Origin of the sequence: Variovorax sp. SPNA7 (genome assembly GCF_033807855.1) — a bacterium.
GTDB lineage: Bacteria > Pseudomonadota > Gammaproteobacteria > Burkholderiales > Burkholderiaceae_C > Variovorax > Variovorax beijingensis.
This window is the reverse complement of the sequence record NZ_CP138513.1, coordinates 4,708,131-4,763,767: the sequence shown is the minus strand read 5'-3', so window position 1 is coordinate 4,763,767 and position 55,637 is coordinate 4,708,131. Positions and strand designations below refer to the sequence as shown.

Sequence of the window (55,637 nt, the reverse complement as noted above, 5' to 3'; positions counted from 1 at the left end):
GGCGCCTCGCGCGGCCTGATCGACAAGGCCTACCTCTCGGAGCTGGTGGACCTGGACCCGGCCAGCGCCATCTCGGAGTACCTGCAGCGCGAAACCTCGCTCAAGGCCACGCAGCAGACCTTCGCGCGGCTGCACAGCATTGCGCTGTTCAACTACCTGTGAATGCGAACGGGCGCGCGGCTCAGGGCCGCAGCGCCTGCGTCAGTTCGAGCACCGAAGACAGCGCGGCGGCAAAGCGCGGCTCCAGGAAGGCGCCGAGCTGCGGCATCAGCAGCTGCAGCATGCCGATGCCCGCCAGCAGCGTGAGCGGAAAGCCCACCGCGAAGATGCTGAACTGCGGCGAGGCCCGGTTCAGGATGCCCATGGCGAGGTTGAGCGTGAGCAGCGCGGTCACCAGCGGCAGCGCCAGCATCAGGCCGTTGGCAAAGATGCGGCCGCCGCCGGACACCAGCAGCATCCAGCCCTGCGCGGCCAGCGGCGCATCGGCAATGGGCAGCGTGTGGAAGCTCTCGGCCAGCGCGGCCAGCATCAGCAGATGGCCGTCCACCGCCAGGAAAAGAAGAATGGCCAGCATGTGCATGAGCCGCGCGACCACCATGGTGGCGCCGCCGGCCATGGGGTCGAAGAAGGACGCGAACGACAGGCCCATCTGCAGGCCGATGTACTCGCCCGCGGCCAGCACGGCGGCAAACACCATGCGCATCGTGAAGCCGATGGCGCCGCCGATGAGCACCTGCTGCACGAGGATCCACACACCGCCCGCGGAGACCACCGGCACCGCGGGCATCGGACCGAGCGTGGGCGCAAGGGCCACGGCCAGCAGCGCGGCAACGGCCACCTTGGTCTGGCGCGCGACGCCGGGCTCGCCGAACACCGGCGCGGTGCTCACCAGCGCCAGCATGCGGACGAAGGGCCACAGGAAGGCCGTCAGCCAGGCGGTCAGCTCCGCCGAAGTGACGGAGAAGATGGCGGGCATGTCAGCGCGCGCTCAAGCGACCAGCTGCGGGATGCTCGAGAACAGCGTGCGGATGTAGTCGAGCATCTGCGCCAGCATCCAGGGGCCGGCGAGCACCAGCACCGCGAACACCGCCAGCAGCTTGGGAATGAAGGACAGCGTGGCTTCGTTGATCTGCGTGGCGGCCTGGAAGATGCTGATGATCAGGCCCACGACCAGCGCCACCAGCAGCATGGGCGCGCCCAGCAGCAGCGAGACGTGGATGGCCTGGCTGCCCAGGGACATGACGGATTCGGGTGTCATTGCGCGCCTCTAAAGATAAAAGCTCTGGGCCAGTGCGCCGATCAGCAGCTGCCAGCCATCGGCCATGACGAACAGCATCAGCTTGAAGGGCAGCGCGATGGAGGCGGGCGGCACCATCATCATGCCCATCGACATCAGCACGCTGGCCACCACCAGGTCGATGATCAAAAACGGAATGAAGATGGTGAAGCCGATCTGGAACGCGGTCTTCAGCTCGCTGATCACGAACGATGGCAGCAGGATACGCAGCGGCACTTCCTCCGGCCCCTGCATGTCGGGGATCTTCGCCAGCCTGGCGAACAGGGCCAGGTCGTTCTCGCGCGTCTGCTTCAGCATGAAGGACTTGAAGGGCGCAATGCCTTTCTCGAGCGCCTTCTCGGCCGTGATCTTGTTTTCGGAGAAAGGCTTGTAGGCCTCGTCGTGGACCTTGTCGAACACCGGCGCCATCACGAAGAAGGTCAGGAACAGCGAAAGGCCCACCAGGATCTGGTTGGGCGGCGACGACTGCGTGCCGATGGCCGTGCGCAGCAAGCCCAGCACGATGAGGATGCGCGTGAAGCTGGTCATGCTCAGCAGCAGCGCCGGCAGGAAGCTGAGCGAGGTCAGCATCACCAGCGTCTGCACGCTAAGCGACCAGGTCTGGCTGCCGCCCGGGCCGGGCGTGCTGGTGAGGCCGGGCAGGCCCTGCGTCCATGCCGCCGTCGGCAGCGCCAGGGCGAGCAGCATCAGCGCGAAGCCGGCAAGGCTTCGTTGGCGGGCGATGCGCGTCATGGGTGAGGCCGCTGCGCCAGGCCGAGGGAGTCGCGCAGCTTCTGGGCGAACAGGCCCGCCGCGCCGGCCAGGCGGGCATCAAGCATTGCGCTGGCCGGCGGCGCCGCGGGCAGCGCCTGCGCCGGCAGCGAATGCAGCGCATTGACGCGGCCGGCCGCGACGCCCAGCACCAGCCAGGTGCCGCCGACCTCGACCACGACCACGCGCTCGCGCTGGCCGACCATGGTGCTGGAGACCACCTTCACCGATTGGCCACCGCCCAGGCGCTGCAGGCCGAAGCGGCGCGCGGCCCAGGCGCACAGGAAGATCAGGCCCAGCACCGCGAACATGCCGAAGCCGGCCTGCAGCAGGCTGGAGGCGCCGACCGCCGGCGCGGCCTCCACGGGCGAGGGCACGGTCGGCAGCGCCGCGCGCGCTGCAAGGCAGGCCGCGGCCGCGATCGAAGCCGCGGCCTGCCGCAGCCGACGGGCGAACAGGTTCATGACCGGCCGAGCTTCTGCATGCGCTCGGAGGGCGTGACGATGTCGGTCAGGCGGATGCCGTACTTCTCGTTGACCACCACCACTTCGCCCTGCGCGATCAGGTAGCCGTTGATCAGCACGTCCAGCGGCTGGCCGGCCAGGCCGTCGAGCTCGACCACCGAGCCCTGCGAAAGCTGCAGCAGGCTCTTGATGGTGATGCGGGTGCGGCCGAGCTCGGCCGTCAGCTGCACCGGCACGTCGAGGATGCGTTCCACGTCCACGGGCGAGCCGGCGCCGGTCGCCATGGCCTGCAGCGGCTGGAACACGCGGCTGCCCGCGGGCGCGGCAGCAGGTGCGGGAGCGGGAGCGATCGCCGGCGGGGCGGCAGGGGCGAAGGCGGGGGCAGGCGCGGAGGCCGCGGTCTGCTCGGCCAGCGCGCTGGCCCAGTCGTCCGCATCGCTGGTGGACGGGGTGTTGTCAGTCATGGTCGTTCTTCGGATCGCTGTCTTGGTGGGAGATCATCTGCAGCACGCGCAGGGCATAGCGTTCGTTCGAAACGCCGTAGCCGCATTCCATGACCGGAATGCCGTCCACGCGCGCGGTGATCGATGTCGGAAGCTCGATGGGCAGCACGTCGCCCACCTGCAGCTTGAGCACCTCGCCGATGGTCGAGGGCAGCGTGATGAATTCGGCGCTGAGCTCCACGTCGGCGCTCTGCATCTGCTGGGACATCTGGCGCACCCAGCGCTTGTCGACCTCGATCTCGTCCTGCACCGGGTTGGACAGCAGGTCGCGGATCGGCTCGATCATCGAATAGGGAATGCACACGTGCAGGAAGCCGCCCACCGGGCCGAACTCGATCTGCAGCGTGGTGTTGATCACCACCTCGTTGGGCGCGACGATGTTGGCGAGCTTGCCGTGCATCTCGGCACGCACGTAGTCGAAGCTCAGCGGGAACACCGGCTGCCAGGCGTCGGCATAGCACTGCAGCGTGAGGTTCAGGAGCCGCTTGATGATGCGCTGCTCGGTGCGCGTGAAGTCGCGCCCCTCGACACGCACGTGGTAGCGCCCGTCGCTGCCGAACAGGTTGTCGACCACCAGGAACACCAGCTTCGGATCGAACACGAACAGCGCGGTGCCGCGCAGCGGCTTCATGTGCAGCATGTTGATGTTGGCCGGCACCGGCAGGTGGCGCACGAACTCGCCGTACTGCTGGATGTGCACCGGCCCGACCGAGATGTCGGGGCTGCGCCGCATGAAGTTCAGCAGCGAGCTGCGCAGGTGGCGGGCAAAGCGCTCGTTGATGACCTCCAGCGTGTGCATGCGGCTGCGCACCACGCGGTCGGGCGCACCCAGGTCGTACACCGGCAGGCCGTCCGTGCGGGCGGCGGCGCCATCGCTCTGCTCGGGCGCGCCGCCGGTGACGCCCTGCAGCAGCGCGTCGACCTCGTCCTGGGAGAGCACTTGTTCGTAGGCCATGGATCGGCGGTCCGGAAAAGGTTACTGCACCACGAAGGTGTTGAAGGACACGCTGGCGATCTCCTGCGGCGGCAGGCCGGCGCCCAGCGGGCGGCTCAGCTCGACGCGGATCTCCTCGGCCAGGCGGGCCTTGTCCGCGGTCGTCACCAGCGACTCGGGCGGGCGGTTCGACAGCAGCAGCAGCACCCGGCTGCGGATCTCGGGCATGAATTCGACGATGCGCGCCTTGGCCTGCTCGTCGCGCACCTTGAGGGCCATGCCCACGTGCAGGAAGCGTCCGCGGCCTTCGGACTGCACGTTGACGGTGAGCGGCTCCAGGGTCACGAAGATCGGCTTCTCCGGCACCGGTGCAGCGGCAGCGGCGGGCTGGTCCGATGCGCGCTGGACCAGCAGGAAATAGCCGCCGGCGGCGGCCAGCGCGCCAACCAGCACGACGATCAGGAGCACGATCCACAGCTTCGATGAACGTGCGGGGGCAGGGGGAACGGGGGCGAGTGCGACAGGGGGACTGGTAGCCATATGGGTGCTGCGAAGCGAATCGGTTTCGGACTATTCTTTGCCAGGTGAACGGCAGGCGAAGGGCTGATCAAGCGCGGGAAAAGGCCTCAGATCCCGCGTTCACGATCTCATGCGAAGGTGTCGACGCCGGCACTGGGCCTGCGAAGCGCAGCAGGCGCCGGCATGCTGCGCAGCGGCTCGGTGGTGGCAATGGCTTGCACGCGGCTGGCGCCCGGATAGTCGGCCTGCCGCGGCGATCCCTGCTGCTGGGGCTGCTGGCCGAAGGCGCCGCCCTGGCCGGCCGAGGGATGCGATTCCGCGCCGACCGAGGCCTGGCCCAGGCTGATGCCGTGGTCGGCAAGGCTCGTGCGCAATTGCGGCAACGCCACTTCGAGCGCCTTGCGCACGCTCTCGTGGGCCGAGGCGAACATCGCCTGCGCCTGGTTGTCGCCCATGGTGAGCGTGACCTTGAGCGGGCCGAGGCCGGCCGGGTTCAGGTTCAGCTCGGCCACCTGGTAGCCCGCGGCGGTCATGCGCAGCACCTGGTGGCCGATGGCCTTGCCCCAGGCGGCCGAGCCGACGGACGGCTCCACGCTGAGGATGGGCGTGTGCGGCGAGGCCGGCGGCACGTTCGTGCGTGCGGCGGCGGCCGCGGCCGGCGTGAACGGCATCGAGGCGGGCACGCTGGTGGAGGCGGGCGCCGCGTCGGATGCGGCGGCCAGGTCGGCGGTCTTGTCGGCGGAGATCATGGCGGTGGCCGGTGCCGAGTCGGTGTCGGCATCGGCGGAGAGGGAGGCGGCGGATGTACCGCGTGGTTCGGTGACGGCGGCTGCGGCAGCCGCGGCGGTGTCGGCGGCTTCGGGTGCTGCAGCATCGGCAGCCGGTGTTGCAGACGGGCCCGTGCCAGCAGAGGCCGGCGCCGGCGCAGCGGCTGTGGCCTGCAGGGCGGCGCGTGCCTCCGCCGGCTGCGCGGCGTCCGAGGCCACAGCAGGGGCGCCGCCATCTGCCGGCTTCGCCTGCGCAGTCGTTTCGCTTTCGGCATCCGCCGCGATGGCCGTCTTGCCTGCCGCAGCGTCCGCGGTCTCTCCAGCCAGCGTGTCGACCGGCGCATCGCCCGGCACCAGGGCCTGGATGCCATCGGGCGCCGACGCCGCCGCGGGCGCACCGGCGGCCAGTGCAGCGGTGGCGGCGGTTGGCGGCGCCACCAGCGGCGCGAAGAAGGACATCGGCAACAGCTCGGCGGGAAGTTCGTCCTTGCGATCGCCGGCGCGCGAGGCCTTCCGGCGGTGCGTGGTTTCGAGCGCGGACGATTCGGCCTCTTCGGGCGCCTGCGCTGCACCCGCGTTGCGCGAGCGGGCCAGCGCCGCATCGAAGCTGCGGCCGCCGGGCTCCTCGGCGTTGCGGCCGCGTGCACCGGTGGCCGCGGAAGAAGCCGCGGAGGCAGCCGCGTTCGGGCTGAAGGAAGGGGCAATAGGAGAAGGCATGTGCGTCAGGGTGTCGGTTGGGAGGCGCGGTCGAAGAACTTGCGTGCCGTGCGTTCGTCGCTGTCGCGCTGCTCGCGCCGCGCGCCGACCACGAGTTCCTGCCGCCGCGCGCGTTCGGCCAGCGCGTCGAAGGAGTTGAGGCGCCGCTTGTGCTGCTGCCATTCGATGCGGCCATGGTCGAGCCGGCTGGCCGCCTGTGCGGCGATGGCCTGCTGCTGCTGGATGGCGCCGTCGAGCGTGCCGAGGAAATTGCGGTAGTTGTGCCACTGGGCCGAGGGCAGTCCGTTCTCCATCAGCACCTGCAGCTGGTCGCTGTAGTCCTGGCGGTATTGCAGCAGCAGCTCCAGCTTCTGGTGGGCGCTGACCTGTGCGTTCTGCAGCAGGCCGAGCTGCCGCGCGGCATCGTCGGTCCGGGTGCGGGCGAGGTCGGTGAGCGTGTCGAGCGGAAGCTTGTGCGGCATGGCAACTCCTGTGGAAGGGGAATGGATCAGGCGGATTCGAAGAGGCTGCCCATGCGCTCGATGGACGCGGCGTAGTCGCAGCGCTCGTGCATCGATTGCTGCAGGAAGGCCTCGATGCGCGGATAGAGCGCAATGGCCTGGTCGAGCTGCGGGTCGTGGCCGGCCGCATAGGCGCCGACGCTGATGAGGTCGCGGTTGCGCTGGTAGCGCGAGAGCGCCTGCTTGAAGCGCCGCACGGTGTCGAACTGGGAGGGCTCGATCAGCGCCGTCATCGCGCGGCTGATGGAGGCCTCGATGTCGATCGCCGGGTAGTGGCCGGCCTCGGCCAGCGTGCGCGACAGCACCACGTGGCCGTCGAGGATGGCGCGCGCCGAATCGGCGATCGGGTCCTGCTGGTCGTCGCCTTCGGACAGCACGGTGTAGAAGGCCGTGATCGAGCCGCCGCGGCCGTTGGCGTCGCGCGCGCCGTTGCCGGCGCGCTCCACCAGCGCGGGCAGCTTGGCGAACACCGAGGGCGGATAGCCCTTGGTGGCCGGCGGCTCGCCCACGGCCAATGCGATCTCGCGTTGTGCCATGGCGTAACGCGTGAGCGAATCCATGATCAGCAGCACGTCGCGGCCCTGGTCGCGGAAGTACTCGGCCAGGCAGGTGGCATAGGCCGCGCCCTGCAGCCGCAGCAGCGGCGAGTTGTCGGCCGGCGCGGCCACCACCACCGAGCGTGCCAGGCCTTCCTCGCCCAGCGTGTTCTCGATGAAGTCCTTGACCTCGCGGCCGCGTTCGCCGATGAGGCCGACCACGATCACCTCGGCGCTGGTGTAGCGCGCCATCATGCCCAGCAGCACGCTCTTGCCCACGCCCGAGCCCGCGAACAGGCCCATGCGCTGGCCGCGGCCCACGGTGAGCATGGCGTTGATGGCGCGCACGCCCACGTCGAGCACCGAATCGATCGGCGCGCGCGCAAGCGGGTTGATCGGCGGCGCGCCCAGCGGCACCCGGCGGCTCACGTCGAGCGGGCCGAGCCCGTCGAGCGGCCGTCCGGCGGCATCGACCACGCGGCCGAGCATGCCTTCGCCCACCGGCAGCCGCTTGGTGTGGGCATCGCCGGAAGCGCCACCCGCAAACTGCGCGGGACCGGGCCGCGCGAACACGCGCGCACCGGGCAGCAGGCCGGCCACTTCGCTTTGCGGCATCAGGAACAGGCGGTCGCCGGCAAAGCCGACCACCTCGGCCTCGGCATGGCGCTGCGGATAGCCGGGCGGCAGCTCGATCAGGCAGTCGCTGCCGACCGGCAGCTGCAGGCCCACGGCCTCCAGCACCAGGCCGACGGCGCGCGTCAGGCGGCCCGAGGTGGCGACGGTCGCGCACAGGCCGACCTCGCCGCGGGCCTGCGCGAGCGTGCCGAGCCAGGACTTGAGGTGCGGGTTGACCGCGCCGGGCGCGGCGGTGTTGGCGGTGGCTTGCATGGCTTCAGGCTCCATCGGGTTCGGCATCGCGCGAGAAGGCGCCGGCCACGCGCTTCCAGCGGGTCTCGAGCGAGGCGTCCATCTCGCCGCTCGCGGAGCGCACGCGGCAGCCGCCGCGGCTCAGGGTGTCGTCGGCGCGCAGCTGCCAGCCGGCGGCCTGCAGTTCGCCGCCAAGGCTGTTCTTCACCAGCGCCAGGTCGTCGGGATGCAGCAGCAGGCGCGGTTCGCCCTGCAGCGCGGGTTCGGTGTGCAGCAGGTCCTGCACCAGCGCCAGCACCCATTCGGGCTCGACACGCAGGGTGCGGTGGATCACCTGGCGCGCGACGTCGAGCGAAAGCGCGAGGATGGCATCGGCCAGCTCGCTCTCGGCGCTGCGCAATGCGGCCGGCAGCGAGGCGGCCAGCGCGCGCAATTGTTCCGCATGCGCGCTCGCCGCGGCCAGGCCGGCGGCCAGGCCTTCGGCGCGCCCTTCGGCATGGCCTTGCGCCCAGCCTTCGCGGCGGCCTTCGGCCTCGCCGGTGGCGCGCGCTTCCAGGCGCAGGCGCTCGAGCTCGGCCTCGCGTGCGAGCGCGGCCGGGTCGACGCGCGGCGGTGCGGGCGCCTCGATGCCGGCGCTGCGCGCCGCGAGCGCGTCCGCGTCGATCGCGCCCATCTCCCAGCGCTGCCAGGCGGACAGGCGCGGACGCGCGGCGGCAGGAAAGGCGTCAGACGAAATCATCGGTTCCAGGCGCGGCTACGACAATCTCGCCGGCATCGGCCAGGCGGCGCACGACCTGCAGGATCGCCTTCTGCTCGGTCTCGACCTGCGACACGCGCACCGGGCCGCGCAGTTCGATGTCCTCGCGCAGCGTCTCGGCCGCACGCTGCGACATGTTCTTGAGGAACTTCTCGCGCAGCTCGGGCGCCGAGCCCTTGAGCGCGACGATGAGCGAATCGGACTCGACGTCCTTGAGCAGGCGCTGGATGTAGCGGTCCTCCAGGTCGAGCAGGTTCTCGAACACGAACATCTCCTCGACGATGCGCTGGGCCAGCGCCTCGTCGTGGGCGCGCACGTGGGCAATGGCCTCTTCTTCCTGCGCGCTGTTCATCAGGTTGACGATCTCGGCCGCGGTGCGCGCGCCGCCCAGGCGGCTGCGCTTGAGGCCTTCGCCCGAGAGCATCTCGGTGAGCACGTCGGTCAGCTCGGCCAGCGCGGCCGGCTGCACGCCGCCGAAGGTGGCCACGCGCAGGATCACGTCGTGGCGCAGGCGCTCGGGCAGCCTTTCGAGTACCTCGGAGGCCTTCTTGCGGTCCAGGTGGACCAGCAGCGTGGCCAGGATCTGCGGATGCTCGTCGCGCACCAGCTCCACCACTTCGCTGGCTTCCAGGTCGTTGAGCCGCTCGATGCCGCCGTGCGGCTCGTCGGGCTGCAGGATGTCTTCGAGCAGGTTGCTCGCGCGGTCGTCGCCCAGCGCCTTGCGCAGCACGGCGCGGATGTAGCTGCCCGAGCCCAGGTGCAGCGCGGACAGCTGCTCGGTCTCCATGCGGAACTCGGCCAGCACGGCCGCGAGCTCGTCCTTGGACACCTGGCTCAGCTTGGCCATCGCAACGCCCAGCGCCTGCACTTCGGTGGCGGGCAGGTGGTGCAGCGTGGCGGCGGCGCGGTCTTCGCCCAACGACATCAGCAAGATTGCGCTCTTCCGGGTGCCTGCGTCGCTCATGAGTTCATCCAATGCTTGATCAGCGTGGCCACCAGGCGCGGGTCCTGGTCGGCGGTCTGGTGTGCGTAGTCGAGGTCGGCCTTCTGGCGCTCGATCTCGCGCAGTCGCGCGTTGTTCTGCGAGGCGGCCTCGTCGTCGGCCGCGCCGGGGGCAGCCGGCGCCGCTTCGGGCACCGCGGCGGCAGGCGGCGCGAGGTGCTTGCGCAGCAGCGGCCGCAGCACCGCGAACCAGGCGAACAGCGCGAGGCCGGCAATCAGCAGGTACTGCGCGATGGTCATGGCGAGCCCGAGGTTGGCCGGGTCGCGCCAGAACGGCAGGGCGGGCCCGGCCTGTGCGTCGCCGCCTTCGCGGGCAAACGCGCTGTTGACCACGTTGAGCGAGTCGCCGCGCTCCTGGCTGAAGCCCATCGCTTCCTTGACCAGGTTGCGGATCTGCTCGACCTCGGCCGGCGTGAGCGCGCGCTGGCCCGGCTTGCCGGCACTGTCCGCGGCTTCGCGGTGGTTCACCACCACGGCCACCGACAGTCGCTTCACGCCGCCCGCGCCTTGCTGCACATGGCGGATCGAACGGTCGAGCTCGTAGTTGGTCGTCGTGTCCTTGCGCGAGCTGCCCGGTGCCGTGCCGGCTGCCGTGGCGGTTGCAGCGGCGTTCGGCGCCGCCGGCGGCGCGGTGATGGGCGCGCTCGGCGTCTGCGGCGGCTGGTTCGACAGCGCGCCCGGCACGCCGCCCGGCGGCGTGGCGCCCTGCTGCATCGATTCGCTCGACTGCTGGCTGCGGATGGCCGCGGCGCGCGGGTCCTGGTTCGGCTTGTAGCTTTCCTCGGTGCGCTCGACCACGGAAAAGTCGATCTCGGCCGCCACCTGCGCGCGCACGTTGCTCGCGCCCACGATGGGCTGCAGGATCGCCTCGATGCGGCGGATATAGCCCTGCTCGATTTCCTGTGCGTACTTGAGTTGGCTCACGTCCAGCCCGCGCGCGCCGGCATTGGCGGCCGACAGCAGGTTGCCGTGCTGGTCGACCACGGTCACGCTCTTGGCGTTGAGCTCGGGCACGCTGCTGGAGACCATGTGCACGATCGCGCTGACCTGGCCTTCGTCGATGCTGCGGCCGCGGTGCAGCGTCAGGATCACCGAGGCCGAGGGCTTCTTCTGGTCGCGCACGAAGAGCGAAGGCTTGGGCAGGGCCAGGTGGATGCGCGCCGACTCGACCGAGCCGATCGATTCGACCGAGCGCGCCAGCTCGCCTTCGAGCCCGCGCTGGTAGTTGACCTGTTCGGCGAAGTTGCTGGTGCCGAATTTCTGGTTGTCCATCAGCTCGAAGCCGACCCCGCCGCCCTTGGGCAGGCCCTGCGACGCGAGCTTCAGGCGCACTTCGGGCACCCTGTCGCGCGCCACCAGGATCGCGCCGCCGCCCTCGGCGAACTTGTAGGGCACGTTCATCTGCTGCAGCGACGCGATGATGGCGCCGCCGTCGCGGTCCGTCACGTTGGTGTAGAGCACGCCGTAGTCGGGCGCGCGGCTCCAGAGCAGGAACGCCGCGGCGGCCGCGGCGATGGCGGCCGCGCCAATGATCAGCGGCAGCTTCGGCTGGGTGCGCAGGCGCTCGGCAAGGCCGGAGGCGGGCGAGGGTGCCGGGCCGGCGCCCGCGGGGGCCGCCGAACTCATTGCGCAACCTCCGCCGCGGCCGGGTGCACGGGGTGGCGCGGAGTCTTGGCGAGGGGCTGGAGGCTTCGATGTTCTGGGGTCATGCCGAGGGGGCCGTGGTGTCGTCAGCGAGCTATGGGTTCGGCGTTGATTCTCAGCAGCCGGGCCATATTCGATTGGTCGAACAACTGCGGGTTTTGCCGTCAGTTGGGCGCATGTCGCTGCGGCTTCGCCTGCTACGCTGAAAACACGCGGGAAGGCCCCTGGTCCTCCCTCTTCGCATCCAGATCCAACCCATCAAGAGAGAGCTCTCCATGTCGATCACCGCCATCGAATCCGTCCTGCAGCAGATGCGCACCACCGCGCTCCAGAGCGGCTTTGCCCAACCCGCCGCCGAGGCGGCCCAGCCCGGGGGCTTTGCGGCCGAACTGCGGCGCTCGCTCGACAACATCAGCACCGCGCAGACCAAGGCCTACGGCCAGGCGGAGGACTTCGAGATGGGCAAGCCCGGCGTGGCGCTGAACGACGTGATGGTCGACCTGCAGAAGGCCAACGTGGCTTTCCAGACCGGGCTGCAGGTGCGCAACCGGCTGGTGGCCGCCTACCAGGAAGTGATGAACCTGCCCGCCTGAAACCGGAGGTTGTGGGGCGCGCATCTTTTTTTGCGCCGGACTCTAAATGTTTGAAAAGCCCTGCCGATAACTAAACCAACGATGGCTTGAGTCTCACAGTGGGAGCGGGTCCAGCGTTGCGGCCGGAGGGCCGGAGTCCACAACCTTTGTCTATCAGGAGTCGAACATGGCGCAAGTCATCAACACCAACAGCCTTTCCCTGCTCACGCAGAACAACCTCAACGCGTCGCAATCGTCGTTGAACACGGCAATCCAGCGCCTGTCTTCCGGCCTGCGCATCAACAGCGCCAAGGACGACGCCGCCGGCCAGGCCATCGCCAACCGCTTCACGGCCAACATCCGCGGCCTGACGCAAGCCTCGCGCAACGCCAACGACGGCATCTCGCTGGCGCAGACCACGGAAGGCGCGCTCAAGGAAGTGAACAACAACCTGCAGCGCGTTCGCGAACTGTCGGTGCAAGCCGCCAACGGCAGCAACTCGGCCAGCGACCTGCAGTCCATTCAGGACGAAATCAAGCTGCGCCTCGGCGAAATCGACCGCGTGTCGAAGCAGACCGACTTCAACGGCGTGAAGGTCCTGTCGTCGTCGGCCAAGCCGCTGACCGTGCAGGTCGGCGCCAACGACGGCGAGACCATCGACATCGACCTGAAGGAAATCAGCGCCAAGACGCTCGGCATGCAGGGCTTCAACGTGGCCGGCCCGAGCGCCACGGCTGCCTTCGCATTCGACGGCGTGACCGGTTCGGCTGCAGGCGATGCGCCCACGGCTGCCCAGCTGCAGGCCCTGTACGGTTCCACCACGGCCGTCACCACGACGACCGTCGCCGAGCAGACCACCGACGACCTGTCGACCAAGCTCGGCTTGGCCGCAGGCGGCGCCACGCTCACCGGCAACACCGTTGCCGACAAGAACGGCAACCTGTTCGCCGAAGTGTCGATCACGCCCACCGGCGCCGGCGAAACCTCGTCGTTGATCAACCAAGGCTTCACCGGCGCGGTCGACGGCACCGCCATGTTCCGCTACATCGCGCTCGACCCGGCTTCCGCCGACACCGCCACGACCGCCGGCACGGCCGCTTTCACCGTCGACACCTCGAAGGTCTCCGTTGCCAGCCTGCAGACCGGCGCGACGGGCAGCCCCCTCGAAGCCATCGACGCTGCACTCAAGCAAGTCGACGACCTGCGCAGCTCGCTGGGTGCGGTGCAGAACCGTTTCGACTCGGTGATCTCCAACCTCGGCACCGCCATCACCAACCTGTCGTCCTCGCGCTCGCGCATCGAAGACGCGGACTACGCAACCGAAGTGTCGAACATGACCCGTGCGCAGATCCTGCAGCAAGCCGGTACCTCGGTGCTGGCCCAGGCGAACCAGACCACGCAAGGCGTGCTGTCGCTCCTGCGTTGATCTGAGAGAAAGGCATTGCGCAGTCGTCCGGGCGAAAGCCCGGGTCCGCCTGCGCTGTTCCCTGCGGCCTGGTTCCGGCCAGGCCGCAGACGACAGCGAAAGCAATCAAGGCAAGAAAGTGGAAATCATGTCGATCCCCGTAAGCCCCGCGGCCGACGGCCCGTGGTGGATGCAGGCGCTCTCCGAGCGCACCGCCGGCAAGGCCGCGGCGGAGTCCGCGGCCGCGCCATCGGACGCGGTGGACGAAGCCACGCCCGCGCAGGTCGCAGAGGCGGTGAAGGAGGCCAATGCTTCGCTGCAGAGCCGCTCGGTCGGGCTCCGGTTCGAGATGGACGAGGACACCGACAAGCTCATCGTCAAGGTGGTCGACCGGGAAAGCGGCGAGGTCATCCGGCAGATCCCTTCCGAGGAAGTGGTGCGCATCGCCAAGGTGCTGGGCGAGGCGCCGGGCCTGCTGGTGAGCCGGGAAGCCTGACAGCCGCCGCCTTCTCATTCACAGACATCAGGAAATCTCAACATGGCATCGATCAGCAGCCTGGGCGTTGGCTCCAACCTCGACCTGAGCACCTTGCTCAGCCAACTCCAGACGGCGGAGAGCCAGCCGCTCGTGGCGCTGCAGCAGCGCCAGGTGAGCTACACGAGCAAGCTCTCGGCCTACGGCACGCTGCAAAGCTCGCTCGGCACGCTGCAAGCCGCGGCCAAGAAGCTCTCGGACCCGGCGCTGTTCCAGGGCGTGAAGGCCGCCTCCAGCGCAACCGACGTGCTGACCGCGGCAGCCGGAAGCACGGCCGCGGCCGGCACCTATGCCATCGACGTGACGCAACTCGCGCAGCCGCAGTCGCTGGTTGCGGCGGGCCAGGCAAGCACCACCACCGCCATCGGCACCGGAACCATCACCATCGATTTCGGCGCCATCACCGGCGGCACGCTCGATGCGGCCACCGGCACGTACACGGGTGCGGGTTTCACGCCGGATGCCACCCGCACGGCCGTGCCGATCACCATCGACGGCAGCAACAACACGCTGGCCGGCATCCGCGACGCCATCAACGCTGCCAAGGCCGGCGTCTCGGCCAGCATCGTGAACGACGGCAGCGGCACGCCCAACCGGCTCGTGCTGACCTCCTCGCAGACCGGCGAGACCTCGAGCATGCGCGTCTCGGTGGCCGGCGATGCGGCGCTGCAGAACCTGCTGAACAACGATCCCGCGGGAACGCAGAACCTGCGCCAGACAGTGGCGGGGCAGAACGCCAAGCTCACCGTGAACGGCATTGCCGTGACCAGTGCGAGCAACACCGTCAAGGAAGCCATCCAGGGCACCACGCTGACGCTGCTCAAGACCGGCACCAGCAGCCTCTCGACCCAGGCCGACACGGCCGCGGTGGAAACGGCCATCAACGATTTCGTCAAGGCCTACAACAGCCTGCAGGCTACGGCCAGCACGCTGACCGCCTACAACCAGGACTCCAAGACCGGTGCCGCGCTCGTCGGCGACTCGACGCTGCGCAACCTGCAGACGCGCATCCGGCAGGCGCTCACCACGCCGCAGGCCGGCGGCGCGAACGACATGAAGGTGCTGTCGGAAATCGGCGTCGCCTTCCAGAAGGACGGCACCATGGCGGTCGACTCGGCCAAGCTCAAGTCGGCCCTGGCCAGCAACCTGGCCGGCGTTTCCGGGCTGTTCGCGAGCGCCACCGGCAGCACCGCCGGCTACGGCAAGCAGCTGAGCGCGTTGGTGGACAACCTCACCTCCACCGGCGGCGCGTTGAAGGTCGCTTCCGATGGCATGACCGCCTCGCTCAAGCAGCTCGACGAGCAGTACGCCGACATGAAGACGCGCGTGGACGCCAAGGTGGAGCGCTACCGCGCGCAGTTCACCCAGCTCGACCTGCTCATGAGCCAGATGAACAGCACCAGCAACTATCTCACGCAGCAGTTCGCGAGCATGCAGAACAGCAGCAAGTAGCCATTCCAGCGGAGCAGCCCATGTACACCCCCCACACATTCAGGACCGGTGCCAGCGCGTATGCGCGCGTCGGCATGGAAACGCGCACCATGAGCGCGTCGCCGCACCAGCTCATCGTCATGCTGTTCGACGGCGTCGTCACCAGCATCGGCATGGCCCGCCACCACATGGCGGCCGGCGACATGGCCGCCAAGGGCAACGCGATTTCCAAGGCCGTGAGCATCGTCGACAACGGCCTGAAGGCCGGCCTCGATGCCAAGGCCGCCGGTGCGGCCGGCGCCCAACTGGTGGACAACCTGTCGGCGCTCTACGACTACGTCATTCGGCGGCTGCTCTACGCCAACCTGCATAACGAGCCCAAGGCGCTCGACGAAGCCGAGGCACTGCTCGAGAACGTCGCGTCCGCATGGCGCGAGATCGGCGGCGCCAGTGCCGGCAATTGATTCCAACCCCGTCTCATCGGAAGCGCAGGCCGTGCCAGTCCGCCACGAAGTCATCCATTGCTATGGCGAGCTCGCTTCGGCCATGTCGCTCATGGCCTCGCTGGCCCGCGCGAGGGAATGGGACCGGCTGCCCGAACTCGAGGCCCGCTGCGCGGCGCTGGTCGACCGGCTCAAGGCCGTCGGCGCGGTGTCGCTGGACGCGGCACAGCTGGAACAGGTGCGCGGGCTGATCGCGCGCATCCACGCCGACCAGGACGAGGTGTGCGGGCTGGTCAAGCCGCAGCTCGAACGCCTGGTGGACAAGATGGCCCAGCTGCAGAACCGCAGCGATCTTGGCAAGGCCTACGGCCTGCCGTACTGATCGCCGGACGCTGCCCCAAGCCATGAACAGACCGATCGGACCCGCCGTCGATGCGCTGCTTGCCGCGAAGCTTTCTTCGGCGCGGCCGGACCTCGCCGTGCTGCAGACCGAGGTCGGCACCAGCATGCCGGTCGGGCCGATGGCCGAGATCCAGAAGGTCAAGAACGATGTCCGGCTGCCGTCGCACGCCATGCTCGAGGCGCCCCTTGCGGGCGGCACGCCGCCTGCGCTGCCGCGCGCCGACGCGCCGCCTTCGATCGATACGCGGTGGTCGGCAGCGGCACGGGTCATCAGCGCCGTGCTGGCGGACCTGCATGCCGAACCGGAGCCGGTGCGCGGCGCGGCGCCGCTGTGGGCATCGCCACAGGAGGCGCCGTCCGGCACCGTGCTCGCGGCCGCGCTGGGACGATCGGTGAGCGGCAGCGGGCTTTTCTACGAATCGCATCTGCTCGAATTCGCCATGGGGCTGCGCACGCTGCCGCAACTGGCCGAGGAGCCGCAGGTTCGGCTGACGCAGTTGCAGCCGCTGCAGCAGCCTGCCGCGGCTGGCACGCCGCAACCGCTTGCGCTGCCCCCGTCGGTCGCGGCCCAGCCTGCTGCCGTGACGCCGTTTTTCGCTGCCGGCGGCCCCGCTCCCGCAGCGCCCGGTGCATTGCCGCAGGCACTGCCGTCCGAGACGGCTTCGAACACCGGCGCGCCGTCCGCCCAGCTCCACCAGGCCGCGGCTGCCTCGGCAAGCCATTTCGCCGCGATGGCCGCGATAGCCGGCGAGGAGCGCATGGCCAGCCCCGGCACCGGTGAAACCGGTGCAGCCAATGCTCCGGCGCGTGCGGCAGTGCCGGCCGCGGCCGAGCTGATCCATCCGCAGACTGCCGCGCTGGTGCACCAGCAGCTCGACCTGCTGGCCACCGCCGTCTTCCGCTGGAGCGGCCAGGCGTGGCCGGAGGTGCCGATGGCGTGGTCGATCCACGAGGAAACCGAGCAACCCGGCGATGCGCCGGAAGGCCGCGGCGACGACCGCGGCACGCCTCCGCGCCGCTGGACGACCACGGTGTCGCTCACGCTGCCGAAGCTGGGCGCGGTGGATCTTCGCCTGGGCCTCGCGGGCGACATGGTCCAGGCGCACCTGGCCGCAGGCGAGGCCGCGACGCTGGCCCGGCTGCGCAGCGATGGCGGCGAACTGGCACCGCGTCTCGAGGCTGCGGGCCTGCGGCTGCAGGACCTGCAGATCACGGCCATGGAGCGCTCCGCATGACGGCCCCCGCGCAACCGCGCCAGGGCGCAGTGGCCCTGTCCCATGCCGACACCGCGAAGGCGCCGGTGGTCGTGGCCAAGGGCTATGGCGTGACGGCGGAATCGATCCTGCGGCAGGCGCGCGAGAACGGTGTCTACGTGCACGCCTCGCCGGACCTGGTCCGGTTGCTGATGCAGGTGGACCTCGACCGGCAGATCCCGCCGCAGCTTTATCTGGCGGTGGCCGAGGTCATGGCGTGGCTCCACGGAATCGAGAACGGCAGGGGCCAGGCGGCAGGCAGGCCCAACTAATGTTTTTTCATTGAATCGTCATCATTTTTGAGAACCAGTCGCATCGACGGAAGCCCGTCGTGCGATTGCAACAAAAGCTTACATGTACTTGTAGTCCTCTTTACAGTTTCAGTAGTGCAGAAGGTTACAAGTGTTAAATATTGTGAATAATTCGATCAGGACATGACTGAACGGAGTGCATTTTGGAAACGGATAACGTGATGAGCGTAGCCAACGGCGAAATCTCCCGGGAAATCGGCGACATCAACCTCGCCTACATGCTGCTGGCGCAGAAACTGGTCAAGCAGGACCGCGTGGCGGCGATGTTCAGGCTTGGCGTGAGCAGTGAACTGGCCGACATGCTGGCCGGCATGTCGCTGGCACAGATCGTCAAGCTGGCGGCGTCGAACTTCCTGCTGTGCAGTTTCCGGCTCGACGAACACGCCTCGATGTCGGCAGTGGTTGGCGAAGGTAAGGACACGATGCTGCAACAAGCACACATGTCGATCCTGATGTCGGCACGAAGCCTGCAGACCCGAAAATCAGCGGTGCCCGCATGACGCGCAAGAGCGTCCTGGGCGAGGTGCGGGAAGTGCAACTCGCGATCCAGCTGATCCAGCTGGGCGCGCGCCTGCAGTTCCTGGAGTCGGAGGTGGGCCTGAGCCGCGAGCGGCTGATCCGGCTCTACAAGGAAATCAAGGGGGTTTCACCGCCCAAGGGATTGCTTCCCTTTTCAACCGATTGGTATATGACGTGGCTGGCGAATATCCATTCGTCAATGTTCTACAACATGTATCAATTCATGAAAATTCATTCGGACGAAGAAAAAGTCTGGATATTGATTAAAAGCTACAAGCTTTATTTGCAGCAAATTGCGGCGCAGGACAGCGAGCCAATTCTGGATTTCACGCGCGCCTACACGATGGTGCGCTTTTTCGACAGCGACATGCTGCAGCTGAGCACCTGCTGCCGCTGTTCGGGCCAGTTCGTCGCGCATGCGCACGACCACAAGAGCGGCTATGTGTGCGTGCTCTGCCGGCCGCCGTCGCGCGCAGGCAAGGCGCGCGGCGCCAAGCGCGGCGCCGACGGCGAGGCCGCCGCGCTCGGCATCGAGGGCATGGGTTTTGGGGTGGAGGCGGCGCCGGGCGGCGCGGGGCTCCACTGACACGGACCCTGCCCGCCGGGCAGGGCTTTTGAATCGACGCCTCAAGGGCAATAGGGGAAGCGCGTGCTCCTTCTGGTTGGGTATCTGGTGGTGATTGGCGCCGTCTTCGGCGGCTATGCGCTGATGGGCGGGCACTTCGGCGTGCTGTTCCAGCCGGTCGAGCTGCTGATGATCGGCGGCGCCGCGCTGGGCGCCTTCCTGGCCGGCAACAACGGCAAGACGATCAAGGCCACGCTCAAGGAACTGCCGCTGCTCTTGCGCTCGTCCAAGCACAACCGGCAGCTCTACCTGGACCTGCTCGCGCTGCTCTACGAGCTGCTGGCCAAGGCGCGCAAGGAAGGGATGATGAAGCTGGAGTCCGACGTGGAGGCCCCGGCGCAGAGCGAGATCTTCAGCCGCTACCCCGAGATCCTGGCCGATGCCGGCGTGATGGAGTTCCTGTGCGACTACCTGCGCCTGGTCATCAGCGGCAACACCGATGCGTTCGAGATCGAGGCGCTGATGGACCACGAGATCGAGACCATCAAGCACGAGGCCGAGATGCCCGTGCACAGCCTCTCGCGCGTGAGCGATGCGCTGCCCGCGCTGGGCATCGTCGCGGCCGTCATGGGCGTGGTGCATGCGCTGGGCTCGGCCGACCTGCCGCCCGCGGAAATGGGCGCGCTCATCGCGCACGCCATGGTGGGCACCTTCCTTGGCGTGCTGCTGGCCTACGGCTTCGTCTCGCCGCTGGCTTCGCTGATCGACCAGAAGGTGTCCGAGGGCATGAAGCTGTACCAGTGCACCAAGGTCACGCTGCTGGCCAGCCTCAACGGCTATGCGCCGCAACTGGCGGTGGAGTTCGGCCGCAAGGTGCTGTTCTCGACCGAGCGGCCCAGCTTCACCGAGCTGGACAGCCACGTGCGCGAAGTCAAGGCGCGCTGAGCGGCGCGGCGCATCGTCATGAGCACGGAAAAGCACAGGGTCGTGGTCAGGCGCGTTGCCGCCCATGCGGGCGGCGGGCACGGCGGCGGCTGGAAGATCGCCTATGCCGACTTCATGACTGCCATGATGGCGTTCTTCCTCGTGATGTGGCTCCTGTCCAATACCTCGCCGAAGCAGCGCGAGGGCATCGCCGAGCATTTCCGCATGCCGCTGAAGGTGGCGCTCAGCGGCGGCGAGAAGAGCAGCACCAGCATCAGCGTGGTGCCCGGCGGCGGCATGGACCCGAGCACGCGGGCCGACGGCGAGGTGCAGCGCGCCGACGCCGAGGACGACGCCGACGCGGACCGCCTGGCCAGCATGAAGGAGCGGCTGGACAAGCTCATCGAGAACAGCCCGGTGTTCCGGCAGTTCCGCTCGCAGATCCTGATCGACATCACGACGGAGGGGCTGCGCCTGCAGATCGTCGACAACGAGAACCGCCCGATGTTCGACCTGGCCAGCGCGCAGTTGGTGCCGCACATGCGGGCCATCCTGCGCGAGATCGGGCCCACGCTCAACGAGCTGCCCAACAAGATCACGCTATCGGGCCACACCGACGCCTTCGTCTACAGCAACGGCGACCGCTCCTATGGCAACTGGGAGCTGTCGGCCGACCGGGCCAATGCCTCGCGGCGCGAGTTGGTGATGGGCGGCATGGCCGAGAACAAGGTGCTGCGCGTGGTCGGCCTGGCCGACAGCATGCACCTGGACCGGAGCCATCCGCGCAATCCGATCAACCGGCGCATCAGCATCATCCTGCTCAACCACCGCACGCAGCAGCAGATCGAGAACGAGAACAGCGGCGGTGGTGGCAGCGCCGGCGCCCTCCTGCCCGCAAGGTCGAAGGCTTCGCCGCCGCCGCTTTCCGCACCCGCCGACAACCTCAAGGTGACCGTCAAAGGGTCGCCGGCACCCACGCACCCCTAAAGACATTGACGCCGGCACGCATGCACGCCGGTTCGGAGCAACGATGGATCTCAGTCAGTTCACACAGGCATTTTTTGTCGAAGCCGTCGAGCTTCTGGCACAGATGGAGCAGCTGCTTCTCGAGCTGGACGCCGAGGCGCCCGACAGCGAGCAGCTCAACGCCATCTTCCGTGCCGCGCATTCGATCAAGGGCGGCGCGGCCACCTTCGGCTTCGTTGCGCTGACCGACACCACCCATCTTCTGGAAACCCTGCTGGACCGCGCGCGCCACGGCCAGCTGACGCTGAGCCGCTCGATGATCGATTCATTCCTGGAAACGAAGGACGCCTTGCAAGAACAACTGATCGCCTACCAGGCCGAGAACGAACCCGACCCCGCGCGCGTGGCGCACATCTGCGAGGTGCTGCGCCAGCTGGCACTGGAGAGCGATGGTGCCCAGGCGGCGCCTGCACCCGCACCTGCGCCCGCCGCCGTGCCCGTTGCTTCCGCTGCCGTGGTGTCGGCGCCGGGCGGGGCGCTGCGCATCAAGTTCTCGCGCCTGTCCGACAGCGAATGCGAGCTGCTCGCCGACGAGCTCGGCAACCTCGGCAAGCTGCTGTCGCGCACGCGCAGCGGCGACCAGCTGACGGTGCTGCTCGACACCAGTTGCGCGCCCGACGACATCGTGGCCGTGTGCTGCTTCGTCATCGACGAGTCGCAGATCGAGATCACGGCCGAGCCCGCTGGCGATGCGGCTCCTGCGGCCGCGCCCATTGCCGCCGCGCCAGCCGCACCGGCGGCCGCGGCACCACAGCCGGCCGCGCCGACGGCCAGCGCTGCGCCCAGGGCGGCCTCCGCTTCGGCCGCCGCAGCAGGCGCCAAGGATTCGAGCTCGATCCGCGTCGATGTGGAAAAGGTCGACCAGCTCATCAACCTGGTGGGCGAACTGGTGATCACGCAATCGATGCTGACGCAGGCCGCCACCATGCTCGACCCGGTGGAATGCGAGCGCTTCCTGAGCGGCCTCGGCCACCTGGAGCGCAATGCGCGCGACCTGCAGGAATCGGTGATGTCGATCCGCATGATGCCGATGGACTATGTGTTCAGCCGCTTCCCGCGCGTGATCCGCGACGTCAGCGCCAAGCTCGGCAAGGAAGTGCGCCTGGACACCTTCGGCAAGGAAACCGAGCTCGACAAGGGCCTGATCGAACGCATCATCGATCCGCTCACGCACCTGGTGCGCAACAGCCTGGACCACGGCATCGAGACGCCGGCCCAGCGCATTGCCAAGGGCAAGGAAGCCGAAGGGCAGCTGCTGCTGTCGGCGCAGCACCATGGCGGGAACATCGTGATCGAGGTCAGCGACGACGGCGCGGGCCTGAACCGCCAGAAGATCCTCGCCAAGGCCATGCAGCAGGGCCTGCCCGTGACCGACACCATGCCCGACGACGAGGTGTGGCAGCTGATCTTCGCGCCCGGCTTCTCCACGGCCGAGCAGGTGACCGACATCTCGGGCCGCGGCGTTGGCATGGACGTGGTCAAGCGCAACATCCAGGAGATGGGCGGGCATGTGGAGATCAGCTCGCGCGAGGGCTGGGGCACCACCACCCGCATCGTGCTGCCGCTCACGCTGGCCATCCTGAACGGCATGTCGGTCAAGGTGGGCAGCGAGGCCTACATCCTGCCGCTGAGCTATGTGATCGAGTCGCTGCAGCCGCGCACGGAGCACCTGCACTCGATCACCAGCGACGGCCATGTGATCAAGGTGCGCGGCGAGTACCTGCCGCTGATCGAGCTGCACGGCGTGTTCGACGTGGCCGGCGCGCAGACCGATCCGACCCAGGGAATATTGGTGATCGTGCAGGCCGGCGAGACGCGCTTCGCGCTGCTGGTGGACGAGCTGCTCGGCCAGCACCAGGTGGTGGTCAAGAACCTGGAGACCAACTACCGCAAGGTGCCCGGCATCTCGGCCGCGACGATCCTGGGCGACGGCAGCGTGGCTTTCATCATCGACGTCGATGCCATGCCGCGCATCCAGCGCGCGCATGTGGAGCGCGCCACCGTGCTGGCCCGTGCGGCGCGCACGGAGCCGGTCGCGGCCTGACGGATACGACAGAGACAACCCACGGAGACGATGCAATGCGTTTTGACTTTTTCCGGCGCGCCGCGGCCGAGGAAACGCCGGCGGCCGAAGCGGCCCAAGGCCTGGCGATGCCGCGCAATGCAGAGGGCTTTGTGGCCTACACCTTGCTGCTCGATGCGCACAAGCGCGTTGCAGGCTACAAGCTCGCCTGGCGCGCGGCGGCCAGGCCCGAAGAGGCGCCGGATGCGATCAGCCAGTTCAAGTCGCTCGTGGCCTGCGTGACCGAGCACCTCAACCCGCCGGGCACGCCATGGCGGCTCGGGCGCAGCGAGCTCTTCTTCGATGTGAATGCGGAATCGCTGGCGCTGGGCGCGTTGCAATCGCTGCCGCCCGAGTACACCGTGCTCTGCCTGGAGCTCGGCGACCTGGCCAACGAGGAGCTGCGGCCGATATTGCACTTCCTGCACGAGCAGGGGTTCAGCTTCATGCTGTGCCGCGCCAAGGCGCTGCCAGAAGATCCAGAGCTTTTGGGACTGGTAAGCCATTTCGACGTGGACGCCGGCGATCCCCTGCTGGTGGCGGCCGCGCGCGGCAAGGAGCAGCCCGACCACATGCCGATCCAGCCGATCGCCACGCGCATGGCCTCGTGGAAAGACTTCGAGGCCTGCGCCGCACGCCGCATCGACGTGTTCGCCGATGCGAGTTGCGGCCTGCCGCCACCGCCTGCGGCGAGCACCGGCAGCCACGCGCTGCAGCCCGAATCGGTGCTGATCATGCGGCTCTTGCAGATGATCCAGCGCAACGAGGACCTGCGCGAGATCGAGGCCGCGCTCAAGCGCGACGCCGCGCTCACCTACCGGCTGCTGCGCCACATGAATTCGCCGGCCGTGGGCGCGGGCGTCGAGATCCATTCGCTGCACCACGCGGTGACGATGCTCGGCTATTCGCCGCTGTTCCGCTGGCTCTCGCTGCTGCTGGCCACCAGCAACCCTATGGGCAGCCCGCCCTTCATGATGAAGAAGGCCATCATGCGCGGCCGCTTCGTCGAGCTGATGGGCGAGATCATGCTGCCGCGGGGCGAGTCGGACAACCTGTTCGTGGTCGGCATGTTCTCGCTGATCGACCAGCTGCTGGGCATTCCGATGCAGGAGGTGCTGAACAAGGTGCAGCTGTCCGATTCGGTCCAGCAGGCCATCCTCACGCGCGGCGGCGTGTACGGCCCCTTCCTCTCGCTGGCCGAGGCCTGCGAGCTGGACACCGGCGAGGCGGCGCGCCTGGCGGAGGCGCTGCTCCTGAGCGCCGACCAGGTGAATGCCGCACACCTGTCGGCACTGGCCTGGTCGCAGGACGTGACCCCGGTCGAGGCAGCCTAGCGAGCACGCGCACATGAACTCCGAATTCCTTTTCACCGACGGCGATTTCTCGCGCATTCGCACGCTCATCCACCGGCGCGCCGGCATCGCGCTGGGCGAGCACAAGCGGCAGATGGTGTACAGCCGGCTCTCGCGCCGGTTGCGCGAGCTCGGGCTGCCCGAGTTCTCGGCCTACCTGGCCATGCTGGAAGACAGCCGCGACGGCCAGGAGTGGCAGCTGTTCATCAATTCGCTGACCACCAACCTGACCTCGTTCTTCCGCGAGGCCCATCACTTTCCGGTGCTCGCGGAACTGGCGCGCAAGTGCACCCTGCCGCCCACCGTCTGGTGCGCGGCCGCATCGACCGGCGAGGAGCCCTATTCGATCGCGATCACGCTGATGGAGGCGCTCGGCGAGCGCGCGAGCGCAGCGCGCGTGATTGCCACCGACATCGACACCGCGGTGCTGGCCCGCGCGTCGGCCGGCGTCTTCACGATGGAGCAGGTCAACCGCATGTCCACCGACCGCCTGCGGCGCTTCTTCAACAAGGGCACGGGCGCGAACGCCGGCAAGGTGCGGGTGCGCCCCGAGGTGGCCGCCATGGTCAAGTTCTCGCGGCTCAACCTGCTCGATACTTCGTGGCCCGTGAAGGAGCCGGTGGACGCGATCTTCTGCCGCAACGTGATGATCTATTTCGACAAGCCCACGCAGAAGAAGCTGCTCGACCGCTTCATGCCGCTGCTCAAGCCGAACGGCCTGCTGTTCGCGGGGCATTCGGAGAACGCCTCGCTGGTCAACCAGAGCTTCAAGACGGTCGGGCAGACGGTGTACGCGCTGGGCAAGGCGCGTGCATGAACACGAATGCGAACACGAACCTTGCTGCGCAGAAGGGCTTCCTGCCCGCGGCCGTGCCGGGTTCGGTAGCCACGCACCACTACTTCGACCGTGACTTCGATTGCGCCGCGGTCAAGCTGCTGCCGGCGGAGTACTACGTGACCGATGCCGGCGTCCTCCTGACCACGGTGCTGGGCTCCTGCGTGGCCGCCTGCATCACCGACGTGGAGGCGGGCGTGGCGGGCATGAACCACTTCATGCTGCCCGACGACGCCGAGGCAGGCTCGCGCGAGCAGGCCGGCGCGATGCGCTACGGCGCGCATGCGATGGACGTGCTGATCGCCGAGCTGCTGCGCGCGGGCGCACGCCGCGAGCGGCTCAGGGCCAAGGTCTTTGGCGGCGCCGCGGTGCTGGCGAACATGACCATGCTCAACATCGGCGGACGCAATGCCGATTTCGTCCTGCGCTACCTCGAGAAGCAGCGCATCGCCGTCGCTGCGCAGGACCTGCGCGGCCTGCATGCGCGCCGCGTGTGCCTGCTGCCCGAGAGCGGCAAGGCAGTGGTGCGCAAGCTGCGCGCGCCGGTCGACATCCAGGCGGTCCAGCGCGACGAGGGCGAACTGCTGCGCAAATGGTCCGCCACATACGGCAAGGGAAGCTGGATCGCATGAAGAAAATCAAGGTACTTTGCGTCGACGACTCGGCGCTGATCCGCAGCGTGATGACCGAGATCATCAACAGCCAGGCCGACATGACGGTGGTCGGCACCGCGGCCGATCCGCTGCAGGCGCGCGACCTCATCAAGGTGACGAACCCCGACGTGCTCACGCTCGACGTCGAGATGCCGCGCATGGATGGCCTCGAATTCCTCGAGAAGCTCATGCGCCTGCGGCCGATGCCGGTGGTCATGGTGTCGTCGCTGACCGAGCGCGGCTCGGAGATTGCGCTGCGCGCGCTGGAGCTGGGCGCGATCGATTTCGTGACCAAGCCGCGGCTTGGCGTGCGCGACGGCCTGTTGCAATACACCGAGCTGATCACCGGCAAGATCCGCACGGCCGCCGCGGCGCGGCTGCTGCCGGGCCGGCACGGCGCCTCGGCCAAGGGCGCGGCGGAAAGCAATCCGCAGGAGCCGCTGCTGCGCAGCCCGCTGCTGAGCACCGAGAAGCTCATCATCATCGGCGCCTCCACCGGCGGCACCGAGGCCATCCGCGAGGTGCTGCTGCCGCTGCCGCCCGATGCGCCCGCGGTGCTCATCGCGCAGCACATGCCGGCCGGCTTCACGCGCTCGTTCGCGCAGCGCCTGAACGGCCTGTGCCGCATCACCGTGAAGGAAGCCGAGCATGGCGAACGCGTGCTGCCGGGCTATGCCTACATCGCGCCCGGCGGCTTTCACCTGTCGCTCGGGCGAAGCGGCGCCAACTACGTGGCGCAGCTCGACCAGGAGCCGCCGGTGAACCGCCACCGCCCCTCGATCGACGTGCTGTTCGATTCGGCCGCCAGGCACGCCGGCAAGAACGCGATCGGAATGATCCTCACGGGCATGGGCCGGGACGGCGCCGAAGGCCTGCTGCGCATGAAGCAGGCCGGCGCCTACACCTTCGCGCAGGACGAGGCCAGCTGCGTGGTCTTCGGCATGCCGCGCGAGGCCATCGCCCTGGGCGCCGCCGATGAAGTGGCGCCGCTGGGAGAGATGGGGCGCCGCGTGCTGGCCCATCTGCGCACCTTCGGCGAACGCACGAACCGGGTTTGAAAAACGAACTGTTGGAGTTGAAGAATCGTGATTGACAAGAGCATCAAAATTTTGGTCGTGGACGACTTTCCGACCATGCGCCGCATCGTGCGCAACCTGCTGAAGGAACTCGAGTTCCTCAACGTCGACGAAGCCGAGGACGGCGCAGCCGGCATCGAGAAGCTGCGCGGCGGCAACTTCGGCTTTGTGGTGTCGGACTGGAACATGCCCAACATGGACGGCCTCACCATGCTGCAGACCATCCGCGCCGACCCCGAGTTGGCCAAGCTGCCGGTGCTGATGGTCACGGCCGAGGCCAAGAAGGAGAACATCATCGCGGCCGCGCAGGCCGGCGCCAACGGCTACGTGGTCAAGCCCTTCACGGCGGCCACGCTCGAGGAAAAGATCACCAAGATCTTCGAGAAGCTCCAGAAAGAGGCGGCCTGACATGACACACGCTGCGCTCGAACCCGCGGAGCACGGGAACACGGCCGAAGAGTTGCTCGGGCGCATCGGGCAGCTGACCCGGCAATTGCGCGAAGGCCTGCGCGAGCTGGGGCTGGACAAGCAGGTTGCCAAGGCCGCGCAAGCCATTCCCGATGCGCGCGACCGCCTGGGCTACATCGCTTCCATGACCGAGCGGGCGGCGCACCGCGCGCTCAACGCCATCGACCTGGCGCAGCCGCTGCAGGAAGACCTTGCAAGCAACGCCAAGGGCCTGAGCCGGCGCTGGGACGAATGGTTTGCGAACCCGGTTGAGCTGGACCATGCGCGCCAGCTCGTGATGGACACGCGCGGCTACCTGCAGGACGTGCCGCAGAAGGCCGGCGCCATCAACACGCAGCTGATCGAGATCCTGATGGCGCAGGACTTCCAGGACCTCACGGGTCAGGTCATCAAGAAGATGATGGAAGTGGTCAACGACGTCGAGACGCAGCTGCTGCAGGTGCTGATCGACAACTCGCACCTCGACAAGCACGCCGAGAAGCGCCACGAGGCCGAAGCGAGCAGCCTGCAGAACGGCCCGCAGGTGGTGCCGGGCAACCCGGAGGCCGTGACGGGCCAGGCGCAGGTGGACGACCTGCTGGAGAGCCTCGGGTTCTGAGGCTGCGCGGGTCCGCCGGCAATGGACGATCGACTGGGCTGAAGTGACAGAATGCGGCCGGATGCCGACTTTCCACCCATGAGCAACTTCGAGATCTACACCCCCACGGCCGAGGAAGTGCACTCGGGCGAATTGGGTCGCCGCATGCGGCAGTTCAACTACCGGTTTGTCGGCGAATACGGACAACAGCAGCCGGTCTGGGTCAGCGCGAAAGACCAGGGCGGCGGGCTCGTAGGCGGCCTGCGCGGGTTTGTATTCCTGCACTGGCTGAACGTGGAGTTGCTGTTCGTGGACGATGCGGCGAGGCACCAGGGCGTGGGGCGCAGGCTGCTCGCCATGGCGGAGCAGAAAGCCCGCGAACTGGGCGCCCGCAACGCGACGCTGAACACATTCGAATGGCAGGCTCGCGCGTTCTACCTCAAGCAGGGGTACGAAGAGTTCGGACGCATCGACGACTACATTCAGGGCTTCTACATGGCGTACATGAAGAAAGCGCTCGAGCCATAGCGGCTCCGAATGCCTGCTTCAAAGTGAGAAGAGGAAGTTATGACGCTCAAACGCATGGACAACGTCCTGATCGTTGTCGACGACCTTGAAGCGACCAAGGCGTTCTTCATCGAGCTCGGCCTCAAGCTCGAGGGCGAAACGACAGTGGAAGGGCCCTTGATCGGACAACTGATCGGGCTCAAGGATGTCCGCGCCACCCTGGCGATGATGCGGACGCCCGATGGACAGGGAATCGAGCTGGACAAGTTCCATACGCCCAACGCGATCAGGTTTGGTCCTGTGGACCAACCGGTGAACACGCTGGGTATCCGCCGCATCATGTTCGCGGTCGATGGCATCGATGCCGTCGTTGCGCGCATGCGCGCCCATGGGGCCGAGATCATCGGCGAGATGCAGTATGGGGGCACCTACCGCCTGGCCTACATCCGCGGGCCGGAGGGCATCATCGTCGGGCTTGCCGAGCAGCTCGGCGGAGGGACGCCTGGCGTATAGCTCCGCCATCGAGCGGCAGGCAATGCCAGATTCGGGGAGGCGCCGCCGCACCGCCGGAAGCGCCGCCCGCCATCCATTCTTTCAGCGGGCGTTGCGCCTAGAGTTCATGAGCGCGGCGAGCTCTTCAGCGGTGATGGTGGCAGGCGGCGACACGCCAGCTTGGATCGGCATGCCCATCATCGTTCCTTCAGGCCACGCTGGAATAGCGCAGATGGGAGTGGCGTTGCACCACGGCGATGTCGATGCTCTTGAGCAGCCAGTGCAATTGCGCGCTGTCAGCGTGGGAACCGCCTCGGGTCGAGGGCCAGATGAACCTGTCCTTCTCCAAAAGGGCAATGCCATCCTCGTTTTCACGCAGTAGCGCGCGAAATATTCGGGCTAAACAGGCGCCTCAATGAAAGGGAATCGAAGCTCGACCCGAGTGCCTGGGTTGCCTGCTTCGATGCGCAGATCGCCAGCAAGCCGCTGCGCCCGGGAACGCATGTTGGCAAGCCCCCTGCCACTGCCGCTGGTTGAGCGACTCGCGTTAAAGCTCGTGCCGTCGTCCGACACCGCGAAGATCACGCGGTCATCGCAGCACTGAAGCTCGATTTCCACCTGCCTTGCCTGGGCGTGCTTGAGCACGTTGGTCAGGGCTTCCTGTGCGATGCGCAAGAGTTGCATGCCTGCTTCGGCGCTCAGATTCAGGGTGTCGCCCTCGCAGACTACCTTCCAGCGAGTCTGCATGCCCGCCACTTGCAGCTGGCGATCCCATCTGAAACGGAAGCTGCTCCATGCCTCCATGAAATCATGTCCGGACGGGCTCATCACTTCCAGCGCCAGCCGCATATCCGCGATGCAATCCCTCAGCGTCTGCGCGATACCCTCATGCTCGATTTCGCGGGATTCCACATGGGACAGGGCGACGAACAGCCGTGAGCCCAGGCCATCGTGCAGATCGCGCATGATGCGCTGACGCTCTTCGTCCACCGCGTGCTGCTGTTCGAGCTTGTGCATCTGGACGTAGTTGGCCTGCAGGGTGCGCTCCCGTTCCTGGACGCGGGACTCCAGTGTCTTGTTCAACTGTTCGACGGCATACAAGGCGCTGACGAAGCGGGTGCTGAGAATTGTGCCCATGACCACAAGCACAAGGTCGGCACCATAGTGCAGCAGAAAAATCCGATGCCCGAACCAGGCCGGCGCCAGATGCCACGAGAGTGATGTGGTGGCCAGCAGGTAGTCGTGAACCCCTGCCGCCACGGCCAGCGCGATGGCCATCGCCAGCGCAATCAGCGGCCAGGTGCGCTGTCGGATCGCCGCCACCGCACATGCCACCAGGATGGCCAGCCCCAGCGGTATGGTGCCTCCCAGCCAGATGCGTCCGGGCAACGTTTCCGAACCGCCGCTGACGACGTAGCTGACCGGCCCCAGCAGCCAGTACAGGAGCAGTGCCCGCTCGACCCTGGGACGTACCGTGCCTGCGAGGCGCAACGCGAAGATCAACAAGACGATGATGAAACCGCCCGTTGCCGTGTAGTAGAAAACACGCCAAACGGGCCACACCGCGCTTGGCAGGACTTCCACAACAAAGGTCAAGGTTCGGCAGCCCCAGAAAATCGAGGTCAGTCCAAACAGGCCGTAGAGCAGTTCTTCGCGCCGACGCCACCAAATGAACAGCACCAGCATCCCCACCACGAAGCACGACAACACCGTGAACTGCGGCATCGTGCGCACCCAAAAGCGGCGCTGCTCATATTCCTGGAGCAGCACGGCATAGGATCCCACCTGAAGGTCGCCCATCCGTGCCTGGGGCGTGACGGCAGAGGCCGAAGCCAATACCAGCAGTTCATTGCGACCAGGACGTAGCATCGCGTCCGGAATGGCGAACAGGAAGGGCCGCTCCCAGCGCACCGTCGTGTGCGCATCGGAAGATGGCACCTGACCCAATGGCACGCCGTTCAGCCAGAGGGATCCGCCGCCGTAGAAATAAGGCAGAGAGACCGCCCATGGATCGGATCTCTGCGGCGGAGCCTCAAAGAGAATCCGGAACCATGTCGTGCCCGGCGCGGCATGCGGCAATGCGGCCGGCATCCAATCTGCGTCGGCGGATGGTGGAACGCTGCGCCCCGCACCGGTGGCCGGAAGCGTCTGAACGACGAGTTGCGCCGCACCAGCTCCTGCCGGGATCTGAAGAAACCACAACGCCAGTGCCAACGCCCTCCACCAACGGCAACTCTGCGCACTCTGCGGCATGTTCATCGCTTTGGGTCCGTGACTTGCATCGATCCTCTGGATGGAGGATTGTGCAGTCACGGCGCCTATGCCCCCAGCCAGCCCCGGAGACGGTTGTGCTCGTCTGAACATCACCGTCTCCCGTCTGATGGGGGACCGAGGCGTTGGGCGGAATCTTGGTCGCGATCACGGCTTGCTGGCTTCACACTCAGAAAGAAAGCGCGGAGCATGCATCACGTCCGGTGCTTTGCGCAGTCTCCGTTTGGAGACTGCGCCGGGCCAATTCACCGCCGCGTGTCGTGCCGGCTCTATATCGAAAAAAACTTCTTGTGCCGCATGCTCTCCGCTTGTGCGTGCTTCTTACGTAACTCTTCAAATTGGCGCGCAATTATTTCAACCTCGCACGCCCACAGCAACTCCGTAATGTCTTATTCTTTTCCCATCGCCGACGCATCGATATTGTGCTTTTGTGCAGCGACCCAAACCGTCAAACTGTTCACATTGCATCATCACTTTGGATCTTGTGCTCCATTCTCTACTGCGTAGATCCGCTTCCCGGCACTGGCGCTCTGATTCTCGAAGCAGCCGGTAACAACTATCGTCGCTGACGGCGTCGCTGCTGCATTCGCCAGCGGCCATGCTGGGACTGGCATGTCCGGCCAAGAATGCCGTAACGAGAGCGCAAGCGGCAGCCGATATTGCGGTTTTCATAATGCCTCCATTTTTCACGTTGGTAGAAAAATACTTATTTGCCCACATTGGTGACCGCCAATCTGAGACTTTTGCGTTTATGTTTCTGAAGTGTGTGCGCCTGTTGTTGTGCACTCATGGCATTTTTTCGATGCTTACTGAAGCAAATCGCCCCTGCCGGCCATTTCGAGACATTGCACCAAGCTTTCGACATCGGTCTTCCTGATCAACACCTCATGCACTGACTGCTGCGCTTTGGCATCGAAGACAAAGGCGACGTTCAGGGTCTTGTTCACTGTCGGTCCGAGATGGCCGGCCAAGACGACCTTGGTTCTCACGCTGCGCAGCGCCACCGCGCGCAGATCGGGCCAACCGTAGTTGCGTGACCTGGTGAGGGTGCGCACCCGCAGGCCTTGTGCATCGAGCGTTACGCTCCACTCGGTGGTGGTGACCAGCCAAGTGAAGACGACGGCAATGCCCAGGCCGAGCAGCGGCCCGCCCAATTCCTTCAGCGACGCCCAGTCCGTAAAGCTGCTGGATTGCTGGAGCCACAGGTAGGTGCCGTACAGAAAACCCAGTGCGCCGGGCACGCCGAATAGCAGGAAGGCCAGCAGCCGGGCGGCCATGGCGTTGTAGTTGGTGAGTTTCAGGGTCGACATGGTCGGCAGTGGGTCAGGGGCTTTTAACGAGATGGCGTTTCATGCAGCTACCTGCTGTTAAGGAATCCATAGAATTTCCCAAAAACATCAGTTTGGTTGTTTCCGATTTCTTTCTGGGCGCCCAAGAGCCGCTCGCTTTCAATCTAAAGCGACCGAAGGCTCAGAAGCCGACCGTAGGGATTGGCCGATGCAAAGGGGTACCACTGATAGCGAACTGCGTTCGATTGATTGCCACCGAGAATGAGCAGCTTCTTCTCGTCTTGGTCGTAGGCCATAAAGAACCCCACGTGTCCCAGACCACTTTCCGCCGACTTTCTCTGGCCCACCGCGATGTCCCCCACTTGAGCGGGTGTGTCGCTGCCAGCTAGCACGCTTTCCGCCGATTTGCCATTGCGCCACCTGTTCCACGATTGCGCCATTGCGGAATTGGTGCCGTTGTGCCCGCTCTTTTCCACACACCAGTTGACGAAGCATGAGCACCAGGCGATTTCGTCTTGCTGTCCGGACAAGCCATCCACGGTCGCCATGTATTCGAGGATGCGTGGGTGATCGCCGGAACCAGATACCTCCTTGACGCCGATTTCCTTTTGCGCAACCGCCAGCCACGGCGACCGCTCTGCACCTGCTGGCAGCAGGTACTTGAGGCTGCACCACCCGTCCACGCCGTTGGCGGTGACTTTCGCCCAAGTGCCAGTGCCATCGATCTCCGTGGCCGCGATGGCCAAGCCACGGTGGAGGAATCCGAGCGACTCACTTTCCCGACTGGCATCGGTGCGCACATGCAGCGAATCGGCGGTGACATGCATGGACAAGGGTTTCATCTGTGCTCCAAAAGTAGGCTGGTGAAGGAACGCGAGCTGGACTGGATTTCTTTTCCTGGGCATGGCCAGCCCCCACGATCTGCATGGTGTCGAAGCCGCGCGCGCTTTCCCATCCCCCATTCGCGTCGCGGTGTACCGCATTTGCGCGATGGCCCACGCGCGCGAGTTCTGATGTGCGGGCATGCGATGGGGCCTGTGCTGATTTGCGCGATCTGCTGGAACGCCCCTGCGCGCTGACGTCCGTGCGGCTTCCCGGATGGTCTTTTCGGAGCAGCTTCGGGTCGGGCGAACAGGTTTTTGCAACCCGCCCTTGGCAATTAAAGCAAGCCGAGTTGGCCAGCTTCGTAGACCGCTTCGCCGCGCGAGTGGACGGCAAGTTTTTGGTAGATGCGCTTGACGTGCGTGTGCACGGTATGGGTGGAGATAGCGAGCACTTCGCCCACCTCCCTGAAGTTCAGTCCCTTGGCGGTCAGGCGCAGAATTTCGGTTTCGCGTTCGGACAGCAGGGACGTCGCAGGCGGATTCGCCAACGGCGCGGGTCCCGGTGTGGCCATGGCTTCACCGGTCCGCATGCGCTGGAGAATCCGCCGGGCTATCGCGGGGCTGATCGGCGAGCCTCCATCGCGAACCTCCAAGATGGCCGCCACCAACTGCTGCGGCTGCGCATCTTTCAGAAGGTAGCCGGTGGCGCCGGCGGCGATGCAATCAGTCACGTTGGCGTCGTCGCCGAACATGGTGACAACGATCACATCACATTGCGGCTGGCGGGCCACGGCATGCCGAATCACCCGCGAGCCGTGTCCGTCGGGCAGACCCAGGTCGATGAGCACCACATCCACCGGGGTGGCATCCAGCAAGGCACACGCCGCGGCCACGGTGGACACTGCGCCGCCCAAGGAGAAGCCTGGCTCAACCAGCACTGTGTCGATGAATCGCCGCAGAAGGGCCGGCTCATCCTCGACGATCAGGACATTGATATTCACGATCTTCGCCTCGCCAAATCCCTATTGTGGCGGGCTGCCGGACGGCAGACGTACCGCAAATGCGGTATTCCAGTGCCTCCCCCCAAAGTCCCGCGCCATCGGAAAAACCGCCGTAGTGCGCCGCTGCAAGCTGCACGGCGGCCACATCACCCACGGGCTCGAGACGGCATAGCGCGTTCATCTTTGTGCTCGTCGGCACCTGGGTCGTAAACAACACAGTTATCGCGCGCGTGATGAGGGCCCAGGGCTTGGGAATCAAGCCGCGCAGGCGCTTCGTGCGTACCACCGACAGCAAGCACGTTTCGCCAAGCTTCCCAACCTGGACCGCAACGTCATCCCGACCCAGCCCAATGTGATGTGGGTCGCTTCATCACGATTACTGCGCATGCCGGAGCACCCAGCAGGCCGACCCGTCCCTTCGGGCGCTAAACGCAACATGCCGATCTCGGACGCTGCGAGCTACCGATCCCCGTGTCCCCCAAATGCGGTATTTCGTTTGCAAATAACTCCACTAGATTCGACCCATCACAGATGGATAAGCAGCAGGGCACCGTGCAAATACGGCCACCTCCTGAGAGGAGATAAGAGCCCTGCGAACGTGCCACGCTTCACTTGCTATCGGCAGGCCTCACAACTTGTGCATTGGTCATTCAGCGAAGCGTTCAGACTCGAGGCGATTTCGAGTGAGGATGGATGAAAAAGAGATCGGCAAATAAGGAGTTGAAATGAACTTAAAGAAACTGACATGTGTATTTGTGCTTGGCGCAGTCGGGTCGTCATCTGTATTCGCACAATGCGAGCCGGAGCGACGAGCGTATGACATTGCAGGAGAAAGTTGCCACAAAAAATGGAGAACAGCAGCCGACATCTCTGAATGCAAAAATGAAGAACTGGCGGCTGCGGAGGCGAAGCTGAGGCAATGCTTCAGAGATATTAATGCTAGAAAGCGCGAGCGTTGATGTGATGCCGACGGTGGGCAAACTTGTTGAAAACTAATTAAGCAAATTGAAAGGGGTAATATGATTCGATTTTCTCTCACCATCTTGCTGGCATTCGTGTCTTCCCACGCGCTCGCCAGCAATTGGACGACGGCCATGGACAATAAAAGAAAATGTGAAACTGCGGCTCATGAGGCTGAAAAACATCGCCGACACATGGCGGCCAGCCATTACAAGCAATGCGCTAAGGATTTTCAGATTGCCGCCCAATATTTTCGGGAGAACGATCAGGCGTACAACGGAAAAACGGCTTTTCAGCGTGGACTTGACCACTACAACAGGGGGAACATGCAATAGCCAATATGCTTTTACTTGCAAGGCAAGATCGTCATGAAGACAAAATCGCCTGACTGCTCGCTTGGATCTTTTTGTCATTTGGAGTTCTGGCCAAGGATGAGCGTCCCGGTCGTTCATCACGTAATCGCGTCGTTTATCACGATTGCTGCGCATGCTGAAGCACCCAGCAGGCCGCCCCTTCCCCTCGCAGGCGGCAAACGCAACGTCCCGCCTCGGACGATGTGGTCCACCGGTTTCCGCGTACTCCCCAAATCGCGGTATTCCGTTTGCAACTCATCCAGCTAGATTCAAGTGGTCGCAAATCGAGGAGACGTCATGACGATCACCGCGCGGGAACCGGACGCCATCTCCTTCCGAGGTCTTAACGGCTTGGTGCAAGCTGTCCGGACCTCGACTCATTTCCTGTCAGCGCCAATCCTTTCGGCTTGCTGTGTGTTGGCCATCCCCCTCGGCGTTCAGGCTCAGATCAACTCGGAAATCGCAAACTGTGCTGAACTCAAGGACGAGACCACCACCGCCCAGGTAGAACTCTGCGCAGCCCACGTCGGCTGCCGGTACGTGTTGAACGTGCAGAAGACCTGCACACGCGCCAAGGACTACCTCGACCGTCTGCAAACCACCATCGGCGAGGGCACACGCACGTTCTTCGGCTATCGCAAGGAGATCACGCCCGATGCAGTATTCGCGGCGGTACTGGGAGGCGAGGCGTTCAGCGGCGCGCGCAAGCTGGAGACGCTGCCTGCGGAGCGCCAGCGGATTCAAGACATCGGTGCGCAGGTGCGAGTCTTGGGTGCCGGTGACAAGTTGGCCAGCCCACATGATGCAAAGATGCCTTGGATCTTCTACGGAGAAATCAGGACCGGCCACTACACGGACGAACGAACCAATGGATGGGGAACTAAGTTCTATGACGATGGCGTGATCACGCGCGGACAACACGCCCACGGCCCAATGCAAACCCGCATCGACACCCTCTATCCAAACGGAACCAGGCAAGTCAAAGAGTATGTACATAAGGGGCCATCGACGCGCTTTGCAACGGTAAATCATGATGGTTCGGTGACCGTTCTCACCTCCAATGCCGGCGGGTTCGAGGGAAAAAAGTACCGAGCTGATGGCACCGTGTCAGAGGAAGGGAGTTTCGATGACGATCTCAAGCTGTCCGTCGGTACCCGGTACGACATGGCGGGTGTAGCGGCGACTGTCAATATCCCGGCCGAGCGTCAAGCCACTGCTCGCGCAGCCGCCGCCGCCGAGCAGCACCGCAAACGCGAGGAGGCAGCCCGCGCCGAGCAGCAGTTCCGCGACAGCTTGCAAGCGATGAACGCCGGGCAACTGTTCGCACGCGCGGATGAACTGAATGCACAGGGAGACCGCACCCGAGCCCGCGAGGTGCAGCGAGCCTTGATGAGTCGCTTTCCCGACCATCAGTTGGCAGCAGCGACGGCGCGACAGATGGGGGGCGGATCCGGCGGCAGTCCGGCAACGGGAACTGACTCAAGCAATGCGGGGGACTCCTCCAGGCAATCCGCCTTCTCTAAGGAAAATAGCCGCTACTCGTCGATCTGCATGCGCAACGCCGCCAAGGCCGAGCAGGCGCTCACGACCGCCAATGCCCGGCGCTATTTCGGTGGCTCCGTCGATCTCGATATTCTCGACATGGTCAAGCGCATCCACCAACCCTGCATGGCCTACGACTCGAAGGCGAAGTGGTCATACGACGACGCAGAGCAAGCGCGGGGAATTTTGCAGTGCGGATCAGGTTCTTGTCCGCGCTGGACGGAAGGAACCGAAGGGGCGAAAACCCGGCAATGGTTTGAAATCTTCTCCGGCGAGTTCAACAAGATGATGGCCAACTGGGAAGGCTATTCACGCGACTTGGACCCGCCCGGTAGCAGCAGTCCGCCAGCAGGAGCAGGGGCCAATCGTTCTGCGGCAGGGCGACTTTCCAGCCAGCAATGCGAGGCTATGAGGCAGATGGTCACCACGACCAAGGTGCCGTCCAATGTCTCCGTGACCGCCTCTACTGAAACCGTGATGTTCATGAGGAAGACGTCGCTGGACATGATCGACGGCGGCTGCCCCGGCACTACGTCGCAAGATCGCCAGGAGCACCAGCAGGCCTACCTCGCCGCCGAGCGTGCTTGCAACCAGGTGCAGTCCGGCGGGCGCCGATGCGTGCCTCAGAAACACACGGCGGCAGTCGCAGTGAGCAAGCCCCCAGTGGCCTCATCAGCATCCAGCGCACAGCCTGGCAACTCCATCTCCTATGACCCTGTGACGGGTCGTTGCCTGGGACCGCGAGAGATTTGCACATGCCAGCCCGGCATCGATGTCAGTGGCTGCCCCGCTCGCTCCTCGGGCGGCGGCGGCATCCGAACGGCGCGCTGAAGACGCGAAGCCTGCGTTCACCGCGATACTGCGCAGGTCCTGTGTGGACCGACGACGTCGTGCGCGAAGACCAGAGCATCTGCCGGATCGAAATTCGCAATGACCGACAAGCCGCTGCGCCTCTACATGACGATGTCCGAGATGCTCTCGGACCACCTGAGTACAACGGGGGCCTACCCGGAAAAGTTCATCTTGAGCACCTCGCTGCACAGGCAGTACTTGCGAGACTGGGTGCTGATGCGTCAGATGATCACGACACGCATCGACCCGACAAACCACATGGGCGTGCCCATCGAGATTTCCGACGTCATTCCCAGCATCATGGTGGCCTCCAACGGCACCGAGTTCGAGCTGCCGTGATTGCCGTGATGCGGCGATCCTCTCCTGGAAGCAGTTGGCACCGATGCCGTCGTCCTTGCCAATGAGCTCCTCCATGACCTGCTGGAGAGCCTCGGGTTCCGAGGATGGCGCGAGTGCACCGACGCTCGGACATGTCACATAAACAAGGGATGGGCGGTGTGCACGATCGGCGACAGGATTGGCGGACGTTCGGGCCGGCGATCTGACCGAACGGCCTCAACATATCCTCTTGTCACCCATGGCCCGCAGCATGCTGAAACCTCGTCCTCTCCTCCTGCTTGGCCTGCTCGTGCTGTGCACCCAACTGACCGGTTGTTTCACCGTTGCCCATGCCGTGCTCTCGCCGGTCCTGGATTCCGCTCTCAAGGGCGCCGTGGAGATCAATGCAACACCGGAAAGCATGGGCGTCTCCACCGCCCAGTACAGGGGATTCGACTGCAAGCATCTGGCCGCTCTGGAGCCGCAATTCGTCGCCGAAAGCAACAACCCGGCGAGCGATGGCTTGATGCGCAAGGGAATGGGCTGGCATGTAGATGCCATCCGGCAGGTGCAGCGCGAACAGGGCTGTGCCAGTGGCGGCGAAGCTGGCCCCAGGGGCATGGTCGCGGGCCAGGGCGCCGCAACGCCTGCCGCCGGAACCCCTTTCTACTTCTACTGCCGGGCCACCGACACCGACGTCCGGAAAACGGTCGCAAGCACCGTGTTCGAACAGTCCATTCCCGCCATGGACCCGATGGCCCGCTACAACTTCGCCAGTGCTGCAGAGGCGGAATTCAAGCGCGACGTGATGCCCTCGCACGGCGTTCCCGGCGCGCAACCGAGTTGCGTGGCTGAAGACACTCTGGCCAAGGCCAACAGCAGCCGGGCGCGCTTTCGCTGTCAGTTCAGCGGCTTCAATCTCAGATTCGTCGACTTGGCCTGGCGACCGGCCATCCAGGCCGGCCCCACGGCTGCGGCGACCACCGGAGCGGCCGCCTCGGGAGGTGCTGGCGCCACGGGCAGCATGGGCTACCTTGGCGTGCGCATCGGGAGCGTGGACGCGACGATGGCCAAGGCACTTGGCCTGGACACGCAGCGTGGAGCCATGGTGATCGAACTGGACCCAGCAGCGCCTTCCGCCGCCAACGGTCTGAAACCGCTGGACGTGGTGCTGGAGATTGCCGTCAGGCGGTCATGCAACCCGCAGATCTCCGGAGCACGGTGCAGCGCATGCGTCCTGGGTTCAAGGCGCCGCTGCGCATCTGGCGAGACCGTGCCGAAAAGGAGCTGTCGCTCGTGATTGGCGCGGCGCCGCCAACGCGGCAAACTGCAACACCCGGTGCATCGGCACCAGAACGCGCGTTGCAAGCCGGTGTGTTGCAGGCCGGCGCGGCGCCCGCCGGGCCGCCCCGCTTCTGCCACGCGACATTGGCACCCGTCGGCGAGCCGGGCGGAGTCTAGTCCCCTGTTTGGGAGGAGCGCGGCCCTGACTTCAGCCATGCAGCCATGCTGCGTTCCTTGGCGGGCTTCGTTGCCCATGTGCGCCAGGTTCAGCCCGGAGTCTGGCACGACGACATTCCAGCCGGCAAGTGCTTTGCGGGCTCCAACCATTGCACCGCCACTGCGCTGCGGCACTTCGGCACCTCTCAGCAAATCAACCAGTTCTGCCATGAGACGCGGGAGCAGGCCGAAGGGGTGAGGAAGCGTCTGTCGCAAGGCAAGGGATACGCAATGGTCGAGTGGGCACCACCAAGCGCACACTGACGCACAGCCGAATCCTTGCGCATGAGCCCATGCCGCTGGCTTTGCCGGCGGCGCCTTCTGTCCGCACCGAAGTCGGTTGCGGCCATCACGCGCAACTCCTAGATCGAATCCTTCAACTTCGCCCGCAGCCTGCTGATCGCCTGGCTGTGCAGCTGGCACACGCGCGATTGCGTCACTTCCAGGATCGCGCCGATCTCGCGCAGGTTCAGCTCTTCCTCGTAGTACAGGTTCAGCAGCAACTGGTCGCGCTCGGGCAGCGCGGCAATCGCGTCGACGAGCTCATGGCGGAAACCCGCTTCGAGCAGTTGCGCGAGGGGGTCGTCGCCGCCAAGCCGGGCGTCGGCTTGCGCCTGGCGTTCGAGCCAGGGGTTTTCGGATTCGCCGTCCTGTGCGAAGTCTTCCACGTAGAGCAGTTGGCAGCCTTGGATGTCCTGCAACAGCGACTGGTAGTCGTCCAGCTCCATCTTCAGCTCCCGGGCAATCTCTCCTTCGCTGGCGGAGCGGCCGAGGCGGTGCTCCAGCGCCTGGATGGCCTGTTCCACCTTGCGCGCCGACTGGCGCAGGCCGCGCGAGCCCCAGTCGCTCGCGCGCAGTTCGTCGAGCATGGCGCCGCGGATGCGCTGGCTGGCGAAGGTCTCGAACTGCGCGCCGCGGTTGTCCTGGTAGCGCGTGGACGCGTCGAGCAGGCCGATCATGCCGGCCTGGATCAGGTCGTCGAGCTCCACGCTGGCGGGCAGCTTGGCCAGCATCTGGAGCGCCATGCGGCGCACCATCGGCTGGTGCTGCTTCAGCAGGTGGGACTTCTCAAAGGTTCCCTGCGCGGTGTACACGGCCGTCCCTTTCTTGCGTCTCTTGCTCTTGTGCTGCTGCAGCAGCCGCGAAGGGCTCCGATGCCAGTGCGTCGGGCCGCCAGAGCACCGCCTTGGTGTCCTGCGGCCGCACCGCCGGACGCCAGGGCCACTGCGCGACGGCGGCGGCGATGACGCGGAAATCCACCGCCGCCGGGCTGGCCGGGAAGGCCTCGACCACGGTGCGGGCGAGGCGCCTGGCATCGGCCAGGTGCGGATCGGCGCGGACCCAGCCGGCCGGCTGTATGGAAACCGCCAGGTAGCGGCTGCCGGTGTCGACCAGGTTGGCCATGGTCTGGCGCGCGGCCTCGGGGTCGGCCACGCCATTGACCAGCAGGCGAAGCTGCCGCAGCGCGTGCGCATAGTGCAGCCGCTTGATGCCCGAATAGGTGGCGGTGATGGAGGCCGGGTGGGGCTGCAGCACCACCACCAGCTCGTCCGCCAGCCGCGCGAGCGGCGACAGGTTGCCGACGGCGTCGAGCGCCGCGTCGACCAGGATCATGCTGCCGTCCCACAGCAGGCGCGGGTCGGTGTGGTCGGGCTGGCCGCCGAGCGGCGCCGGCAGCACGTGCACGCCGCACTCGGTGCGCGCGGCGGCGCCCTCGCAGGTCAGCCGCTGCGAGGCGACGTCGGCCAGCGTTCCGAGCGGATCGGCGGCCCATGCGGCACACGCCGTATCCGGTCCCGGCCTGTGCTCGTCGAGCAGCAGCACGTCCTTGCCCATGTGGGCCAGCGCGGCGCCCAGGTTCATGGCCGCCGTCGTGGCGCCCGGGCGGTTGCCCATGCTTGCGATCGCGATGATGCGCGCCGACGACTGCGCAAGCAGCCGCCGCAGCCCATCGGCTTGATCCGACACCAGCTTGCTCACGTGTCCAGCGCCTCCAGCAGGAAGAACAGCTTGCCCACGCCGGCGTACAGCACGTTGCCCGACACGGGGCGGCCGGGCCGCGCGGGGCGGCCGGTCAGCTGCGACAGCAGCGCGCGGGTGCGGCCGGCCCAGTCGCCGCCGGCCTGCTGCAGGCGCCAGACGGTGGTGGTCACCTGGCCTGCGATGAGCAGGCGCTTCATCATGTGCGGATCGCCGGCCTCGCCAAGCCCGCCCAGCACCGAGAGGCCCTGGCGCAGCAGGCGCAGGCAGGGCTCGGCCTCGGCGGCCCAGCCTTGCCACTGCGCGAGCTGCTGCGGCCCGATGTCGCGGCCGATGTTGGTGAGCGCATAGCTCTGCGCCAGCACCTTGTGGCTGCGCGCATCGGTCAGGCGCGTGGCAATGCAGCGCAGGCCGGGCAGGCCGCCATCGGTGCGCAGCGTGACGCGGGCCTCGGCCACCGACTGCAGCGCGGCCCGGCCCTTGAAGACCACGGCGCGCGCCTCGCCAAAATTGAAGTCCAGGCCGGTCAGCGTGGCGTATTCGCCGGTGCGCGGATCGGTCACGGCCGTGGCGCCCGGTGCGCGCGCCATCCATTGCTGGCGCTGCACCTGCCACTGCAGCATGAGCTCGGCTGCGGGCAGCCGCGGCAGCATGTGCACCACGGCCTTGCCGAAGTCCTGCTGGCGCAGCCACTGCACCTGCCGCACGCCGGGCTTGCGCGTGGGGTCGGCGGCGCTGCGGGTCGCGGCGGTGGAGAGCCACTGGTTGGGCGCCGCGAGCGGCTGCCCGCCGCGGTCGGACAGCAGCAGGCTGCCCTGGCACTGGTAGGCGTCGCCGCCTTCGTCGGACTTGAGCCCGACCTGGCCGCTGAGCGCCAGCACATGGGTGTCGCAGCTTGCGGCAATCTCGCTCGCGGCATGTGCCATGAGCGCCTGCAGCACCGCCTTGTGGCCGATGTCCTCGTCGGCGGCCATCCGCCAGAGCGCGCGCGCCTGCTCGAAGCCGAGCGGCGCGGCCGCGAGTGCCGACGCCGCGGCGGCCACTTCCTGCGCGTCGTGCGCCATGGCGCGGATCAGCTGCCGGTACTGCAGCCGCTGGCGTTCGGCCTCTGCGGGGGCCGCGGAGGCCTCGGCGTTCGCCGATCCGTCCTGCAGGTCGCCTTCGCCGGGCACGAACAGCGCGCTGCGGCTGTTGGCCTGGAACGCGCTGTCCACCAGCTGCGCGCGGTCGGCGCGCATCAGGTTCTCGGGCACCTTCTGGCCGCTCGAGACATAGTGCACCGGCAGGCGGTGGCGGATCACGGTGTCGATCAGCGCGCCGGGATGCGTGGCCTCGTCGACCTTGGTGAAGATGCAGCCCGCGAGATCGCTGCCGCTGCCGTGGCGGTAGGCGTGCACCACCTCGTTGAGCGTGTCGCCGTGGCTCGTGGCGTTGAGCAGCAAGAGCCGTTTCACGGGCCGCTGGCTGTTGCAGAGCATGGCGATCTGGTCTGACACGGCGCGGTCGCGCTGGCTCATGCCCACGGTGTCGATCAGCACCATGTGCTTGCCCTGCAGGTCCTGCAGCACCAGGTGCAGGTCGGCCGCGTCCTTCACGGCGTAGACCGGCACGTTGAGGATCTGGCCGTAGATGCGCAGCTGCTCGTAGGCGCCGATGCGGTAGCTGTCGGTGGTGACCAGCGCGAGCTTGTCGGCGCCGAAGCGCATCACGCAGCGCGCCGCGAGCTTGGCCGTGGTGGTGGTCTTGCCGACGCCGGTGGGGCCCATCAGCGCATAGACGCCGCCCTGTGCCAGCAGCGCGTCCTCGTCCTCGTGCACCGGCAGCGTGCGGATCAGTTCGGAGCGCACGAAGGCCATGCCCTGGGCATAGCTCTGGCCCGTGGGCAGGTGCTCCAGCATGGCCTTGGAGAGGCGGGCGCTGAAGCCGGCACCCAGTAGCGTGCGCAACAGGCGCCCGCGCATCGGGTCGCGCCGCTGCTTCTCGTTCCAGGCCACGCCGGCCAGCTGCTCCTCGATCATGCAGCGCATCGAATGGAGTTCGCCGAGCACGCTGTCCGCGGCCAGGGGTGCGGGGACTGCGGCAGGTGCGGCGATGGGTGCCGAGATGGGGGCAATGGCGGGCGTGGGAGCGGCCATGGCTGCCGGCAATGGCTGGGGTGCCGGCGGCGCGGCAGTGGCGCTCGCACGCACGCCTTCCACGTCTTCCTGCACCATGGCCACGATCTCCACGCCTTCGGCGGTCACGCGGTTGGTCAGCACGATGGCCTCGTCGCCGAGCGCCTGGCGCGCGAGGCGCAGCGCTTCCCGGCTGGTGGGCGCGACGAACTTGCGCGCGCTGGTGCGGACGTCTGTCGGGATGTTCAAACTCTTCCTCCGATGGTGGCGGTGATCTTGATGTTGCGGGTGTCAGGAATCTCTGCATGCGAGAGAACCTTGAGCTGGCGGAAGCTGCGGCGCAGGAAGCGCGAGAGCAGCACGCGCAGCGAATGCTGGACGACCAGCACCGGCGCCAGGCCCAGCTGTTCCTGGCGCGCGATGGCGGCGCGGGTCTGCTGCATCAGGCTGTTGGCCAGGCCGGGCTCGATGCCGTTGTTGTTGGTGAGCGCCTGCTGCAGCACGCCGTCGAGCGCGCCGTCCAGGCCGATCACCTGCAGCTCGGAATCGCCCGGGAACAGCTGCTGCGTGATCGCGCGGCCGAGCGCCAGGCGCGTGAGCGAGGTGAGCTCGGCCGCGTCCTTGACGGTGGGCGCGTGCTCGGCCATCACGTCGAGGATGGTGCGCATGTCGCGGATCGACACTTCTTCGTCGAGCAGGTTCTGCAGCACCTTGTGCAGCGTGCTCAGCGAGATGATCTTGGGCACCAGGTCCTCGGTGAGCTTGGGCGCGGTCTTGCCGATCTGGTCGAGCAGCTGCTGCACTTCCTGGCGGCCGAGCAGCTCGGCGGCGTGCGTCTGGATCAGGTGGTTCAGGTGCGTGGCCATCACCGTGCAGGCATCGACCACCGTGTAGCCGAGCACCTGCGCTTCCTGGCGCAGGCTGGCGTCGATCCACACCGCGGGCAGGTGGAAGGCCGGGTCCTGCGTCGGCGTGCCGGGCAGGGTGCCGCTCACCTGGCCGGGGTTGATCGCCATCCACTGGTTGGGGAAGGCCTCGCCGCGGCCGATCTCCACGCCCTTCAGGCTGATCACGTAGGTGTTGGGCGGGATCTCCAGGTTGTCGCGGATGTGGACCACCGGCGCCAGGAAGCCGATCTCCTGGGCCACCTTCTTGCGGATGCTCTTGATGCGGCCCAGCAGCTCGCCGTTCTGCGTCTGGTCCACCAGCGGGATCAGCCGGTAGCCGACCTCCATGCCGAGCGGGTCGACCAGCGCCACGTCGTCCCAGGTCGCCTCGGGCGCCTCGGCCGACGGCATGGCCGCGGCCTGGGCTGCGGCGGCCTGCTCGGCAGCGGCCTGCGGCGCGCGCTTGAGCATGCGCCGGCCGAGCCACGCGAGGCCGCCCGCGATCAGCAGGAAGGCCAGGTTCGGCATGCCCGGGATCATCCCCATCAGGCCGATCAGGCCGGCCGTGAGAAAGAGCACCTGCGGATTGGAGAACAGCTGGCCAGTCAGCTGCCGGCCCACGTCCTCGTCGGTGGTGACGCGCGACACGATCACGCCCGCGGCGGTCGAGATCACCAGCGCCGGAATCTGCGCCACCAGGCCGTCGCCGATGGCCAGCAGCGTGTAGGTCGTGGCGGCAGTGCCGAAGTCCAGGCCATGCTGGACCATCCCGACCACCAGCCCGCCGATGATGCTGATCACCATGATCAGCAGGCCGGCGATCGCGTCGCCGCGCACGAACTTGCTGGCGCCGTCCATCGAACCGTAGAAGTCGGCTTCCTGCGCGACTTCCTGGCGGCGCTTGCGCGCCACGTCCTCGCCGATCAGGCCGGCGTTCAGGTCGGCGTCGATCGCCATCTGCTTGCCCGGCATCGCATCGAGCATGAAGCGCGCGCCGACCTCGGCGATGCGCCCCGCGCCCTTGGTGATCACCATGAAGTTGATCAGCACCAGGATGATGAACACCATCACGCCCACGGCAAAGTTGCCGCCCACCAGGAAGTGGCCGAAGGCCTCGATCACCTTGCCCGCCGCGTCCGGCCCGGTGTGGCCGTGCATCAGCACCACGCGCGTGGAGGCCACGTTGAGCGACAGGCGCAGCAGCGTGGAGAACAGCAGCACGGCCGGGAAGGCCGCGAAGTCCAGCGCCTTCATGGTGTACATGCTCACCAGCAGCACCATCACCGACATCGCGATGTTGAAGGTGAACAGCAGGTCGAGCAGGAAGGGCGGCAGCGGCAGCACCATCATGCTCAGGATCAGCACGATCAGGATGGGGCCGGCAAGGCCCTTCCACTGGCTGCCGGAGAACAGTTGCGACTGCAGGCGCGTGAGGGTGGCCATGGCGTTCATGCGGCGGCGGCCTTCGGTGAATATTCGAGCGATTCGGGGATCGGCAGGTCGACCGGCGTGCGCGGCGCATCGCCGCCTTCGCTGTGCCAGCGCTTGAGCTGGTAGACCCAGGCCAGCACCTCGGCTACCGCGGTGTAGAGGCCGGCCGGGATCTCGTCGCCGAGCCGGGTGTGCTTGAAGAGTGCGCGCGTGAGCGGCGGCGCCTCGAGGATTGCCACGTTGTTCTCGCGCGCGATCTCGCGGATGCGCGCAGCCATCAGGTCGCTGCCCTTGGCCACCACGCGCGGCGCGCGCATGTCGTGGTCCACATACTTGAGCGCCACCGCGAAGTGCGTGGGGTTGGTCACCACGATGTCGGCCTTCGGCACCTCGGACATCATCCGCCGGCGCGCCATCTGCTGCTGCTGGCGGCGGATCTGCGCCTTGATGTGCGGATCGCCCTCGCTCTCCTTGTGTTCCTGGCGCAGGTCTTCGCGCGACATGCGCAGCTTGCGGTGGTAGCTCCAGAGCTGGTAGGGAACATCGACCAGCGCCACCAGGAACAGCGCGGAGGCGATCAGTGCGCAGTTGTGCGCCACCAGCACGATCATCTGCGGCAGCGCGGCGCGCTCCGATTGCGCCATCAGCGTGGAGACTTCGTCCACGTTGCCCATGATCACCAGCCAGGCCACGCCGCCGATCAGCAGCGACTTGGCCAGCGCCTTGAACAGCTCCGACAGCGCCTGCGCCGAAAACATGCGGCCCACGCCGGCCACCGGGTCGAGCTTGCTGAACTTGGGCGCCAGGGCCTTGGCCGAGAGCAGCCAGCCGCCGAGCATCAGCGGCGCCGCCACGGCCGCCACCAGCATCATGCCGAACAGCGGCGCAAGCGCGAGCAGCGCCTGCTGGCCCATGAGACCGGCGCGCGCCAGCATGTGGGAAGGGTCGAACGCCGTGGCGCGGTCGAAGTGCAGGCCCTGGGCCAGCGCGCCGCGCAGGGTGGCGCCGAGCGAATCCGCCGTGAGCCACAGGCCGGCCACGGCGGTGCCCAGCAGCACGAAGGTCGCCAATTCGCGCGACCGCGCCACGTCCCCTTCCTCGCGGGCCTTTTCGAGGCGCTGCGGTGAGGCGGGTTCGGTTTTTTCGAGGTCGCTTTCTTCAGCCATTGATGCTCCGGGCGAGCGTTGGCGACAGCACGCCTGCTCATGGCTGATTGTTGGTTTGGGAGCCTCCGGACAATTGATCGATCAGCGCGGGCATTTGCCCGCTGCTTGGACGATCGGTGCGGCGCCTAGGCGGCGGGAGGGGCGCCGTCCGCGGCACCCGGTGCGGGCGCAGACGCAGGCGTGGGCGCAGGCGGCGCCGCATACGGCATCAGCGGCAGCTGCTCCGCATCCAGCCGCTCCAGGATGGTGAACAGCAGGTCGCTGCGCACGCTGCCCGCCAGGCGCGGGCTCGGCACATAGGCAATCGCCTGGAAGATCAGCAGGCCGCCCTCGATGCCTTCGAGCGTGAGCGAAGGCGCCGGCGTTTCCAGCACGCTCTCGTGCGCGCGGCAGGCGTCCAGGATGAGCTCGCGCACGCGCTGCGCGTTGGTGGTCAGCGGCATCGGCAGGCGGATCAGCACCCGGCCCTCCGCGTTGGTCAGCGTCATGTTGCGCACGGTCTTCGTGATGAACTCGGAGTTCGGCACGATCACCGTCGAGCGGTCTCCGAGCTGGATCTCCGTGGCGCGCACGTTGATGCGCCGCACGTCGCCCTCGGTGGTGCCCAGCACCACCCAGTCGCCCACCTTCACCGGCTGCTCGGCCAAGAGGATGAGGCCCGAGATGAAGTTCTGCACGATGGCCTGCAGGCCGAAGCCGATGCCCACCGACAGCGCGCTGGCCACCCACGCGATGCGCTCGATGCCGATGCCCAGCGCCGACAGCGAGAACGCGACCACCAGGATGCCGCCCACGTAGCCCAGCAGCGTGGTGATCGAGCTCTGCATGCCCGGCTCGAACTGCGTGCTGGGCAGGTAGCTGCGCGCGAGCCAGCGCTTGAAGACCCTGAGCACGATGAAGCCGATCACCGCCACCGCGATGGCGCTCAGGATGGCGCCCGGCACCAGCTGGAATTCGCCCACCTTCACGCCGGTGCCGAACTTGCCGCTGCGCTGGAACACTTCGCTGGGACCGGTGCCCAGCGGCGCCGCCAGCGCGATCAGCATGTAGAAGAACAGCGCCACCCGGCTCAGGCCGGAGAGCACGGTGGCCGCCTGGTCGAGCGTCTGCGGCGCCAGCCCGAAGCTCTTCTGCAGGCGCTGGCCGAAGGTGCTGCGCGAGGACACGCCGGCCATGAACACGTCGTCGGCAAACTTGAACAGCACGTAGAAGGCGGCCGCGACGATGCCGCTCCAGGTGAGCTGCGAGGCCAGGAAGCTCGCGAGCGCCACGTAGCCCACCCCTACCAGCACCCAGATGGCCACCATCAGCACGCCGATGCAGGCCACCAGCAGGCCCACCCACATCGGCCGCTCGGGCGGATCGGCGTCCGGCGTATCGGCGCGCATTGGCCGGAGCCGATGGAGCACCGCGCCAACGAGCGCGGTGAGCACCAGCGCGGTGAGCACGTGCGTGGCGACCACGGCCGCGAAGCTGGCTTCGACCAGCGCATTGATCTCGACCGGTGCCCACGCCAGCGCAGCCACCATCGCCACCAACCACGGCAGCGGGGCCAGGCGGGTGGCCATGGCATCGGGAATCGGCGGCAGCCGCCACGACGGGCGGCGCGTGGCCAGCAGCCCGCGGCCCAGCCCGATGACGAAGGCCATGAACACCAGCGCCTGCGCCATCGAGCGCATCGCCTTGCGCGCCTGCGGCTCCCAGGTGGCGTATTCCTCGAGCACCCACACGAAGCCGTGCGCCGCCACAGCCACCAGCAGCACATGGCTCGCGACGATGGCAATCACCAGCATCGAACGCCGCAGCCGGCCGGCCGGCAGCAGCCGCGCGGCGATCCGCGTCAGCAGATGCTCGGCCACCCAGTTGCCGAGCACCGCGAGCAGCACCGCCAGGATCAGCGCCCAGAGCACCGCCATGCGGGGGCCTTGCTGCATGGCCTGCGAGAACCCGTCGCGCAGGTCGGAGGCCATGGCCTGCAGGCGCGCCAGGTCGCTCGGCCAGGCCTCCTGCAGATCGCGCCAGAACTCGCCGGTGAGCGGCGAGGGCGCGCGCTCGGTGATCTGCGCCTCGAAAAGCGCGCGGCGCTGGGTCACCAGTTCGGCAGCACGCTGCCGCACATCGATGGTCAGCAGCCGCGCGAGCCGGATGTCGGCGTCCAGCGCATTGCGCTCCTTCGTGAGGCGGGCGCGCTGGCGCGTGATGTCGGGGTCTTCGGTCGCGCCCGCGGCCGGCGGATTGCCGAGCTCGCCGAGGCGGGCGTTCAGGTCGGCCAGCTCGCCGGTGCGCGCGGCAACGAACTTGTCGGCCTGCGCACCGATGTCGTTGATCTGCGCCAGCAGCTGGCGCGTGTCCTCGGTGGCGTCGGCGCCGGCGGTGATCTTCGTGAGCTGCTCGCGCAGCTCGGCCACCGTGGGTTCGGGCGCCGGGGCCGCGGCAGCGGCGGTGATGCCGCCGACGCCGCTGGTGCCCGGCTGTGCCGTTGCGGCGCCGCACATCAGCAGCAGGGCGGCCAGGCAAAAGGCAATCGGGCGGGGGAGCGAAAACATGGCTGCCATCATAGAAGGCGCCATTTGCGGCCCGCGGCGCGGGGCGTGACAGCGTGTGTCTGCTGGGCCGCGCCGGCGGGGAGCGGTCAACCGGCCGGGCTGAACAAGTCGACCCGGTCGGTGATGATGCCGTCGGTGCCCAGCTCGATGAGCCGCTGCGCGGCCCATTCGTCATTCACGGTGTAGCTCAGCGCGCGCATGCCCGCGCCCTGCACCTGCGCCACCGTGGCGGCGTCCCAGAGTGCGTGGTTGCAGACCACCGCGGCGCAGTCCAGGCCGGTGGCCGCGGCCAGCCAGCCGTTCCGCAGCGTGTCGAGCAGCAGCCCGCGCGGCAGCTCGGGCTGCACCGCCCTGGCTCCCTCAAGCGATTCCACCTGGAACGAGGTGAGCAGCGGCGGTATGGCCGCGCCCTGCCACAGGCGGGCCGCGAGCCGCGCCACCGCTTCGCCGGTTTCGCGCTCGGTGCCCGGCGTGGGCTTGATCTCGATGTTGAGCAGGTGGCCGTTGGCCAGGCAGAAGCGCGCGAGGTTCTCGAGCGTGGCAAGCGGTTCGCCCGCGAAGGCCCGCGAATGCCAGCCGCCGGCGTCGAGTTGGGCCAGTGCGCTCCAGGGCTGCGCACCGCCGGTGCCATGGCCGTTGGTGGTGCGATCGAGCGTGGCGTCGTGCATCAGAAAGGCCACGCCGTCGGCACTGAGCTTCGCATCGCACTCGAACATGCGATAGCCGTGCGCCGCGCCAAGGCGAAAGGCCGCGAGCGTGTTCTCGGGCGCCAGCCTGCCGGCGCCGCGGTGCGCGATCCAGCGCGGATAGGGCCAGGGCTTCATCCGTGCCGGCATCGTCAGTCGGCCCGCTTGCCGGAGCCGGCGTCGAACCAGTGCAGCTTGTCCTCGCGCGCCGCGATCCGCACGGTGTCGCCTGCGACCGGCGGATGGTCGCTTTCGTCGGTGCGCATGATGATCTGCTCGTCGCCGATCCGGCCGTACACCAGCCGCTCGGCGCCCAGCAGCTCGACCGATTCGACCTGCACCGACCAGCCGCTTTCGTCCAGCGTCAGGTGCTCGGGGCGGATGCCCAGGATCTGGCCGGGCCGCACGCCGGGCGCGTGCTGCAGCAGGTTCATCGGTGGCGAGCCGATGAAGCTGGCAACGAAGGTGGTGGCGGGCCGGTTGTAGACCTCTTCGGGCGTGGCGAACTGGTCCATCACGCCGCCGTTCATCACGATGATGCGCTGCGCCAGCGTCATGGCCTCGACCTGGTCGTGCGTGACGAACAGCGAGGTGATGCCGAGCTCGCGGTGCAGCTTCTGGATCTCGATGCGGGTCTGCGCGCGCAGCTTGGCGTCGAGGTTGGAGAGCGGCTCGTCGAACAGGAACACCTGCGGCTGGCGCACGATGGCGCGGCCCATGGCCACGCGCTGGCGCTGCCCGCCCGACAGTTCGCGCGGCTTGCGCTCGAGCAGGTGGCCCAGTTCGAGGATCTTGGCCGCCTTGTCGACGCGCACCTTGATCTCGGGCACCGGCACCTTGGCGATCTTCAGGCCGTAGGCCATGTTCTTGAACACGCTCATGTGCGGATAGAGCGCGTAGTTCTGGAACACCATGGCGATGTCGCGCTCGGAAGGTTCGAGGTTGTTCACCACGCGTCCGCCAATGGAGATTTCGCCGGCCGAGATTTCTTCGAGGCCGGCCACCATGCGCAGCAGGGTGGACTTGCCGCAGCCCGAAGGGCCGACGATGACGATGAATTCATGGTCGGCGATCTCGGCGCTCACGCCGTGGATGACCTGGTTGGCTTTCGGCCCGTGGCCGTAGCGCTTGATGACGTTGCGTAAAGAGAGAGCAGCCATTTGTTTATTTTTCAGTGTCCACGAGGCCCTTGACGAACCACTTCTGCATCAGCACCACCACCAGCGCGGGCGGCAGCATGGCGAGGATGGCGGTGGCCATCACCACGTTCCATTCGTTCTGGCTGTCGCCGCCGGCAATCATTCGCTTGATGCCGACCACCACGGGGTACATGTCTTCGCCGGTGGTGGCGAGCAGCGGCCAGAGGTACTGGTTCCAGCCGTAGATGAACTGGATCACGAACAGCGCCGCAATCGAGGTCTTCGACAGCGGCAGCAGTACGTCGAAGAAGAAGCGCATGGGGCTTGCGCCGTCCATGCGCGAAGCCTCGGTGAGCTCGTCCGGCACCGTCAGGAAGAACTGGCGGAACAGGAAGGTGGCGGTGGCCGACGCGATCAGCGGCACCGTGAGGCCCGCGTAGGTGTTCAGCATGTTCAGGTCGGACAGCACCTTGTAAGTGGGCAGGATGCGCACCTCCACCGGCAGCATCAGCGTCACGAAGATGGCCCAGAAGCAGATCTTCTTGAACGGGAACCGGAAGTAGACGATGGCAAAGGCCGACAGCAGCGAGATGGAGATCTTGCCGATGGAGATCACCAGCGCCGTCACCAGGCTCACCCACATCATGTGGGCCACGGGCGCGTTGGAGCCGCTGCTGGTTTCGCGCCCGAAGAGCGCGCCCTTGTAGCTGTCCAGCATGTTGGTGCCGGGCAGGAGCGGCATCGGCGCCTGCACGATCTCCTGCGCCGTGTGCGTGGACGCCACGAACGCGAGGTAGAGCGGGAAGGCGACGATGAACACGCCCAGGATCATCACCACATGGGCCAGGATGCCGTGGGTGCCGCGTTTCTCAACCATGGAACGCCTCCGCGAAATTCTTGTTTTGCTTCATCAGTATTGAACCTTCTTTTCCACGTAGCGGAACTGGATCACGGTGAGCGCCACCACGATCACCATCAGCACCACCGACTGCGCCGCCGAGCCGCCGAGGTCCATGGCTTTGAAGCCGTCGTAGTAGACCTTGTAGACCAGGATCGCCGTGTCCTTGCCCGGCCCGCCCTGGGTGGCCGCATCGACGATCGCGAAGGTGTCGAAGAAGGCATAGACCACGTTGATCACCAGCAGGAAGAAGGTGGTGGGCGAGAGCAGCGGAAACTGCACGGTCCAGAACCGGCGCCACGGGCGCGCGCCGTCGATGGCCGCGGCCTCGATGAGCGACTTGGGAATCGACTGCAGGCCGGCCAGGAAGAACAGGAAGTTGTACGAAATCTGCTTCCACACTGAGGCCATCACGATCAGCGTCATGGCGTGGCCGGAGTCCAGCAGGTGGTTCCAGTCGATGCCGATCTTGCCGAGCGCATAGGCCACCACGCCCAGCGACGGCGAGAACATGAACACCCAGAGCACGGCCGCCACGGCGGGCGCCACCGCGTAGGGCAGGATCAGCATGGTCTTGTAGAAGGTGCCGCCGCGCGTGATGCGGTCGGCAAACACCGCGAGCCCCAGCGACAGCGTGATGCCGATGCCCGCCACCAGCACCGAGAACAGGGCGGTGGTCTTGAACGACTCCACATAGCTCGGATCGCTGAATATCTGGCGGAAGTTGTCGAGCCCGACAAATTCCACCGACGTGCCGAAGGCGTCCTGCTGCTGCAGCGACTGCAGCAGCGCCTGCGCCGCCGGCCAGAAGAAAAACACGAGGATCACCGCCATTTGCGGCGTCAGCAGCAGCCAGGGCAACCAGCCCGAGCGAAAGAAAACGCGTTTTTCCATGAACCCTCTGCATAAAAAATCCCGCCTGGCCCGCTCTTGCGCACGAGCGAACGGGGGCGGGCGATATTAGCCGGACCGGCGGGTCCGGCCGTCAATCGTTAGCTTTTGTTAGCTTTTTGGAAGCGTTCCAGCTGCTCGTTGCCGCGCTGCACGATCGAATCGAGGGCTTCCTTGGCGGTCTTCTTGCCGCTCCAGACCTGTTCGAGTTCTTCGTCCTCGATGGCGCGAATCTGCACGTAGTTGCCCAGGCGGATGCCGCGGCTCTTGTCGGTGACCTTGCGCACCATCTGCGTCACGGCCACGTCGGTGCCGGGGTTCTGCTTGTAGAAGCCCGAGTCCTCGGTGAGCTTGTAGGAGGCCATGGTCACGGGCAGGTAGCCCGTGCGCTTGTGGCTGGCCGACTGCACTTCAGGCGTCGAGATGAAGCTGAAGAACTTGGCCACGCCCTTGTACTCGGGCGGCTTCTTGCCCGACATCACCCAGAGGCTGGCGCCGCCGATCACGGTGTTCTGCGGTGCGCCGGGCACGTCCGGGTAGTAGGGCAGGGGAGAAACCGCATAGGCGAACTTGGCGTTCTTGGCGACGTTGCCGTAGAAGCCGGACGAGGTGTTGATCATTGCGCACTCGCCCGACACGAACGAGGCTTCCGGCACGTTGCCGCGGCCCTTGTAGATGAAGAGGCCCTGCTTGGCCATGTTGGCCAGGTTCTCGATGTGGCGCACGTGCAGCGGCGAATTGATCTTCATGCGCGCGTCGAGACCGGCCAGGCCGTTGCTCTTGGTCGCGAATTCGACGTTGTGCCAGGCCGAGAAGCTCTCCAGCTGCGTCCAGCCCTGCCAGGCGGTGGTGAACGGGCACTTGTGGCCGCTCGCCTTGAGCTTGGCCGCGGCGGCCGTCACCTCGGGCCAGGTCGCGGGCAGCTTGGTGGTGTCGAGGCCGGCGGCCTTGAAGGCGTCCTTGTTGACATAGAACACCGTCGTCGAGCTGTTCAGCGGGAAGCTCAGCATCTGGCCGTTGGGCGCGGTGTAGTAGCCGGCCACGGCGGGAATGTAGGCGGCAGGATCGAACTTCTCGCCCGCGTCCTTCATGACCTGGCCCACCGGCACGATGGCGCCCTTGCTGGCCATCATGGTGGCGGTTCCCACTTCGAACACCTGCAGGATGTGCGGTGCGTTGCCGGCACGGAAAGCGGCAATCGAGGCCGTCATCGATTCGTCGTACGTGCCCTTGTAGGTCGGCACGACCTTGTATTCCTTCTGGCTCTCGTTGAACTGCTTGGCCAGGTCGTTGACCCACTCGTTGTTGACGGCGGTCATGGAGTGCCACCACTGGATCTCGGTCTGGGCATGTGCCACGTTGAACAGCGTGGTGGCGGCCAGCGCCGATACCAGCGCGAGCGTCTTGAATCGCATGAAGACTCCTGATGGGAAAATGAAAGCGCGGATGCTAGGCCATGTGGATGACACGGCCGCGTCACATTTGCGCACGGACTGTTGTTAAATTCCAATCGGGAAAACCCCTTTGGCGCAGGGCTTCCCACAGGGTGCGCGCCTTCATGCTGCGGCGCAGCATGCTAGCATCGACCTCCCCCTTTTCGGCCTAGCCTGTTGCCGCGGCCGGGGCTTCCGCGAGTACGCCATGAGCAGCAAAACCTCCCTCGAAAAAAGCCGGATCAAGTTCCTTCTGCTCGAGGGCATCCATCCTTCGGCGGTGGAGGTCCTGCGCGCTGCGGGCTACACCAACATCGAGACGCTGCCGGGTGCGCTGCCCGATGCGGAGCTCAAGGCCAAGATCGCCGACGTCCACTTCCTGGGCATCCGTTCGCGCACGCAGCTCACGGCCGAGGTCTTCGCGGCCGCCCAGAAACTGGTGGCGGCGGGCTGCTTCTGCATCGGCACCAACCAGGTCGACCTGGAAGCCGCGCGCGAGCACGGCGTGGCGGTGTTCAACGCCCCTTATTCCAACACCCGCTCGGTGGCTGAACTGGTGCTGGCCGAAGCCATCCTGCTGTTGCGCGGCGTGCCCGAGAAGAGCGCGGTCGCGCACCGCGGCGGCTGGCTCAAATCGGCCGAGAACGCCTTCGAGATCCGCGGCAAGACGCTCGGCATCGTGGGCTACGGCTCCATCGGCGCCCAGCTCTCGGTGCTGGCCGAGGCGCTGGGCATGAAGGTCGCCTTCTACGACGTGGTCACCAAGCTGCCCCTGGGCAATGCGCGCCAGGTGCGCGAGCTGCACGACCTGCTCGGCCAGAGCGACATCGTGACCCTGCACGTGCCCGAGACGCAGGCCACCCAATGGATGATCGATGCGGCCGAAATTGC

General features: G+C 66.7%; 57 protein-coding genes (2 of these 57 cut by a window edge). 28 read left to right on the top strand and 29 right to left on the bottom strand.

Annotation, left to right across the window (positions count from 1 at the left end; genetic code table 11):
- Nucleotides 1–162, top strand: the final stretch of a protein-coding gene (flgL, locus tag RZE77_RS22265; protein ID WP_319439309.1) for a flagellar hook-associated protein FlgL. Its footprint begins 1,047 nt before the window's first position; only the last 162 of its 1,209 coding nucleotides appear in the window; its start codon lies off the left edge, out of view; the stop codon is at nt 160–162.
- Nucleotides 163–181: 19 nt separating this feature from the next.
- Here the strand turns inward: flgL and fliR are convergent, their stop codons facing one another.
- The 13 genes from fliR to fliF form a co-directional block, all read right to left on the bottom strand.
- Nucleotides 182–976 (bottom strand): flagellar biosynthetic protein FliR, encoded by a 795-nt coding sequence (gene fliR / locus RZE77_RS22260; RefSeq protein ID WP_319439308.1) that lies wholly within the window; start codon nt 974–976, stop codon nt 182–184.
- 12 nt (nt 977–988) lie between these two features.
- Nucleotides 989–1,258: a flagellar biosynthesis protein FliQ gene (gene fliQ, locus RZE77_RS22255; RefSeq protein ID WP_021008858.1), complete on the bottom strand. Its 270-nt coding sequence runs from the start codon at nt 1,256–1,258 to the stop codon at nt 989–991.
- Nucleotides 1,259–1,267: 9 nt separating this feature from the next.
- A complete protein-coding gene (gene fliP, locus RZE77_RS22250; protein ID WP_405546342.1) occupies nt 1,268–2,029 on the bottom strand; it encodes a flagellar type III secretion system pore protein FliP in 762 nt (253 codons plus the stop codon).
- Complete coding sequence (gene fliO / locus RZE77_RS22245; protein WP_319439307.1) at nt 2,026–2,511, bottom strand: flagellar biosynthetic protein FliO; 486 nt, start codon at nt 2,509–2,511, stop codon at nt 2,026–2,028. The genes fliP and fliO overlap by 4 nt, the downstream gene beginning before the upstream one ends.
- Nucleotides 2,508–2,975: a flagellar motor switch protein FliN gene (fliN, locus tag RZE77_RS22240; RefSeq protein WP_015866950.1), complete on the bottom strand. Its 468-nt coding sequence runs from the start codon at nt 2,973–2,975 to the stop codon at nt 2,508–2,510. The genes fliO and fliN overlap by 4 nt, the downstream gene beginning before the upstream one ends.
- Entirely contained in the window at nt 2,968–3,969 is a 1,002-nt protein-coding gene (gene fliM, locus RZE77_RS22235; RefSeq protein WP_027730285.1) for a flagellar motor switch protein FliM, read from the bottom strand. Before fliM ends, fliN begins: the two co-directional genes overlap by 8 nt.
- 21 nt (nt 3,970–3,990) lie before the next feature.
- Entirely contained in the window at nt 3,991–4,416 is a 426-nt protein-coding gene (gene fliL, locus RZE77_RS22230; protein WP_319439306.1) for a flagellar basal body-associated protein FliL, read from the bottom strand.
- A gap of 179 nt (nt 4,417–4,595) precedes the next feature.
- The gene (locus RZE77_RS22225; protein WP_319439305.1) at nt 4,596–5,951 is read right to left on the bottom strand and encodes a flagellar hook-length control protein FliK; all 1,356 of its coding nucleotides are present in this window, start codon (nt 5,949–5,951) and stop codon (nt 4,596–4,598) included.
- A 5-nt stretch (nt 5,952–5,956) separates the two neighbouring features.
- Nucleotides 5,957–6,412 carry a flagellar export protein FliJ gene (gene fliJ / locus RZE77_RS22220; protein WP_319427447.1) on the bottom strand — a complete coding sequence of 152 codons (456 nt, stop codon included), beginning with the start codon at nt 6,410–6,412 and terminating at the stop codon, nt 5,957–5,959.
- A gap of 26 nt (nt 6,413–6,438) precedes the next feature.
- Nucleotides 6,439–7,875, bottom strand: coding sequence for a flagellar protein export ATPase FliI (fliI, locus tag RZE77_RS22215; RefSeq protein WP_319427446.1), 1,437 nt, complete (start codon nt 7,873–7,875; stop codon nt 6,439–6,441).
- Nucleotides 7,876–7,879: 4 nt separating this feature from the next.
- Nucleotides 7,880–8,593 carry a flagellar assembly protein FliH gene (gene fliH, locus RZE77_RS22210; protein WP_319439304.1) on the bottom strand — a complete coding sequence of 238 codons (714 nt, stop codon included), beginning with the start codon at nt 8,591–8,593 and terminating at the stop codon, nt 7,880–7,882.
- Complete coding sequence (gene fliG, locus RZE77_RS22205) at nt 8,580–9,575, bottom strand: flagellar motor switch protein FliG (protein ID WP_319439303.1); 996 nt, start codon at nt 9,573–9,575, stop codon at nt 8,580–8,582. The genes fliH and fliG overlap by 14 nt, the downstream gene beginning before the upstream one ends.
- Nucleotides 9,572–11,239, bottom strand: coding sequence for a flagellar basal-body MS-ring/collar protein FliF (gene fliF, locus RZE77_RS22200; RefSeq protein ID WP_319439302.1), 1,668 nt, complete (start codon nt 11,237–11,239; stop codon nt 9,572–9,574). The genes fliG and fliF overlap by 4 nt, the downstream gene beginning before the upstream one ends.
- Before the next feature lie 293 nt (nt 11,240–11,532).
- Between fliF and fliE the strand changes: the two genes are divergently transcribed.
- The 21 genes from fliE (at nt 11,533) to RZE77_RS22095 (ending at nt 28,686) form a co-directional block, all read left to right on the top strand.
- On the top strand, nt 11,533–11,850 hold the full coding sequence (gene fliE, locus RZE77_RS22195) for a flagellar hook-basal body complex protein FliE (protein ID WP_319439301.1): 318 nt from the start codon (nt 11,533–11,535) through the stop codon (nt 11,848–11,850).
- A 166-nt stretch (nt 11,851–12,016) separates the two neighbouring features.
- A complete protein-coding gene (locus tag RZE77_RS22190; RefSeq protein ID WP_319439300.1) occupies nt 12,017–13,255 on the top strand; it encodes a FliC/FljB family flagellin in 1,239 nt (412 codons plus the stop codon).
- Nucleotides 13,256–13,382: 127 nt separating this feature from the next.
- Entirely contained in the window at nt 13,383–13,730 is a 348-nt protein-coding gene (locus RZE77_RS22185; RefSeq protein WP_319439299.1) for a flagellar protein FlaG, read from the top strand.
- A 42-nt stretch (nt 13,731–13,772) separates the two neighbouring features.
- Nucleotides 13,773–15,221: a flagellar filament capping protein FliD gene (fliD, locus tag RZE77_RS22180; protein WP_319439298.1), complete on the top strand. Its 1,449-nt coding sequence runs from the start codon at nt 13,773–13,775 to the stop codon at nt 15,219–15,221.
- A 20-nt stretch (nt 15,222–15,241) separates the two neighbouring features.
- Nucleotides 15,242–15,664, top strand: coding sequence for a flagellar export chaperone FliS (gene fliS, locus RZE77_RS22175; RefSeq protein WP_319439297.1), 423 nt, complete (start codon nt 15,242–15,244; stop codon nt 15,662–15,664).
- A gap of 31 nt (nt 15,665–15,695) precedes the next feature.
- Nucleotides 15,696–16,025 (top strand): flagellar protein FliT, encoded by a 330-nt coding sequence (locus RZE77_RS22170; protein WP_021008841.1) that lies wholly within the window; start codon nt 15,696–15,698, stop codon nt 16,023–16,025.
- Nucleotides 16,026–16,047: 22 nt separating this feature from the next.
- Nucleotides 16,048–17,280, top strand: a complete 1,233-nt coding sequence (fliK, locus tag RZE77_RS22165; protein ID WP_319439296.1) for a flagellar hook-length control protein FliK — start codon at nt 16,048–16,050, stop codon at nt 17,278–17,280.
- A complete protein-coding gene (locus tag RZE77_RS22160; RefSeq protein WP_319439295.1) occupies nt 17,277–17,570 on the top strand; it encodes an EscU/YscU/HrcU family type III secretion system export apparatus switch protein in 294 nt (97 codons plus the stop codon). The genes fliK and RZE77_RS22160 overlap by 4 nt, the downstream gene beginning before the upstream one ends.
- Nucleotides 17,571–17,770: 200 nt before the next feature.
- Nucleotides 17,771–18,109, top strand: coding sequence for a flagellar transcriptional regulator FlhD (gene flhD / locus RZE77_RS22155; RefSeq protein WP_319439294.1), 339 nt, complete (start codon nt 17,771–17,773; stop codon nt 18,107–18,109).
- Nucleotides 18,106–18,714 (top strand): flagellar transcriptional regulator FlhC, encoded by a 609-nt coding sequence (flhC, locus tag RZE77_RS22150; protein WP_319439293.1) that lies wholly within the window; start codon nt 18,106–18,108, stop codon nt 18,712–18,714. The genes flhD and flhC overlap by 4 nt, the downstream gene beginning before the upstream one ends.
- Nucleotides 18,715–18,777: 63 nt before the next feature.
- Nucleotides 18,778–19,638 (top strand): flagellar motor stator protein MotA, encoded by an 861-nt coding sequence (gene motA / locus RZE77_RS22145; RefSeq protein ID WP_124956724.1) that lies wholly within the window; start codon nt 18,778–18,780, stop codon nt 19,636–19,638.
- Nucleotides 19,639–19,656: 18 nt separating this feature from the next.
- Nucleotides 19,657–20,604 carry a flagellar motor protein MotB gene (motB, locus tag RZE77_RS22140; RefSeq protein WP_319439292.1) on the top strand — a complete coding sequence of 316 codons (948 nt, stop codon included), beginning with the start codon at nt 19,657–19,659 and terminating at the stop codon, nt 20,602–20,604.
- Nucleotides 20,605–20,647: 43 nt separating this feature from the next.
- Nucleotides 20,648–22,687, top strand: coding sequence for a chemotaxis protein CheA (gene cheA, locus RZE77_RS22135; protein ID WP_319439291.1), 2,040 nt, complete (start codon nt 20,648–20,650; stop codon nt 22,685–22,687).
- Nucleotides 22,688–22,722: 35 nt separating this feature from the next.
- The gene (locus tag RZE77_RS22130; protein WP_319439290.1) at nt 22,723–24,039 is read left to right on the top strand and encodes an EAL and HDOD domain-containing protein; all 1,317 of its coding nucleotides are present in this window, start codon (nt 22,723–22,725) and stop codon (nt 24,037–24,039) included.
- Nucleotides 24,040–24,052: 13 nt separating this feature from the next.
- A complete protein-coding gene (locus RZE77_RS22125; RefSeq protein WP_319439289.1) occupies nt 24,053–24,874 on the top strand; it encodes a CheR family methyltransferase in 822 nt (273 codons plus the stop codon).
- Entirely contained in the window at nt 24,871–25,524 is a 654-nt protein-coding gene (gene cheD / locus RZE77_RS22120; RefSeq protein WP_319439288.1) for a chemoreceptor glutamine deamidase CheD, read from the top strand. The genes RZE77_RS22125 and cheD overlap by 4 nt, the downstream gene beginning before the upstream one ends.
- Nucleotides 25,521–26,603 (top strand): protein-glutamate methylesterase/protein-glutamine glutaminase, encoded by a 1,083-nt coding sequence (locus RZE77_RS22115; protein WP_319439287.1) that lies wholly within the window; start codon nt 25,521–25,523, stop codon nt 26,601–26,603. Before cheD ends, RZE77_RS22115 begins: the two co-directional genes overlap by 4 nt.
- 30 nt (nt 26,604–26,633) lie before the next feature.
- A complete protein-coding gene (gene cheY / locus RZE77_RS22110) occupies nt 26,634–27,029 on the top strand; it encodes a chemotaxis response regulator CheY (protein ID WP_026284205.1) in 396 nt (131 codons plus the stop codon).
- Nucleotide 27,030: 1 nt separating this feature from the next.
- The gene (gene cheZ / locus RZE77_RS22105) at nt 27,031–27,687 is read left to right on the top strand and encodes a protein phosphatase CheZ (RefSeq protein WP_124956710.1); all 657 of its coding nucleotides are present in this window, start codon (nt 27,031–27,033) and stop codon (nt 27,685–27,687) included.
- A 78-nt stretch (nt 27,688–27,765) separates the two neighbouring features.
- Nucleotides 27,766–28,194: a GNAT family N-acetyltransferase gene (locus tag RZE77_RS22100; protein WP_319439286.1), complete on the top strand. Its 429-nt coding sequence runs from the start codon at nt 27,766–27,768 to the stop codon at nt 28,192–28,194.
- A 39-nt stretch (nt 28,195–28,233) separates the two neighbouring features.
- The gene (locus RZE77_RS22095; RefSeq protein ID WP_319439285.1) at nt 28,234–28,686 is read left to right on the top strand and encodes a VOC family protein; all 453 of its coding nucleotides are present in this window, start codon (nt 28,234–28,236) and stop codon (nt 28,684–28,686) included.
- A 378-nt stretch (nt 28,687–29,064) separates the two neighbouring features.
- On the opposite strand, the gene RZE77_RS22090 is transcribed toward RZE77_RS22095, so the two are convergent.
- From RZE77_RS22090 to RZE77_RS22075, 4 genes are all read right to left on the bottom strand, one after another.
- Nucleotides 29,065–30,924 carry a sensor histidine kinase gene (locus RZE77_RS22090; protein ID WP_319439284.1) on the bottom strand — a complete coding sequence of 620 codons (1,860 nt, stop codon included), beginning with the start codon at nt 30,922–30,924 and terminating at the stop codon, nt 29,065–29,067.
- A gap of 818 nt (nt 30,925–31,742) precedes the next feature.
- A complete protein-coding gene (locus tag RZE77_RS22085) occupies nt 31,743–32,246 on the bottom strand; it encodes a PH domain-containing protein (RefSeq protein WP_319439283.1) in 504 nt (167 codons plus the stop codon).
- Between the two features lie 143 nt (nt 32,247–32,389).
- Nucleotides 32,390–33,067 (bottom strand): TIGR02594 family protein, encoded by a 678-nt coding sequence (locus RZE77_RS22080; protein WP_319439282.1) that lies wholly within the window; start codon nt 33,065–33,067, stop codon nt 32,390–32,392.
- Between the two features lie 317 nt (nt 33,068–33,384).
- On the bottom strand, nt 33,385–34,050 hold the full coding sequence (locus RZE77_RS22075; protein WP_319439281.1) for a response regulator transcription factor: 666 nt from the start codon (nt 34,048–34,050) through the stop codon (nt 33,385–33,387).
- A 725-nt stretch (nt 34,051–34,775) separates the two neighbouring features.
- Between RZE77_RS22075 and RZE77_RS22070 the strand changes: the two genes are divergently transcribed.
- A complete protein-coding gene (locus RZE77_RS22070; RefSeq protein ID WP_319439280.1) occupies nt 34,776–35,009 on the top strand; it encodes a hypothetical protein in 234 nt (77 codons plus the stop codon).
- 33 nt (nt 35,010–35,042) lie between these two features.
- Here the strand turns inward: RZE77_RS22070 and RZE77_RS22065 are convergent, their stop codons facing one another.
- Nucleotides 35,043–35,498 carry a hypothetical protein gene (locus tag RZE77_RS22065; protein ID WP_319439279.1) on the bottom strand — a complete coding sequence of 152 codons (456 nt, stop codon included), beginning with the start codon at nt 35,496–35,498 and terminating at the stop codon, nt 35,043–35,045.
- Nucleotides 35,499–35,660: 162 nt separating this feature from the next.
- Between RZE77_RS22065 and RZE77_RS22060 the strand changes: the two genes are divergently transcribed.
- From RZE77_RS22060 to RZE77_RS22045, 4 genes are all read left to right on the top strand, one after another.
- A complete protein-coding gene (locus RZE77_RS22060) occupies nt 35,661–37,736 on the top strand; it encodes a hypothetical protein (protein WP_319439278.1) in 2,076 nt (691 codons plus the stop codon).
- 99 nt (nt 37,737–37,835) lie between these two features.
- Complete coding sequence (locus RZE77_RS22055) at nt 37,836–38,096, top strand: hypothetical protein (RefSeq protein WP_319439277.1); 261 nt, start codon at nt 37,836–37,838, stop codon at nt 38,094–38,096.
- Between the two features lie 238 nt (nt 38,097–38,334).
- Entirely contained in the window at nt 38,335–39,375 is a 1,041-nt protein-coding gene (locus tag RZE77_RS22050; RefSeq protein WP_319439276.1) for a hypothetical protein, read from the top strand.
- Between the two features lie 206 nt (nt 39,376–39,581).
- Nucleotides 39,582–39,839 (top strand): hypothetical protein, encoded by a 258-nt coding sequence (locus RZE77_RS22045; protein ID WP_319439275.1) that lies wholly within the window; start codon nt 39,582–39,584, stop codon nt 39,837–39,839.
- A gap of 98 nt (nt 39,840–39,937) precedes the next feature.
- On the opposite strand, the gene RZE77_RS22040 is transcribed toward RZE77_RS22045, so the two are convergent.
- From RZE77_RS22040 to ugpB, 11 genes are all read right to left on the bottom strand, one after another.
- The gene (locus tag RZE77_RS22040) at nt 39,938–40,669 is read right to left on the bottom strand and encodes an RNA polymerase sigma factor FliA (protein ID WP_319439274.1); all 732 of its coding nucleotides are present in this window, start codon (nt 40,667–40,669) and stop codon (nt 39,938–39,940) included.
- A complete protein-coding gene (locus RZE77_RS22035; protein WP_319439273.1) occupies nt 40,644–41,555 on the bottom strand; it encodes a MinD/ParA family ATP-binding protein in 912 nt (303 codons plus the stop codon). The genes RZE77_RS22040 and RZE77_RS22035 overlap by 26 nt, the downstream gene beginning before the upstream one ends.
- Entirely contained in the window at nt 41,552–43,918 is a 2,367-nt protein-coding gene (flhF, locus tag RZE77_RS22030) for a flagellar biosynthesis GTPase FlhF (protein ID WP_319439272.1), read from the bottom strand. Before flhF ends, RZE77_RS22035 begins: the two co-directional genes overlap by 4 nt.
- Entirely contained in the window at nt 43,915–46,008 is a 2,094-nt protein-coding gene (flhA, locus tag RZE77_RS22025; protein WP_319439271.1) for a flagellar biosynthesis protein FlhA, read from the bottom strand. The genes flhF and flhA overlap by 4 nt, the downstream gene beginning before the upstream one ends.
- Nucleotides 46,005–47,153 carry a flagellar biosynthesis protein FlhB gene (gene flhB, locus RZE77_RS22020; RefSeq protein WP_319439270.1) on the bottom strand — a complete coding sequence of 383 codons (1,149 nt, stop codon included), beginning with the start codon at nt 47,151–47,153 and terminating at the stop codon, nt 46,005–46,007. The genes flhA and flhB overlap by 4 nt, the downstream gene beginning before the upstream one ends.
- A gap of 125 nt (nt 47,154–47,278) precedes the next feature.
- On the bottom strand, nt 47,279–49,711 hold the full coding sequence (locus tag RZE77_RS22015) for a DUF3772 domain-containing protein (protein ID WP_405546328.1): 2,433 nt from the start codon (nt 49,709–49,711) through the stop codon (nt 47,279–47,281).
- A gap of 74 nt (nt 49,712–49,785) precedes the next feature.
- A complete protein-coding gene (gene ugpQ / locus RZE77_RS22010; protein WP_319439268.1) occupies nt 49,786–50,535 on the bottom strand; it encodes a glycerophosphodiester phosphodiesterase in 750 nt (249 codons plus the stop codon).
- Between the two features lie 2 nt (nt 50,536–50,537).
- Entirely contained in the window at nt 50,538–51,545 is a 1,008-nt protein-coding gene (gene ugpC / locus RZE77_RS22005; RefSeq protein ID WP_319439267.1) for a sn-glycerol-3-phosphate ABC transporter ATP-binding protein UgpC, read from the bottom strand.
- A gap of 4 nt (nt 51,546–51,549) precedes the next feature.
- Entirely contained in the window at nt 51,550–52,401 is an 852-nt protein-coding gene (gene ugpE, locus RZE77_RS22000; protein WP_015866910.1) for a sn-glycerol-3-phosphate ABC transporter permease UgpE, read from the bottom strand.
- 33 nt (nt 52,402–52,434) lie between these two features.
- Nucleotides 52,435–53,316: a sn-glycerol-3-phosphate ABC transporter permease UgpA gene (gene ugpA, locus RZE77_RS21995; RefSeq protein WP_015866909.1), complete on the bottom strand. Its 882-nt coding sequence runs from the start codon at nt 53,314–53,316 to the stop codon at nt 52,435–52,437.
- A 98-nt stretch (nt 53,317–53,414) separates the two neighbouring features.
- Nucleotides 53,415–54,728 carry a sn-glycerol-3-phosphate ABC transporter substrate-binding protein UgpB gene (gene ugpB, locus RZE77_RS21990; RefSeq protein WP_319439266.1) on the bottom strand — a complete coding sequence of 438 codons (1,314 nt, stop codon included), beginning with the start codon at nt 54,726–54,728 and terminating at the stop codon, nt 53,415–53,417.
- A gap of 226 nt (nt 54,729–54,954) precedes the next feature.
- On the opposite strand from ugpB, the gene serA reads away from it, so the two are divergent.
- On the top strand, nt 54,955–55,637 hold the 5' portion of the coding sequence (gene serA, locus RZE77_RS21985; protein ID WP_319439265.1) for a phosphoglycerate dehydrogenase. Its footprint extends 550 nt past the window's final position; only the first 683 of its 1,233 coding nucleotides appear in the window; the start codon lies at nt 54,955–54,957; its stop codon lies beyond the right edge, outside the window.

Excerpts from the sequence above, each read along its gene's own strand:
- RZE77_RS22080 (WP_319439282.1), bottom strand. The coding sequence starts at position 33,067 with ATGAAACCCTTGTCCATGCATGTCACCGCCGATTCGCTGCATGTGCGC.
- RZE77_RS22050 (WP_319439276.1), top strand. The coding sequence starts at position 38,335 with ATGGCCCGCAGCATGCTGAAACCTCGTCCTCTCCTCCTGCTTGGCCTG.
- flhD (WP_319439294.1), top strand. The coding sequence starts at position 17,771 with ATGAGCGTAGCCAACGGCGAAATCTCCCGGGAAATCGGCGACATCAAC.
- RZE77_RS22190 (WP_319439300.1), top strand. The coding sequence starts at position 12,017 with ATGGCGCAAGTCATCAACACCAACAGCCTTTCCCTGCTCACGCAGAAC.
- fliI (WP_319427446.1), bottom strand. The coding sequence starts at position 7,875 with ATGCAAGCCACCGCCAACACCGCCGCGCCCGGCGCGGTCAACCCGCAC.
- ugpB (WP_319439266.1), bottom strand. The coding sequence starts at position 54,728 with ATGCGATTCAAGACGCTCGCGCTGGTATCGGCGCTGGCCGCCACCACG.
- RZE77_RS22160 (WP_319439295.1), top strand. The coding sequence starts at position 17,277 with ATGACGGCCCCCGCGCAACCGCGCCAGGGCGCAGTGGCCCTGTCCCAT.
- RZE77_RS22095 (WP_319439285.1), top strand. The coding sequence starts at position 28,234 with ATGACGCTCAAACGCATGGACAACGTCCTGATCGTTGTCGACGACCTT.
- RZE77_RS22015 (WP_405546328.1), bottom strand. The coding sequence starts at position 49,711 with ATGATGGCAGCCATGTTTTCGCTCCCCCGCCCGATTGCCTTTTGCCTG.
- ugpQ (WP_319439268.1), bottom strand. The coding sequence starts at position 50,535 with ATGCCGGCACGGATGAAGCCCTGGCCCTATCCGCGCTGGATCGCGCAC.
- RZE77_RS22070 (WP_319439280.1), top strand. The coding sequence starts at position 34,776 with ATGAACTTAAAGAAACTGACATGTGTATTTGTGCTTGGCGCAGTCGGG.
- fliK (WP_319439296.1), top strand. The coding sequence starts at position 16,048 with ATGAACAGACCGATCGGACCCGCCGTCGATGCGCTGCTTGCCGCGAAG.
- fliH (WP_319439304.1), bottom strand. The coding sequence starts at position 8,593 with ATGATTTCGTCTGACGCCTTTCCTGCCGCCGCGCGTCCGCGCCTGTCC.
- flhC (WP_319439293.1), top strand. The coding sequence starts at position 18,106 with ATGACGCGCAAGAGCGTCCTGGGCGAGGTGCGGGAAGTGCAACTCGCG.
- fliR (WP_319439308.1), bottom strand. The coding sequence starts at position 976 with ATGCCCGCCATCTTCTCCGTCACTTCGGCGGAGCTGACCGCCTGGCTG.
- RZE77_RS22185 (WP_319439299.1), top strand. The coding sequence starts at position 13,383 with ATGTCGATCCCCGTAAGCCCCGCGGCCGACGGCCCGTGGTGGATGCAG.
- fliF (WP_319439302.1), bottom strand. The coding sequence starts at position 11,239 with ATGAGTTCGGCGGCCCCCGCGGGCGCCGGCCCGGCACCCTCGCCCGCC.
- RZE77_RS22115 (WP_319439287.1), top strand. The coding sequence starts at position 25,521 with ATGAAGAAAATCAAGGTACTTTGCGTCGACGACTCGGCGCTGATCCGC.
- cheD (WP_319439288.1), top strand. The coding sequence starts at position 24,871 with ATGAACACGAATGCGAACACGAACCTTGCTGCGCAGAAGGGCTTCCTG.
- fliJ (WP_319427447.1), bottom strand. The coding sequence starts at position 6,412 with ATGCCGCACAAGCTTCCGCTCGACACGCTCACCGACCTCGCCCGCACC.
- fliD (WP_319439298.1), top strand. The coding sequence starts at position 13,773 with ATGGCATCGATCAGCAGCCTGGGCGTTGGCTCCAACCTCGACCTGAGC.
- fliM (WP_027730285.1), bottom strand. The coding sequence starts at position 3,969 with ATGGCCTACGAACAAGTGCTCTCCCAGGACGAGGTCGACGCGCTGCTG.
- motB (WP_319439292.1), top strand. The coding sequence starts at position 19,657 with ATGAGCACGGAAAAGCACAGGGTCGTGGTCAGGCGCGTTGCCGCCCAT.
- ugpC (WP_319439267.1), bottom strand. The coding sequence starts at position 51,545 with ATGGCTGCTCTCTCTTTACGCAACGTCATCAAGCGCTACGGCCACGGG.
- RZE77_RS22060 (WP_319439278.1), top strand. The coding sequence starts at position 35,661 with ATGACGATCACCGCGCGGGAACCGGACGCCATCTCCTTCCGAGGTCTT.
- RZE77_RS22090 (WP_319439284.1), bottom strand. The coding sequence starts at position 30,924 with ATGAACATGCCGCAGAGTGCGCAGAGTTGCCGTTGGTGGAGGGCGTTG.
- RZE77_RS22085 (WP_319439283.1), bottom strand. The coding sequence starts at position 32,246 with ATGTCGACCCTGAAACTCACCAACTACAACGCCATGGCCGCCCGGCTG.
- ugpA (WP_015866909.1), bottom strand. The coding sequence starts at position 53,316 with ATGGAAAAACGCGTTTTCTTTCGCTCGGGCTGGTTGCCCTGGCTGCTG.
- fliE (WP_319439301.1), top strand. The coding sequence starts at position 11,533 with ATGTCGATCACCGCCATCGAATCCGTCCTGCAGCAGATGCGCACCACC.
- cheZ (WP_124956710.1), top strand. The coding sequence starts at position 27,031 with ATGACACACGCTGCGCTCGAACCCGCGGAGCACGGGAACACGGCCGAA.
- flhB (WP_319439270.1), bottom strand. The coding sequence starts at position 47,153 with ATGGCTGAAGAAAGCGACCTCGAAAAAACCGAACCCGCCTCACCGCAG.
- RZE77_RS22045 (WP_319439275.1), top strand. The coding sequence starts at position 39,582 with ATGCTGCGTTCCTTGGCGGGCTTCGTTGCCCATGTGCGCCAGGTTCAG.
- flhA (WP_319439271.1), bottom strand. The coding sequence starts at position 46,008 with ATGAACGCCATGGCCACCCTCACGCGCCTGCAGTCGCAACTGTTCTCC.
- ugpE (WP_015866910.1), bottom strand. The coding sequence starts at position 52,401 with ATGGTTGAGAAACGCGGCACCCACGGCATCCTGGCCCATGTGGTGATG.
- RZE77_RS22130 (WP_319439290.1), top strand. The coding sequence starts at position 22,723 with ATGCGTTTTGACTTTTTCCGGCGCGCCGCGGCCGAGGAAACGCCGGCG.
- fliO (WP_319439307.1), bottom strand. The coding sequence starts at position 2,511 with ATGAACCTGTTCGCCCGTCGGCTGCGGCAGGCCGCGGCTTCGATCGCG.
- fliP (WP_405546342.1), bottom strand. The coding sequence starts at position 2,029 with ATGACGCGCATCGCCCGCCAACGAAGCCTTGCCGGCTTCGCGCTGATG.
- RZE77_RS22055 (WP_319439277.1), top strand. The coding sequence starts at position 37,836 with ATGACCGACAAGCCGCTGCGCCTCTACATGACGATGTCCGAGATGCTC.
- RZE77_RS22125 (WP_319439289.1), top strand. The coding sequence starts at position 24,053 with ATGAACTCCGAATTCCTTTTCACCGACGGCGATTTCTCGCGCATTCGC.
- cheA (WP_319439291.1), top strand. The coding sequence starts at position 20,648 with ATGGATCTCAGTCAGTTCACACAGGCATTTTTTGTCGAAGCCGTCGAG.
- fliQ (WP_021008858.1), bottom strand. The coding sequence starts at position 1,258 with ATGACACCCGAATCCGTCATGTCCCTGGGCAGCCAGGCCATCCACGTC.
- RZE77_RS22065 (WP_319439279.1), bottom strand. The coding sequence starts at position 35,498 with ATGCGCAGCAATCGTGATAAACGACGCGATTACGTGATGAACGACCGG.
- fliN (WP_015866950.1), bottom strand. The coding sequence starts at position 2,975 with ATGACTGACAACACCCCGTCCACCAGCGATGCGGACGACTGGGCCAGC.
- fliS (WP_319439297.1), top strand. The coding sequence starts at position 15,242 with ATGTACACCCCCCACACATTCAGGACCGGTGCCAGCGCGTATGCGCGC.
- RZE77_RS22100 (WP_319439286.1), top strand. The coding sequence starts at position 27,766 with ATGAGCAACTTCGAGATCTACACCCCCACGGCCGAGGAAGTGCACTCG.
- fliG (WP_319439303.1), bottom strand. The coding sequence starts at position 9,575 with ATGAGCGACGCAGGCACCCGGAAGAGCGCAATCTTGCTGATGTCGTTG.
- RZE77_RS22225 (WP_319439305.1), bottom strand. The coding sequence starts at position 5,951 with ATGCCTTCTCCTATTGCCCCTTCCTTCAGCCCGAACGCGGCTGCCTCC.